Below are 55,995 nucleotides of genomic sequence, written 5' to 3'. Positions count from 1 at the left end.
CGGGGTCGGTCTCCAGGAGGGTGCGGTGCAGCCCGCCCAGAATGATGCGGTCGGGGTTGAGGATGTTGACGAGCCCCGCGATGCCGAGGCCGAGGCGGTCGATGAGCAGGTCGGCGGCGGCGCGTACGGCCGGTTCCGCGTACTCGGTGCGCAGCAGCCCGGCGGCCTGGTGGAGCAGTGAGCCCTCGGGGCCTGGTGCGCGGCCCGCGGCGCCGAGGAAGGCGAGCGGGTCGGCCTCGACATCCAGGCAGCCGCGGCTTCCGCAGTGGCAGGGCGCGCCCTCGGGGTGCACCGTCAGGTGGCCGACCTCCAGGGCGAGGCCCGAACTGCCGCTGTGCAGGCGGCCGTCGATGACCAGCGCGCCGCCGACCCCGCGGTGCCCGGAGGCGACGCAGAGCAGGTCGCGGGCGCCGCGGCCGGCGCCGTGCCGGTGCTCGGCCAGTGCCATGAGGTTGACGTCGTTGCCGGTGAAGCCGATCTCCTCGGTCACACCGGGGATGCCCGCGTCGGCCAGTGCGCGCAGGAAGAGCGCCCGTACCGGGGCGCCGGCCGGCCAGGCGAGGTGGAGCGGGTTGAGTGCCTCGCCGTCCGGTTCGGCGACGGCCGATGGCACCGCGAGGCCGGCGCCGAGGCAGCGTCTGCCGCTCTCGGCCAGCAGTCCTGATCCGGCGGCGACGGCTTCGGCGAGCACATGGGCCGGGTCGGCGGGGATGGTGCCGCAGCCGGAGGCCGTCGCCACGATGCGCCCGCCGAGGCCGACCAGGGCGACGCGGAAGCCGTCGGCGTGGATCTGCGCGGCGAGCACGACGGGGCCGCGTTCGTCGATGAACAGGCGGTGGGACGGCCGTCCTTGGGAGCCGGCGGACGCGGTCGGCCGGGAGTCGACGATGATCAGCCCTAGGGCTTCCAGTTCGGCCGCGACCGCGCCTGCCGTCGCGCGGGTCACGCCGAGTTCCGATGTGAGGACCGCGCGGGTGGGGGCGCGTCCGGTGTGTACGAGCTCCAGTGCGGGTCCGAGAGCACCACGGCCCCGCTCCAGCCTGGTTGTCCGAGTCTGGGTCACGCCCCTATTCTGGCTTTGTGCCGACGCTAAACAAAATACGCTCGGCCCTTTCGTGGGCCAGTCCCCAGGAATCCACCGATCCCCGCCTCGCCACCCTCCGCCTCGCGATCACCGCGTTCTTCGCGATGGACGGCTTCCTCTTCGCCGGATGGGTCGTCCGCATCCCCGCGATCAAGGAACAGACCGGCGCGAGCGCGGGCTCGCTCGGGCTCGCGCTGCTCGGAGTCTCCGCGGGCGCCGTCGCGTTCATGATGCTCACCGGCCGCCTCTGCCGCCGGTTCGGCAGCCACGCGGTCACGGTCTGGTCGGGCGGTGCGATGGCGCTGAGCATCATCCTGCCACCCCTGACAGGTTCGGCGACCGCGCTGGGCCTGGTGCTGCTGGTGTTCGGCGCCGCCTACGGCTCGTTGAACGTCGCCATGAACAGCGCGGCCGTCGACCTGATCGGGGCGCTGCGGCGCCCGGTGATGCCGAGCTTCCACGCCGCCTTCAGCCTGGGCGGGATGGTCGGCGCCGGCCTCGGCGGGCTGATCGCCGGAGGGCTCTCCCCCACCGTCCACCTGCTGCTCCTCGCCGTCATCGGCCTGCTGGTGACGGCCGTCGCCGGACGCATGCTGCTGACCCACCCGGCCCCCGCCGCCCCGGAGCAACTGCCGGCGGACGGGGGCCCGGAGAGGCCGCGGGGCCCGTCGGGCGCGGGCCGCACGCGGCGGCCGGTGCTCGTCTTCGGGCTGATCGCGCTGTGCACCGCGTACGGGGAGGGCGCGATGGCCGACTGGGGCGCGCTGCACCTGTCGCAGGATCTGGCCGCCGGCCCCGGGCTCTCGGCCGCCGGGTACGCGGTCTTCGCGCTGGCCATGACGGCCGGGCGGCTGTCGGGCACGGCGGTGGTGCAGCGGATCGGCCCGGCCCGCGCGCTGGTCACAGGCGGCACGACCGCGACCGCGGGGCTGCTGCTCGGCGCGCTCGCCCCCGCCGCATGGGCGGCCTGCCTCGGCTTCGCGGTGGCCGGTCTCGGGCTCGCCAACATCTTCCCCATCGCCATCGCACGGGCCGGTGAGGCCGGCGGGCCAGGCGGCGTCGCCGCCGCCTCCACGGTCGGCTACGGCGGGATGCTGCTCGGCCCGCCCGCCATCGGATTCCTCGCCGAGGCGTTCGGACTCCCGGCCGCGCTGACGACGCTCGCGCTGCTCTCCGCCGTCGCCGTGCTCATCGCGTACGCGACGCGCGGGGCGCACCACACCGGGCGGACGTGAGACCGCTCGTACGGGTGAAGCCGCCGCCCTTGAGGGGTGGTTGGCGACCGGCGCGGCCGGTGCGGTGGTGGTGCGCGTGCCGCTGCCGGGATCCGGTATGCGCGCTCCGGCCGGCCGGTGGGGGCCGCGGGGGTCCGCTGTCAGTGGTGGCTGGCACACTCGTCGGTATGGAGATCACTGAGTTCGTCGAAGCACTGCGGCTGGACGGAGCGCTGCTCGCGGAGGCCGCGGAGGAGGCCGGGCCCGACGCCCGGATTCCGGCATGCCCGGAGTGGCAGATGCGCGATCTGGTCACCCATGTCGGGCGCGTGCACCGCTGGGCGACGCAGTACGTGACCGAGGGCACCGACCAGGCGTCGAGACCGCCCGAGGCCCCGGAACTCACCGACAAGGAACTGGTGCCGTGGCTGCGCGAGGGCCATCACCACCTCGTCGTGGCACTGCACACCGCCCCGCAGGACCTGTCGGCCTGGACGTTCCTGCCGGCGGATTCCCCGCTGGCCTTCTGGGCCCGCCGCCAGGCACACGAGACGTCCGTGCACCGCGTGGACGCCCAGCAGGCGCTCGGTGTCGGACTCACGCCGCTGCCGCGGGCGTTCGCGGCGGACGGCGTCGACGAACTGCTGGCCGGGATTCACTCCCAGGCCCGCAGCCGGGTGCGCAGCGACGTGCCGCGGACCCTGCGGCTGCGGGCGACGGACACGGCCGGTGCGGAGTGGTCGGTCCGGCTGTCCGAAGAGCCGCCGCACACCGTGCGTTCCGCGGACGCGGAAGGCGCCGAGGCCGGGCAGGACGCGGCGAAGCCGGCGGACTGCACGGTCGAGGGCCCGGCCGAGGCGCTCTACCTCGCCCTGTGGAACCGCACGCCCTGGGACGGCCTGTCGGTGAGCGGGGACGAGTCCCTGGTGCGTCTGTGGCAGGAGCGCGGCGGCATCTGACGGCCGGGCAGCGGGCGCACGTCACGCGGCGGATCCGGGGGGGGAAGCCCGATGGCTGCCATGACGGGGGGACGGCGGAGTGGCAGCCGTACGGACGAGGCGAGGCCGTTGCCCGTGACGGGGCAGGGGCGGGGAGTGGCCTGCGCGGCCAGGTCGTCAGCCGAGCCAGCCGGGGCACACCAGCCCCGACTCGTAGGCCAGCACGACCAGTTGGGCGCGGTCGCGGGCGCCGAGTTTGCTCGCGGCCTTGATGGTGGTCAGCGCGGTCCGTGCCTGCTCGGGGTCGTCGTCCAGCAGCGCGAGCCCGACCCCCGCCTGGACGTTGATGACGGAGATGCTGTGCGCGAGGACGTCGTGCAGCTCCCTGGCGATCCGCAGCCGCTCCTCGCCGCCCCGGCGGCGGACCGCCGCGACGCGCTCGGCCCGTACCTTGGCGAGCTGCTCCCGGCGTACCCGCACCAGCTCGGAGACCGCGACCACCGCCACCGCCCAGGCGGTGACGATGAGTTCCTGCCCCCAGGGGGCGGCGTGGTCGTGCGCGGGCGGCAGCCAGGCGGTAGAGCCAGTGGGCGAGGACGAGGTGGCTCAGCCACAGGCCGCCGAGCGCGGCCCAGGCGAGGCGCCGGTGCCCGCCGACGATCCCGGCGAACACCCCGAGCGCGGTGACCGCGAACACCGGCCCGTACGGGTATCCGGCGGCGAGGTAGCCGGCCGTCATCGCCGCGGTCCCGCAGGTGACGGTGCGCGGGAAGCGGTGGCGGAAGAGCAGCAGGACGCCGCCGATGCACAGCAGGGCGTACCCGACGTGGTCGAGCGGCACCCGCTGCGGCTGGTTCCGCCCGGCGAACCCCGAGCCGATCAGCACGACCGCGGTCACCAGGAGTGTGGAGAGCCAGGGCAGGCGGGTGCCGGCCGGGCCCCGTCGCTCCTCGCCCGGAGGCCGGAACCACCGCTCCGCCCCCGGGCGGTGCCGCGCCCGCGGCGGCCGTGCGTCGTCCATGCCCGTAACGCTGGACGGCGGTGGGGCGCGGGGCGTCAGCCCGGCGCGGTGAACGGGCGTACTCCCGCGGGAGTAGCGGGCGGGCGGTGCGGGGTCAGCGGGCGGCCAGGCCGACGTCGGCGGCGAGGCGGCGGACGGTGTGCGCAAAGAAGGCGTCCCGGTCCTCGATCACGCGGTGGAACTGGCCGAAGAGTTCGAAGCTGATCAGCCCGAAGAGCTGCGCCCAGACGGCGACGAGGGCCGCCGTGACCGGCGCGGGCAGCTCGATCTCCAGCTCCGCCGCGAGAGCCCGCGCCTCGTCCGCCACCGCGTCGGGCAGCGGCCCGGCAGGCTCCTGGAGCACACCGGCGGCATGGGCGTCACGGACCACGGCGATCAGCGCGAAGACGACCCGGCCCGCCGGGGCCGCGGTGTCGCGCGGCGCGTGGTAGCCGGGGACCGGCGAGCCGTAGATCAGCGCGTACTCGTGCGGATGGGCGAGGGCCCAGGAGCGGACGGCTGCGCAGACGGCGGTCCAGCGGCCGACGAGGGCCTCCGCTCCGGGATCCACAGCCTCCGGGTCCGCAGCCTCGGCAGCCGCGCCGATCGCGTTGTAGGCGTCGAGGATCAGCGCGGTGAGCAGGTCGTCGCGGCTGGGGAAGTAGCGGTAGAGCGCGGATGAGGCCATGCCCAGCTCGCGGGCGACGGCGCGCAGCGACAGCTTCGCCGCGCCATCGGCCGCGAGTTGCCTGCGGGCCTCGTCCTTGATGGCCGCGGTGATGTCGCTGCGGGCCCGCGCCCTGGCCCCTCGGATCGCCGTCATGGGACGGCAGTCTGCCACCGATCGGAGCACCGCACAAAAAAGAGAGCACTGCTCTTGCCATGCCATGACCTCATGGTGCACGCTGCTCACAAGAGAGAGCACCGCTCTCGTTGCGGGGGTTCCACCGCTCCCCACCCCGCCGCGCAGCAGCACGGCGGGAGCCGCCCACGACCACGCCCCGGAGGGCCGGATGTCCCACTACCTCAAGCCAGGCCGCCTGTCCGCCCGTCTCAACAGCGTCATCGGCTGGCTGGCCCGCCGGGGCATCAGCCTGGCCGGCTCGGCCGACCTGGCGGTACGCGGACGCAGGAGCGGCACCTGGCGGCGGATCCCGGTCAACCCGATGACCTTCGGCGACGGCCGCTACCTCGTCTCGGCGCGCGGCAACTCCGACTGGGTGCGCAACATGCGCGCCGCGGGCGGCGGGCGGCTCCAGGTCGGCCGCCGCACCCGCACGTTCACCGCCGTGGAGCTGCCGCCCGCCGAGACCCCCGCACTGCTGCGGGCCTATCTCCAGCGCTGGGGCTGGGAGGTGAAGTCGTTCTTCGGCGGGATCACCGCCGAATCCAGCGACGAGGAACTCCTCGCCGCGGCCCCCCGCCACCCCGTCTTCCGCATCACGGAGTCGTGATCACGGCGCAGTGATCACGGCGCCGCGGTGCGGGCCGGGTGAGGCACCCGGCCCGCCCGCGCGGCCTCATGGCCGGTCCATCGCCTCCAGGGCGCGCCGCGCCAACGGGTGGGTGCGGACCAGTTCGCCCAGCGTGGTCGTCCCGCGGGTGATCTTCGCGAAGGCGTTCCAGGCGGGCCGGAACCCGGTGAGCACGGCGTGCAGCAGGCCGGGCCTGCGGGAGAAGACGGCGTGCATCCGGCGGCCCACGCTCATCTCGACGCCGAGGCCAGCCTTGATGGCGAAGGCGTAGTTCAGGGCCTGCCGGCGGGCGTCCACGGCGTCGTGCGCCTCGGAGACGCGGACCGCCCACTCCCCCGCGAGCCGTCCGGACCGCAGCGCGAAGGAGATGCCCTCGCGCGTCCACGGCTCCAGCAGCCCCGCGGCGTCGCCCGCCACCAGCACCCGGCCGCGGGAGAGCGGCGAGTCGTCGGAGCGGCAGCGCGTCAGGTGTCCCGACGAGACGCTCGGCTCGAAACCTGCGAGACCGAGCCTGCCGATGAAGTCCTCCAGATACCGCTTGGTGGCCGCGCCCTCGCCGCGGGCGGAGATCACGCCGACCGTGAGGGTGTCGCCCTTGGGGAAGACCCAGCCGTAACTGCCGGGCAGCGGGCCCCAGTCGATGAGGACCCGGCCCGCCCAGTCGTCCGCGACCGTCGGCGGCACCGGAATTTCCGATTCCAGACCCAGGTCGACCTGGTCGAGCTTGACGCCGACATGCGCGCCTATCCGGCCCGAGCTGCCGTCGGCGCCGACGACCGCCCGCGCCAGGATGACCTCGCCGTCGGCGAGCACCACGGCGACGGTCCGCCGGTCGGGCACCGCGGTGCCGTGCTGCTCCACCCGCGAGACCGCGACACCCGTACGGATCTGCGCACCGGCGTCCTTCGCCGCCTTGACCAGCTCCTCGTCGAACTCGGGGCGGTTTATCAGGCCGAAGAGCATGTTCTTGGACCTGCGGGTGCGGGTCATCCTGCCGTTGAGCGAGAACGTCACGGCGTGCACGCGGTCCCGCAGCGGCAGCTCGAAGCCGGGCGGCAGGGAATCCCGCGAGGGGCCGATGATGCCGCCGCCACAGGTCTTGTAGCGGGGCAGTTCCGCTTTCTCCAGGAGCAGCACCCGGCGTCCCGTGCATGCCGCCGCGTGGGCCGCCGAGGCGCCCGCGGGCCCTGCGCCCACCACCACGACGTCCCACACCTGCTCGTTGTCCTCGGCTGCCTGCTCGCTGCTCACCTGTACTTCTGCTCCTGTTCGATTCCGCTGCGCCTACCGCCCGCATCCTACGGGCCGCTGCCGCGCGGACCGCCTGTGGGAACATCGGGAGCATTCACGCCTGCACGTCCGGCCCGTCCCGCGGCACCCCGCCGGACGTTCCGTCTGTCCAACGCCGCGCCCACAAGGAGCGTTCCATGTCTGACAGCCCGCTCGCCCACACCGTCGCCTCACTTCAGCCGCGCGCCCTGGCCGAACTGGCCGAGCTGGTGGCCTTCAAGTCGGTCGCGGACCCGGACCAGTTCCCCCGGAGCGAGTGCGAGGCGGCGGCGAGGTGGGTCGCCGACGCGCTGCGCGCCGACGGCTTCCAGGACGTCGCGCTGCTGGACACCCCGGACGGCACACAGTCCGTGTACGGCTTCCTGCCCGGCCCCGCCGGGGCGCCGACGGTGCTCCTGTACGCGCACTACGACGTGCAGCCGCCGCTCGACGAAGCCGCCTGGGTCTCGCCGCCGTTCGAGCTGACCGAGCGGGACGGCCGCTGGTACGGGCGCGGCGCCGCTGACTGCAAGGGCGGGGTGCTGATGCACCTGACGGCGCTGCGCGCGCTCAAGGAGCACGGCGGCGTCCCGGTCAACGTCAAGGTGATCGTGGAGGGTTCGGAGGAGCAGGGCACCGGCGGCCTGGAGCGGTACGCCGAGGCACACCCCGAGTTGCTGGCCGCCGACGCCATCGTCATCGGTGACACCGGCAACTTCCGCGTCGGACTGCCGACGGTGACCGCGACGCTGCGCGGCATGACGCTGGTGCGGGTCACGGTCGACACCCTGGGCGGCAACCTGCACTCCGGTCAGTTCGGCGGCGCGGCCCCCGACGCGCTGGCCGCGCTGATCCGGATCCTGGACTCGCTGCGCGCCGAAGACGGCTCCACGACCGTGAACGGGCTGGCCGCGGACGCCACCTGGGACGGCCTGCAGTACCCGGAGGAGGATTTCCGCAAGGACGCCAAGGTGCTGGACGGTGTCGGCCTGATCGGCTCGGGCTCGGTCGCCGACCGGATCTGGGCCCGCCCCGCGGTGACCGTGCTCGGCATCGACTGCCCGCCCGTCATAGGAGCCACCCCGTCCGTCCAGGCGGGCGCCCGCGCGCTGGTGAGCCTTCGGGTGCCGCCGGGCACCGACGCGGGCGAGGCGACGAAGCTCCTCCTGGCGCACCTGGAGAACACCGCCCCCTGGGGCGCGCGGGTGACCACCGAACAGATCGGCCAGGGCCAGGCGTTCCGCGCCGACACCGACAGCCCGGCGTACGCGTCGATGGCGTCGGCGCTGCGCGAGGCGTACGACGGCGAGGAGATGCAGACGTCCGGTATGGGTGGCTCCATCCCGCTGTGCAACACCCTGGCCGGGCTCTACCCGGAGGCGGAGATCCTGCTGATCGGGCTGAGCGAGCCGGACGCGCAGATCCACGCGGTCAACGAGAGCGTCTCCCCCGAGGAGTTGGAGCGGCTGTCCCTCGCCGAGGCGCTGTTCCTCCAGGAGTACGCGGCGAGCCGGGGCTGACGGACGTACCGGCCGGGGCCGCCTCCGGGACAACGGGGGCGGCCTCCCGGCCCGTCGGGGCGGCGCCTGGCGAGCGGTTCAGCCGCCGGTCGGCACCCCGGCTTCCAGCAGGAGGGGGCACCCCTGTTCGCGGGCGCGCAGGGCCCAGCGCAGGCGGTGGAAGCGCACCGGCGGCAGCATGCGCTCCGCCTCGGCCTCGGTGACGAAGCGCCAGTCGCGCAGTTCGGAGCCGGGCAGCAGCAGGGCGCTGGTCTGGTCTTCGGTGAGCCTGCCGCCGTCGAACAGCAGCCGCAGGCCGCCGAATCCGGGCGGGTCGGGCGCTTCCCAGTCGAGGACGAGCAGGCGCGGCGTGCGGGGAAGCTGGAGGCCCAGCTCTTCGGCGACCTCACGGATGCCGGCGCGGGTGGGCGGCTCACCGTGTTCGACGATGCCGCCGGGGAATTCCCAGCCCGGCTTGTAGGTGGGATCGACGAGGAGCACCCGGTCCTCGTCGTCGAAGAGCAGCACACCTGCCGCGAGGGTTTCGGCGGTCGGTTCGGGCGTCTGCACGATGCCGCAGTCACCGGTGCCCGAGCGGACCGCCTCGGCTATCTGCTCGGCGGTCTGCCGGGGCGTCAGCAGCCCGGTGTCCACGACGTGCGCGTCGTCCTTGAGCCAGCTCAACGCCTCGGCGTACGGGCCGAGGTGGTCCAGGCTCCAGCGGCGTACCGGCGCGGCGCTCCCGTCGTCGCCCGCGCTCTCCTCGCGGCGGGCGACCCGTTCGCGCAGGATCGTTTCCCCCGCATCGAGCAGAAAGTGCTGCACCGGAATGCGGCGGGCCGCCAGGGAGCCGAAGATCTCGTCGCGGTACTCCTGGCGCAGCAGCGTCATCGGCGTCACCAAAGGCCCCGGCACCTCGGTCAGCAGCGCCGCCGCGGTGTCCACGACCATCCGGCGCCAGGCCGGCAGGTCCTGGAAGTCGTCGACCTCCGCGAGGCGCTTGGCCGGCAGCATCATCCGCAGGCCGTATCCGAGGAGTTCCGGGTCGTAGAGCGTGCTTCCGGGAAGCAGGTCGAGCAATTCTTGAGCCGTAGTGGTCTTGCCCGCACCGAACGTGCCGTTCAGCCAGACGATCACGGTTTCCCCTCTTCCCTAGACCCAGGTGAGTTGCCCGCACCACCCTGCCACGCAATCGCTGCGCATCACGGGTCGCACGCGCAACCGGGGACCGCGCGCAATTCCGGCGGTGGTGCGTACGCGGGGGACTGCGCGGCCCCCGTGCGCGCGCCGGTCGTGGAATGCGCCACGGCGGGGATGTCATCCGCCACATCCCGCCCCGCGAAGCCCTCGGCAAACAAGCGCTCCCCAACGCTTCCCATACCGAAACCCCCGCCTGCATACCGGCATCACGCATGACAGGCTCCGCATATGACGGCGGCCCATCGCCCGCCCGAACGGCCTTCCGCTCGGTCTGCACGCCTTCCCCGCAGCAGGGAATCCATGCTGAATTACCGTTACCGCCAAGGGAATTGCGGAATGGAGCGGATGGGAATCCACCGAAGTGCGGTGAGAACACCCGGATATCCGCCTCCCGCACCCGTCGCGCGGGCCGTTCGGCGCGGTATCCGGCAGGGGCCTACGAGCCGAAGGGGCGAGAGGGGCGAAGAAGCTCCGTCCTCGGCGCTTCACCGTTGCGTCCGCCCCACACTCCACCCACCGAATCCAACAGAACCGAACGGCGTCGCAGCCGATCCGCCCGGCAACCGCCCCTCCCACCCCCGCGGTATGGCCCGTCGGTACACATTCCAGCCACCCCGCCCCAGCTCTTCCAACATACTCCAACACGCTCTACCGTAATCACGCACTCGACAGTGATCGGTACATGGCAACACCCGGGGCGACCGCACCTCCCCCGCATCTCCCCCGTCTTTCCCCGCACTTCCCTGCACCTCGCCCGAGGACGGAGAACGTGATCATGCACCTGCACCCGCGCACCACCCCACGGCGGCGCCGACGGACCCTCGTCGGAGCGGTCTTCGCCGCGCTGCTGTGCACCTCCGGAGCCACCGCCCTGCCGGCCGCCGCCCACGATGCCGCGCCCGCCGCACGCCCCGGCGGGGCACCCGAGCTGCCCGGCGGTCTCGCCGCCACTCCCCCCATGGGGTTCAACAACTGGAACTCCACCCACTGCCGCCCGGAATTCAACGAGGAGATGGTCAAGGGCATCGCCGACCTCTTCCTCGACAAGGGCCTCAAGGACGCCGGCTACCAGTACGTCAATCTCGACGACTGCTGGGCGCTGCCCGAACGGGACGCGGACGGCAAACTCGTCCCCGATCCGCAGCGCTTCCCGCACGGCATCAAGGCGGTCGCCGACTACGTCCACTCCAAGGGCCTGAAGTTCGGCATCTACACCAGCGCCGGCACCAAGACCTGTAGCGATATCGGCTTCCCCGGAGCGCTGGGCCACGAGGCTTCCGACGCGCAGCAGTTCGCCGACTGGGGCGTGGACTATCTCAAGTACGACAACTGCAACAACCAGTGGGTGGACGCCCGGCAGCGCTACGTCGCGATGCGCGACGCGCTCAAGGCCACCGGCCGCCCCATCGTCTACAGCATCTGCGAATGGGGCGAGAACAAGCCCTGGGAATGGGCGGCTGACGTAGGCCACCTGTGGCGCACCACAGGTGACATCAGCGACAACTGGCCGAGCATGCTGGACATCCTCAAGCAGAACCTGCCGCTGGCGCCGCACGCGGGCCCAGGGCACTGGAACGACCCGGACATGCTGGAGGTGGGCAACGGCGGCATGACCGACACCGAATACCGCAGCCACTTCTCCCTCTGGTCGATGATGTCCGCGCCGCTGCTGATCGGCTCCGACCTGCGCACGGCGACCCCGGCGACGTACGAGATCCTGGACAACAAGGACGTCATCGCCCTCGACCAGGACCCGCTGGGCAAGCAGGCGACGGTGCTGGACTCCACGGACGGCCGCTGGACGCTGGTCAAGGAACTGGCCAACGGTGACCGCGCGGTCGCCCTGTTCAACGAAACGGACACCGCTCAGCGGATCACCACCAGCGCGACGGCGATCGGCCTGCCGCAGGCCGACGGCTACCGGCTGCGCGACCTGTGGCAGCACGACGACCTGCACACCACGGGCGACGTCTCGGCGGACGTCCCGGCGCACGGCACCGTCGTCTACCGGATCTCCGCCGAGGGGAAGGCCGCCGGCGGCACCGGGCGCGCCGGCTCCTGAACCGGCCGCGGCGCGCCGGGCCTCACCCTCATCCGTCGCGCCGCGGACTCAGCAGACCCGCAGCCCCGGAATGGGCTGGTCGTTCCCGCCGCCGGTGAGGTACACGACGCTGACGTACACACCGGCGTTGCCGCTGTCGTCGTCGGTCTTGGCCCACCAGACGTTGGTCCACTTCCCGTAGGTCTCGCGGCGGCCCAGTTTCGCCTGGCAGTAGAAGTAGTTCGGACCGCTGTTGAGCGTGCCGACCTGCTGGAAGGACTGGGTGTACGAGCTGGCGGCGCGCCACACCTGGCAGTTGGTCTTGCCGGCGTCGCCCGGCGCGCACGAGGTGCTCTCGGTGGGGGTGCCCCCGCCACCGGAACCGCCACTGCCGCCCGACCCGCCGGACCCGCCGTCGTGCGAGCCGCCGCCACCCGTACCACCGCCGCCGTGGTGGCCCGAACTCCCGCCCGCGCCACCGGGCTTGGGGTCGTGCGACGCGGGACCTTCCGATGCCTCCCGCGTCGGCGAAGGCGACGTACTCGGGCTCTCCTCGCCCTCGCCCTTCCCCTCGTCCTTCCCCTTGCCTTCGCCCTCCGTCCCGTCCGCGCCCCCGTCGGCCGGGGCGTTCGGCTCGGCGGCACGGGTCGGGCTGCCGGAGGCCGTCGCCGCCGGGCCGCCCTGCGCGACCGGCTCACCGGCATCCTTGCCGACCAGCGCGTACGTCACCCCGCCGCTGGCGGCCAGCACGGCCAGCACAGCGGCCACCGCGAGGCCGACCCGGCGGCGCCTGCCGGCCGGCTCCCGCACCTGCGGGTCCTGGGACGGGCCGCCGGCGCCGGGCGGCGGCCCGCCACGCACCACGGTCGTGGGCTGATACCCGATACCCGCGCCGGTGCCGGCGTCCGTACCGGTACCCGTTCCGCCTCCGGCACCTGACGGCGCGGCGTGCGGGGCGCCGGACGGGCCAGGGCCCGACAGCCAACTCGCCGGCGCCCCGGCCGCATTGACGCCTCCGGAGACCTCCGGGCCGAGAGGGCGCGGCGGCGGAGGCGGGCCCAGCGGCCGGACGCCCGTCGCGGTCGGCAGGTGCGGTGCGCCGGGCAGCGGCCTGGCCATCGGGTCGCGTCCGTCGGCCACCGCCTGCAACAGCTCCCGCGCGTGCGCCGCGCTCGGCCGGTCGGCGGGGTTCTTCGCCATCAGTACGTGCAGCACCGGCGCGAGCGGCCCGGCGCGCTGCGGTTCGGGCAGCGGCTCGGTGACGATCGCGGTCAGCGTCGACCACACCGACGTACGGCGGAACGGCGCGCCGCCGCCCTCGACCGCCGCGTACAGCGTCATGCCAAGCGACCAGATGTCCGACGCGGGGGTCGGCTCCATGCCCTGCGCGCGCTCGGGCGGCAAGTAGTCGAGGGAGCCGACCAGTTCGCCGCTGCGCGTGATGCTCGTGGCGGCGCCGTCGTCCGGAGCCTCGATGCTGGCGATGCCGAAGTCGGTGAGGACGACCCGGCCGCTGCGGTCCAGCAGCACGTTGCCCGGCTTCACATCGCGGTGCAGCACGCCGACTTGGTGGGCCGCGTCCAGCGCGTCCATGACCCGGGCGCCGATCCCGGCGATCTCCCGCGGGTCGATGGCCCCGCGCCGCTCGATCGCGTCGTCCAGGGACGGGCCGTCCACCAGCTCCATCACGATGACGGGGCGGCCCGCCTCGTCGATCACGTCGTGGACGGTGACCACACCGGAGTGCCGGATGCGGGCCGCCGCGCGCGCCTCGCGCTGCATGCGGGTCCGCAGGTCGGCCAGCTCCGGCGCCGACGCGTCGGTGTAGGCACGCAGGACCTTGACGGCGACCTCGCGTCCGAGCACCTCGTCGACGGCGCGGCAGACCACGCCCATGCCGCCGCGGCCCAGCCGCCCGGTGACGCGGTAACGCCCGCCCAGGACACGGCCGTTCAGGTCGTCGTCGCCATCCCTGGCCCGGCTGCTCCGGACCGCCGCGCCGTCCGCTCCGCCGGGCCGCCCCGGCCCCTCCGCCGCACCGTCATCCGGCCGACCGGAGCCGGTCACCGCGTCCGCACCCCTGTCGTCGTCCGCCCCGCGCTGCTCACGCTCCCCCGATGCCACGTCACCGATCCCCTCGCCAGCGTCGTCCCTGCCCGCCTGTTCACGAGCGGCACCAGACTACGGTGCGCACAGGCCGCACGTGGTGACTCAGAGCAGCGGAACGACCGCATCGAGACGTGACTGTTGCGCGGCTGCCGCGGCGCCGACCAGACCGGCATCCGTCCCCGTCTGTGCGGGCACGACCGTGAGGTCCGCCACGAAGGAGAGCGTGGCGTAGGAGCGGAGGGCCCGGCGCAGCGGGGTGAAGAGAACGTCTCCTGCGCCTGCCACGCCGCCGCCTATGACCGCGATATCGATCTCGACGAGCGTCGCCGTGGCCGCGATCCCGGCCGCCAGCGCCTGCGCGGCCCGCTCGAACGAGCCGAGTGCCACCGGGTCTCCGGCCTGCGCGGCGACCGCCACGGCCGCGGCGCTGGCATCCCCGTCGGCACCCGGGCGCCAGCCGTTGGCCAGCGCGCGGCGGGCGATGTTCGGGCCGCTGGCGATGCGTTCCACGCAGCCGCGCGCACCGCACGGGCAGGATTCGCCGTCGAGGTCGACACTGATGTGCCCGATGTGTCCCGCGTTTCCCGTGGGGCCCGTATGCAGGCGCCCGTTGAGGACGAGACCGCCGCCGACACCGGTGGACACCACCATGCACAGCGCGTTGGCCCGCCCGCGCGCCGCGCCCTGCCAGTGCTCGGCCGCCGTCATCGCCACACCGTCGCCGACCAGCACGACGGGACGGTCGCCGACCAGCGCCCGCACCCCGGCGACGAGCGGAAAGTCCCGCCAGCCGGGGATGTTGACCGGGCTGACCGTCCCCGCCGACGCGTCCACCGGGCCCGCGCTGCCGATGCCGACCGCGGCCACCCGCTGCCAGGCGGGGTCCGCCACCAGTTCCCCGATCACCTCGGCCACCGCACGCATCACCACGGCGCCGTCCTGGTCCGCGGGAGTGGGCCTGGACGTCCGCACGAGCAGCCGGCCGTGTCCGTCCACCAGAGCGCCGGCGATCTTCGTACCGCCGATGTCGAGCGCTGCGCTGAGGTCCGTGTGCATCGGTGTCGAAATCTCCTGGTGAGGACGGGGAGCCATGGGACAGGCCCGGTCTGGGAACGCCAGTCTTCCCGCAGTTGACAACGTTGTCTAGAGGCTATGCTCGACGCCACCCGCCGCAGCCGACAGAAACAGGACCTCGCACCGTGACCGACACCGCCCGGGGCAACTCCCGCCGCTACGGCACCCGGCCCACGATGAAGGATGTCGCGGCACGCGCCGGGGTCGGCCTGAAGACCGTCTCGCGGGTGGTCAACGGCGAACCCGGTGTCACCCCCGACACCGAACGCCGCGTCCAGGAGGCCATCACGGCGCTCGGCTTCCGCCGCAACGACTCCGCCAGGACCCTGCGCAAGGGCCGCACCGCCAGCATCGGCCTCGTACTCGAAGACCTCGCCGACCCCTTCTACGGGCCGCTGAGCCGCGCGGTCGAAGAGGTCGCACGCAGCCACGGCGCACTGCTCATCAACGGATCGAGCGCCGAGGACCCGGCCCGCGAACAGGAGTTGGCGCTCGCGCTGTGCGCCCGGCGGGTGGACGGCCTGGTCGTCATCCCGGCTGGTGACGACCACCGCTACCTGGAGCCGGAGATCGCCGCCGGCGTCGCCACCGTCTTCGTCGACCGCCCGCCCGGCCGCATCGACGCCGACGTCGTGCTCTCCGACAACTTCGGCGGCGCCCAGGACGCGGTGGCCCACCTCATCGCCAACGGCCACCGCAGGATCGGCTTCATCGGCGACCGGCCGCGGATCCACACCGCGCGGGAGCGGCTGCGCGGCTACCGCACCGCGATGGCCGCCGCCGGGCTCCCGGTGGACGACTCCTGGGTCTCTCTCGGCGTCACCGTACCCGGCCGGGTACGCGCGGCGGCGACCGCGATGCTGGAGGCGGCGGAGCCGGTCACCGCGCTCTTCGCGGGCAACAACCGCGTCACCGTCACCGTGGTCCCGGTACTCGGCGAACACCCGCGCCCCGTGGCACTGGTGGGTTTCGACGACTTCGAACTGGCCGACCTCGTACGCCCCGCCATCACCGTCGTCGCCCAGGACCCGGCCCGCATCGGCCGCACCGCCGCCGGCCTGCTGTTCCGCCGCCTGGAGGGCGCCGACGAGGCCCCGCGGCGGGTGGAGATACCCACCCGCCTGATCGCCCGCGGGTCGGGGGAGATCCGGGGGTGAGGTGGGGGCGTGCGGGAGGACCGTCAGCGGTGGCCCAGCACGTTGACCACCCGTCCGCCGGGGTCGCGGACGAAGAACCGCCGCACGCCCCACTCCTCGTCCTGCAAGGGGTGAATGATCTCCGCACCGCTCTCCCGCAGGACCGCATATGCCGCATCCACGTCGTCCACCTCGACGCTCATATCAGGGGTGACGGGCGCGGTCTTGTCCCCGGTCATGACGCTGATCTGCGCTGATGGGCTGGACGGGGAGGCGAGCGTCATGATCCAGCCGTGGTTCATGACCTCCTCGAAGCCCAACAGGCCATAGAACTCCCGGCTCTCCTGCGCGGCCTCCGACTGGATGTTGGGCACGACACGGCGAACGGCCATCGACGACTCCAAACGAGAACAGGCGTGTCTCTATGTCCCTAGGAGTACTACGGCACGTCCACCGTCGCACGCACGGGTGGGGAAGGCGCGGGGGGGAAAGCCTGCCCTGGCCCCTCCAACGCTTCCCCCCTCCAACCACCCCCGCCCCAAGCCCCCTTCATCCCTTCAGTCCTTCACTCACCCCGCACCGTCGCCGCCCGGCCGGCCAGTGCGTCGAGGTCGGTGCGGGTCATGCCGGTGAGCCGGGCGACTTCGGCGGTGTCGACGGCGCCGCAGTCCAGGCCGCGCAGCAGGTAGCCGCTGAGTGCCTTGGCGGTGGCGGGTTCGTCGGCGATGGCGCCGCCGGCCTTGGCGACGTATGCCGCGAGCCGGGCCGCGGCCTGTTCCAGGCCCTCGCGGTAGAAGGCGTAGACGGCGGCGTAGCGGGTGGGCAGGTGCGCCGGGTGCATGTCCCAGCCCTGGTAGTAGGCGCGGGCCAGTGACCGCCGGACGAGGCCGTGGTGTAGCCGCCAGGCGTCGTGGACCTGGGTGGTGGCGCCGACGGGCAGGACGTTGGTGGATCCGTCGGAGAGACGGACGCCGGTGCCTGCGGCGGCGACCTGCATGACGGCCTTGGCGTGGTCGGCCACCGGGTGGTCGAGGGACTGGTGCGCGGCGCTGACGCCGCAGGAGGCGCTGTAGTCGAAGGTGCCGTAGTGGAGGGAGGTGGCGCGGCCTTCGGCGGCTTCGATCATGCGGGCGACAGTGGCCCGGCCGTCGGCGCCGAGGATGGACTGGGTGGTCTCGATCTGGATCTCGAAGCCGATCCGGCCGCTGTCCAGGCCGCGGGCCTTCTCGAACGCCTCCAGGAGTCGGACCATGGCGGTGACCTGCTCGGCGTAGGTCACCTTCGGGAGGGTGAGGACGAGTCCTTCGGGGAGGCCGCCGGCGTCCATGAGGCCGGTGAGGAAGATGTCGAGGGTGCGGATGCCGCGGTCGCGGACGGCGGCTTCCATGCACTTCATGCGGATGCCCGTGTACGGGGCGGCGGTGCCGTCGCGGTGGGCGGCGGCGACGAGGGCGGCGGCGCGGGCGGCGGTCTCGTCCTCTTCGGCGTCCGGGCGGGGGCCGTAGCCGTCCTCGAAGTCGATGCGCAGGTCTTCGACGGGTTCGCGCCGCAGTTTGGCGCGTACGCGGTCGTGGACCGGTTCCGCGAGGTGTTCGGGGATGCCGAGGACGCCGGCGAGTGCGTCGGCGTCGGGGGCGTGTTCGTCGAGGGCGGCGATGGCCTGGTCGCCCCAGGAGCGGACGGTGTCGGCGGTGAAGGCGTCGCCGGGTACGTAGACCGTGTGGACGGGCTGGCGGGTGCCGGGGTCGCCCGGGTAGCGCCGTGCCAGGTCCGCGTCGACCTCGGCGAGGGAGGCTCCGATTCCCTCACGTACGGTGTGCGCAAGGCTCGTTGCCACGGTCTCCTGCTGCCCCATTCGACACCCTCCCGGTGCTTCCGCCCGACCCTCGGGCGTTTCCGCTTCACGGAATCAACAATCCGTATAGCGAAGCTAACTGGGCCGGGTACCCAGGTCAACACCCCGGTGGCGGACACCCGCAGGTCACGGCCCCGGAAAGTCCGTGGCGCGGCGCGGCCCGCACCGCCAGACTCCCCGTATGACTTGGACCGCACCACACATAGAGCGCCGCCCCCAGCCGCAGGCGGCAGGCGAACGGGAGATGCTGCAGGGCTGGCTCGACTGGCACCGCGACACCCTGCTGGCCAACTGCGCCGGACTCACCGCCGAACAGCTCGCCCGGCGCAGCGCGGAACCTTCCACGCTCACCCTGCTCGGCCTGGTGCGTCACCTGACGGACGTCGAGCGCGCGTGGTTCCGGCAGCGCTTCGCCCGCGAGCGGCTCCACTCGCACTACATCACCGAGGAGAATCTGGACTCCGATTTCGACGACGTCGACCCGGCGGAAGCCGAGTCCGTCTTCGCGGTCTTCCGCGAGGAGATCGCCGCCTGCGACGCGGCGGTGGCGGACCGCGGCCTGGACGAGGCGTTCTCGACGACGCGCGGCCATGACCTCAACCTGCGCTGGATCTACGCCCACATGATCGAGGAGTACGCCCGGCACAACGGCCATGCGGATCTGCTGCGCGAGCGGATCGACGGCGCGGCCGGCTCCTAGCCAGGCCCTGTCGGGCAGGTCGCCCGCCGGAGCGCCGCACCCCCTCACCGCCACCCCCGCCCGGGAGCGGTGATTCCGCAAAAAGGCAAGCCCCGGATGAATTGGCGTCCGGGGCTTGTTCCTGCGTATATTCGATCCTTCATGCCTTTGCGAATAAAGCATGAAAAGAAGTCTTATGCGAGAAGCATATCGCGGCAGGAGTGGAATTGTCAACCGAGGAAATACGGCAGGAACAGCAATTCATCACCGGCCTCTACGCCAGGCTCGATCAGCTCAGGGAGCAGGCCGAGGAGTCGGTGCGTGGCGCGCTCGTGCAGGTCGGGAGCGGTTTTCAGGCCAGGATTGAACGGGATGTGCTGGTGGCGGAGCAGTCCGGGCTGCTCAGTGCGATCCACGCGGGGGAAAACGGCCTCTGTTTCGGACGCCTCGACTTCCGGGACGGCAGGACCCACCACATCGGGCGCATCGGAATTCGGCAGGACGACCCGTCCCGTACGCCTCTGGTGCTCGACTGGCGGGCGGACATGGCGCGTCCCTTCTATCTGGCCACCGGTCATTCCCCGATGGGTCTGCGGCGCAGGCGGCACATCACCACCGAGGGGCGCACCGTCACCGCGCTCCACGACGAGCTGATGGACCTCGGTGACCCGACCCGCACCGGCCACGAGAGCGCGGACGCCGACGAGGTCCTGCTGGCCACACTGGACGCGGCCCGCACGGGGCGGATGCACGACATCGTCCGGACCATCCAGGCCGAGCAGGACCGCATCATCCGGGCGCCCCACCAGGGCGTCATGGTCGTCGAGGGCGGCCCCGGCACCGGGAAGACCGTCGTCGCACTGCACCGGGCGGCGTATCTGCTGTACGAGCACCGGGAGTTGCTGGCCCGGCGCGCGGTGCTGATCGTCGGCCCGAATCCGGCCTTCCTGGGCTACATCGGTGACGTGCTGCCGTCCCTGGGCGAGACCGGGGTGCTGCTGGCCACCGTCGGCGAACTCTTCCCCGGTGTGCGCGCCACCGGCACCGACAGTCCGGCCGCCGCCGAGGTCAAGGGGCGCGCCACGATGGCGGACGTGCTGGCGAAGGCGCTGCGGGACCGGCAGACCGTGCCCGAGCGGGCGACGGAGATCGACCACGACGGATACGGGACGCTCCGCCTGGACCGGGCGATGGCCGAGGACGCGCGCGGGCGGGCCCGCGAGAGCCAGCTGCCCCACAACCTGGCCAGGCCCGTCTTCACGTTCCACATCATCGACGCGCTGACCGCGCAACTGGCCGAGCGGATCGGCGCCGACCCGTTCGGCGGGCCCAATCTGCTGGGGCCCGACGACATCGCCCAGTTGGGCAAGGAGATCGCGACGAGCCGGGAGGTCCACGCGGCCGTCGACGAGCTGTGGCCGCAGCTCACCCCGCAGGAGTTCGTCGCGGACTTCCTCGCGGAGCCGGTGCATCTCGACGACGGGTCGGCCGGGCTGATCCGGCGGCAGGGCGGGGCGTGGACCCCGGCCGACGTGCCGCTTCTCGACGAGGCCGCCGAGCTGCTGGGCGAGGACGACAGTGCCGCCCGCGCCGCGGCCGAGGCCGAGCGTCAGGAGCGGATCGCCTACGCGCAGGGCGTGTTGGAGCTGTCCGCCGGCTCGGAGACGTACGAGTTCGAGGACGAGGAGTCCGAGGTCCTCGCGGCGCACGACGTCATCGACGCCGAGCGGATGGCCGAGCGGCACGAGGAGGCCGACCGCCGCAGCGCAGCCGAGCGGGCGGCGGCCGACCGGACCTGGGCGTTCGGCCACATCGTCGTCGACGAGGCGCAGGAGCTGTCGGCGATGGCCTGGCGGCTGCTGATGCGGCGCGTTCCGACGCGTTCCATGACGCTCGTCGGGGATCCGGCGCAGACCGCGGAAACAGCGGGCCTCGGCTCCTGGGAGCGCATCTTGGAGCCGTACGTGGGCGACCGCTGGGAGCACGTGCGGCTGGGGGTCAACTACCGTACGCCCGCGGAGATCATGGGGGTGGCGGCCGGGTTCCTGCGGGCGCACGACCCGTCGTTCGTGCCGCCGGGCTCGGTGCGGTCGACGGGGGTGCGGCCCTGGGCGCTGCGGGTCGCCGCGGACGGTCTCGCCGCCGCCGTGGCGCGCAAGGCCGCGGCGGCGCGGGACGGGGGCCGGGTCGCGGTCGTCGCTCCGGCGGGGCTGCACGCCTCGCTCCTCGCGGAGCTGCCGGACGCGGCTCACGGGCCCGCGCCCGACCTCACCCGGGACGTGGTGCTGCTGGACGCGCGGCAGGCGAAGGGGCTGGAGTTCGACACGGTGCTGGTCGTGGAACCTGCCGAGTACGGGGTGAGCGATCTGTACGTGGCGCTGACCCGCGCCACCCAGCGCCTCGGGGTGCTGCACACAGGCGATCTGCCCGGGGCACTCGGAGGGCTGGCGGAAGCGGAGTAGGCGTCGTGATCGCCCGCCCTTCGGCGTCGGTCCGTCCGGCCGCCCGTGCACATCCGCACCTCAACACCGAGGCCCCGCACGCCGGTTGCGTGCGGGGCCTCGGCCGTGCGGACCGGTGGCTCCGGGGAGCCGGAGCGGTTCAGCCCTTGCGGGTCTTGACCTCGTCGGTGAGCGCGGGGACGACGTCGAAGAGGTCGCCGACGACGCCGTAGTCGACCAGATCGAAGATCGGGGCCTCGGCGTCCTTGTTGATGGCGACGATGGTCTTCGAGGTCTGCATACCGGCGCGGTGCTGGATCGCGCCGGAGATGCCCGCCGCGATGTAGAGCTGCGGCGAGACCGACTTGCCGGTCTGGCCGACCTGGTTGGTGTGCGGGTACCAGCCGGCGTCCACCGCGGCGCGCGAGGCGCCGACGGCCGCGCCGAGCGAGTCGGCGAGGGCCTCGATGACCGGGAAGTTCTCGGCGCCGTTGACGCCGCGGCCACCGGAGACCACGATCGCGGCCTCGGTCAGGTCCGGGCGGCCCGTCGACTCGCGCGGGGTGCGCGAGACGATCTTGGTGCCCTTGGAGGATTCGGCGACGGTGACCGCGAGCTGCTCGACCGTACCGGCGGCCGGAGCGGCCTCCGGGGCGGCGGAGTTGGGCTTGACGGTGATGACCGGGGTGCCGGTGGTGATGCGCGACTTGGTGGTGAAGGACGCGGCGAAGACGGACTGCGTCGCCACCGGGCCCTCGTCGCCGGCCTCCAGGTCGACGGCGTCGGTGATGATGCCGGAGCCGATGCGGACCGCGAGGCGGGCCGCGATCTCCTTGCCCTCGGCCGAGGAGGGCAGCAGCACGGCGGCGGGCGACACGGCCTCGTGTGCGGCCTGGAGCGCGTCGACCTTGGGGGCGACGAGGTACTCGGTGAACTCGGGGGCGTCGGCGGCCAGGACCTTCACGGCGCCGTGCTCGGCGAGCACCGGCGCGGCGGCGTCGGCACCGGCGCCGAGGTGGACGGCCACCGGCTCGCCGATCCGGCGGGCGAGGGCGAGCAGTTCGAGGGTGGGCTTGCGGACGGCGCCGTCCACGTGGTCGACGTAGACAAGGACTTCAGCCATGAGATGACTCTCCTGCGGGAAGAAAAGAAGGCGGTTGAGGGGCGGCCGGCCGGGCGCACGGTGTGAACTCCCGGCCCACGGGCCTTAGATGAACTTCTGGCCCGCGAGGAACTCGGCGAGCTGCTTGCCGCCCTCGCCCTCGTCCTTGACGACCGTGCCTGCGGTGCGGGCCGGACGCTCGGTCGCGTCGTCGACCTTGGTCCAGGCGCCTTCCAGGCCGACCTCGTCCGCCTCGATGTCGAGGTCGTCCAGGTCCAGCGACTCCACCGGCTTCTTCTTGGCGGCCATGATGCCCTTGAAGGAGGGGTAACGCGCCTCGCCCGACTGGTCGGTGACGGACACGACGGCCGGCAGCGCGGCCTCCAGCTGCTCGCTGGCGGTGTCGCCGTCGCGGCGGCCGGTGACCTTGCCGTCGGCGACGGCGACCTCGGAGAGCTGGGTGACCTGGGGCACGTTCAGCCGCTCGGCGAGCAGCGCGGGCAGCACGCCCATCGTGCCGTCGGTGGAGGCCATGCCGCAGACGACCAGGTCGTAGCCGGTCTTCTCGATGGCCTTGGCGAGCACGAGCGAGGTGCCGAGGGCGTCGGTGCCGTGCAGGTCGTCGTCCTCGACGTGCACGCCCTTGTCGGCGCCCATCGACAGTGCCTTGCGCAGCGCGTCGTTGGCGTCCTCGGGGCCGACGGTCAGGACCGTGACCTCGGCTTCGTCGTTCGCTTCCTTGATCTGCAGGGCCTGCTCGACGGCGTACTCGTCGAGTTCCGAGAGAAGGCCGTCCACGTCGTCGCGGTCGACGGTCAGGTCCTCGGCGAAGTGCCGGTCGCCGGTGGCGTCGGGCACGTACTTCACACAGACAACGATCCTCAAGCTCACGCCGGCTCTCCTACCTGCTTCGTCTCTTCAGAACTGCCTTGTGCTGGCAGCATAGGCGCCTGTTGGGGCGGCTCCGGGTCGGTTCGGGATCCCCGCGCCAACACCGATATTACTCACCAGTACAACCAGTCTCGTCCCCGGAATCAAGGCCGTCGAACTGTGACCTACCCAACGGCCCCGACCCGGCGATGACGAAGCGTTACGGGAACCCGTCAGTCGCGCAGCGCGTTGAAGCGTCCCTGGTGGTACAGGAGCGGCCTGCCGCGCCCCGCCGGGTCGCCGACGAGCGGCTGGGCGAGCACGATGCGGTGGTCGCCGGCCGGCACCCTGGCGATGACCTTGCACACCAGCCAGGCCAGGACGCCGTCCAGGAGGGGCACGCCCTCGGGTCCTTCGCGCCAGGAGGTGGCGGGGCCGAAGCGGTCGGCGCCGCTGCGGGCGAAGGTGGCGGCCAGCTCCTGCTGGTGCTCGCCGAGTATGTGCACGCCGATGTGCTCGGCGTCGGCGAGCGTCGGCCAGCTGGAAGCGGCGGTGCCGACGCCGAAGGAGAGCAGCGGCGGGTCGGCGGCCACCGAGGTGAGGGAGGTGGCGGTGAAGCCGACGGGGCGTGCGCCCTGTGCGGTGATCACCGCGACCCCCGCGGCGTGCTGCCGGAAGACGGCGCGCAGGAGGTCGGGGGTGGCGGTGCGGGGCGTACCGAGGTCGGGCGATGCCGTCATGGAATTGTCCTTCTGCAGGGGGGTACGAGCCGTGGCAGCGCGGCCGGCGGGCGTTTCGCCGCCGGCTGCGGAGGTGTCGTCGCCGCTCACACGCGCGGACAGCGCGCGCTGGCGGTCCGCAGAAGGTCTACGTGCACGCGTCCGTACAAAAGGGTTCCTGGGCGCATAACGTCAGAGTGACGATGCACCGGGCGTAGCGTCAAGTGGCGCCCGGTATCTGGGAGATCAATCACGGACCGCCTCACCGAGTGCGGCGATGACGTCGGCCTTGCGCGGCAGACCCGCCGCGCGGCGCACGATCCGGCCCGCCGCGTCCAGCACCAGGACGGTCGGCGTGCGCTCGATGCCCAGGGTGCGTACGAGGCCGAGGTGGGCCTCGGCGTCGATCTCGACGTGGGTGACCCCCTCGACCATCGCGGCGACCTCGGTGAGGGTGCGGCGGGTGGCGCGGCAGGGCTGGCAGAAGGCGCTGGAGAACTGTACGAGGGTGGCCCGCTCCCCTGGTTCCGTGCCGATGTCCGCGGCGCCGAGCCGCTGTCCGTCCTCGCGTGCGCGCACCGATCAGCCTTCCGTCGCGGCGGTGGGGGCGCGCCTCGGGCCGACGCCCACCGTGTCCAGTCGTCGTGGGATGCAGCGCGCGGCGGCGCGTAAAGATTCCCGGAGCCGTCGCGTTCCGGGGGGCCGTGTACCTTCTGAACGGGGAAGGCGCGCGCTGAGCAGACCCTCACGTGACGAGAATCTCCCGGCCTTGGCGGGCCTCGCGGTAGCCGCCGGGGCCCTGATCGGGCACGATCACCCGAAAGCCGCACACTTACGGCTGCGTAGGTTTCCGCCGGGAGAACCCTCCCCGGGTACAGAAATGGGGTCCTCCGACATGGCAGAGCTCGTCTATCCGCCGGTGATCGGTGCCGCTCGCACCATCTTCAAGTCGCTCGACCTGAAGTTCGACATCGCCGGTGCGGACAATATTCCGCGGCGCGGCGGTGCGGTGCTGGTGAGCAATCACATCGGCTATCTGGACTTCGTCTTCGCCGGTCTCGCGGCGCGGCCGGCCAAGCGCCTGGTGCGGTTCATGGCCAAGGAGTCGGTGTTCCGGCACAAGGTGTCGGGGCCGTTGATGCGCGCCATGAAGCACATCCCGGTGGACCGTTCGCAGGGCGTGCACGCGTACCGGCACGCCCTGACGGCGCTGCGCTCGGGCGAGGTGATCGGTGTCTTCCCGGAGGCGACGATCTCCGAGTCCTTCACGCTCAAGAACTTCAAGTCGGGGGCGGCGCGGCTGGCACAGGAGGCCGGGGTGCCGCTGCTGCCGATGGCGCTGTGGGGCACCCAGCGACTGTGGACGAAGGGCCACAAGCGCGATCTCGGCCGTCACCACTTCCCCATCACGATCCGGGTCGGCGAGCCGCTGGAGGCCGATCCGGCCGAGCAGGCGGAGAAGATCACCGACCGGCTGCGGGCGCGGGTGCAGGACCTGCTGGAGGCCGCCCAGCGCGCGTATCCGGTGCGGCCCAAGGGCCCCGATGACACCTGGTGGATCCCGGCCCACCTGGGCGGCACCGCCCCTGCCGCGCCCGGGGGCGCGGCGTAGCAGACGGCGGGTCAGCCGTGCCTGACCTCGCCGATCTCGACGCGGGCGCCGGGGCAGGTCTTCTCCAGGTTCTCGGCGAGTTCGGTGCCCGCGGCCCGCAGCTCGTCGTGTGACATCGGCGCCATTCCTTCCAGGAGGAACAGGGCGCTGACCGATTCCTCGGTCAGCCGGGTGCGGACGCCCTGCCGCCAGTTCCAGCGGCGGCAGGTGACACCCTCGTCGTCGCACCAGACGACCTCGCCGGGCTCGGGGTGCTCGACGGTCTCCACGCCGCCGGCCGCGGTGGCGAACGGCTCGTCGCCGGTGGCCCGCAGCAGCCGCATGCCGCCCTGGATACGGTCCAGATCTTCGCCGCCCACCGGGACGAGGTGGGCGACGCTGATGGCGTTGTAGAGGTCGACGAGGCGGTTGATGCGCGGCAGTTGGCCGTCGGCGAGCGCCCGGCGGGCCAGTGCCTCGGCGGAGTTGCGGGTGCGTGAAGGCTTGGTACCGAAGGCGGAGTAGGCGGCGCGCCAGGCCGCGATGTGCGGGTCGTCCTGAACGGCGCCGCCGGCCAGCCGCGCGGTGAGCCGCCCGGCCGCCTCGTCCAGCAGACCGGAAGTCGCCGCGTCGCTGGGCCCGTTGGTCAGCCCGTGCGCCTCGATCACGAGGTGCGCGAAGCCCGGCGCGAGGGCACGTACGTCGTCGGAGACGTGCAGGGTACGAGTCATGGGGTGGGGTGCCTCAGAATTCGGTGGGAAGCGTCTGCCAGAGGTGCGGCCGGTCGACGGCCTGCTTGAGGCATTGGAGCACGGCCGGGCGCGGTTCAGCAAATAGTACTGGCGAGTCCACTTCATTGCACTCCGATCGAACCGGCCAGGCCAGCTGCTCACGATCAGGGCGGAACGCGTCGGCGCCATCTATTCGCCGCCTGAATGCTGACGCGTCCGGCCGGAAGTCAATGAACTTCCGGCCGGACGCATAGATATTCAGTTAAGGGTGCTCGTATCAGCGGGCGATCTCTTCGCGGAGCGCGGTGAGGAAGCCGTCGACGTCATCCTCCGTGGTGTCGAACGCGCACATCCAGCGCACATCGCCGGCCGCCTCGTCCCAGAAGTAGAAGCGGTAGCGCTTCTGGAGCCGCTCGCTGACGTCGTGCGGCAGCCGCGCGAAGACCGCGTTGGACTGGACGGGGTAGAGGATCTCCACGCCGTCGATCCCGCGGACACCGGCCGCCAGGCGCTGCGCCATGGTGTTGGCGTGCCGGGCGTTGCGCAGCCACAGGTCCTTGGCGAGCAGCGCCTCCAACTGCACGGAGACGAAACGCATCTTGGAGGCCAGCTGCATGGACAGCTTGCGCAGATGCTTCATCGCGCGCACCGCGTCGGGGTTGAGGACGACGACGGCCTCGCCGAAGACGGCGCCGTTCTTCGTGCCGCCGAGGGAGAGGATGTCCACCCCCACGGCGTTGGTGAACGCCCGCATCGGGACGTCCAGGGACGCCGCGGCGTTGGCTATCCGTGAGCCGTCGAGATGCACCACCATCCCGCGCTCGTGGGCGTGTTCGCAGATCGCCCGGATCTCGTCAGGTGTGTAGAGGGTGCCCAGCTCGGTGCTCTGGGTGATCGAGACGACCTGCGGCATGGCGCGGTGCTCGTCGTCCCAGCCGTACGCCTCACGGTCGATGAGCTCGGGGGTGAGCTTGCCGTCGTCGGTCGGCACGGTGAGCAGCTTGAGGCCGCCGACCCGCTCGGGGGCGCCGCATTCGTCGACGTTGATGTGTGCCGACTGGGCGGCGATCACCGCGCCCCAGCGGTCGGTGACCGACTGGAGCGCGACGACGTTGGCGCCGGTGCCGTTGAAGACCGGGAACGCCTCGGCGCGCTGCCCGAAGTGGCTGCGGATGATCCGCTGGAGGTGCGCGGTGTAGTCGTCCTCGCCGTAGGCGATCTGGTGGCCGCCGTTGGCGAGGGCGAGCGCCGCCAGGACCTCCGGGTGGGCGCCCGCGTAGTTGTCGCTGGCGAAGCCGCGTACCTGGGGGTCGTGGTGCTGCCGGGCATCGGTCTTGTCGTTGCTCACGGCTCGGGGGTCAGCCACAGACGCTTTCCATTCACTTCCCGTGCGGGCCTGCTCCAGACCCCGGCGATGGCTTCGGCCAGCTCCGTGACGTCCGTGAAGCCCGCGAACTTGGCGTTCGGTCGCTCGGCGCGCATCTGGTCGTTGACGAGCGCCTTGACGACCAGGATCGCAGCCGCGGCGCGCGGCCCCTCCTCGCCCCCCGACTTGCGGAACGCGTCGGCGAGCGCCAGTGTCCACGCCTCGGCCGCCGCCTTGGAGGCCGCGTACGCGGCGTTGCCCGCCGTGGGCTTGCTGGCACCGGCCGCGCTGGTCAGCAGATAGCGGCCGTTACCGCTCCGTTCGAGGCCCTCGTGGAAGGCGAGAGAGGTGTGCTGGACCGTTCGGATGAGGAGGTTGTGCAGCAGGTCCCAGTCCCGGAGATCGGCCCCCGCGAAGCTCTTCGCGCCGCGCCAGCCGCCCACCAGGTGCACCAGGCCGTCGATGCGCCCGAATTCCTTCTCGGTGCGCTCCGCCCAGGTGCGGGTCTGTTCAAGATCGAGGAGGTCGACGGTGTCGCCGATCACCGTGGCGCCGCCGTGCGCGTAGCGGGCCGCGTCGACCGCTTCGGCCAGCCGCGCGGCGTCCGCGTCGGAGCCGACGACGGTGGCGCCGGCCTCGGCCAGCCGCAGCAGGGTGGCCCGTCCTGCGGGGCCCGCGGCGCCTGCCACCGCGATGACGGCGCCTTCCAGCGGCCCCTGGCCGCCCGTCGAAGTAGTCATCTCCGTCGCCTCCTCATTCTCCTGGACGGCCTTCCGTCCGCTGTCCCGGCCGGCCCTCACGCCGCCGCCGGCACTTCGCGCGCGGCCGTGATGCCCTTGGTGGAGGCGATCACTGTGCGGAGCTTCTTGGCAAGTGCCTCGTAGAACATGCTGAGCGGGAACTCGTCGGGAAGTACGTCGTCCACGAGCTTGCGCGGCGGCTTGTCCAGGTCCAGGGCGTCGGGGCCCTTCGCCCAGACCGAGCCCGGGTGCGGCGCCAGGTAGGCCGAGACGAGGTCGTAGGCGGCGAGCCAGTGGACCAGCTTGGGCCGGTCGATGCCGTCGCGGTAGAGCTTCTCGATCTCGCCGCACAGCTCGTTGGTGACCTTGGGCGCCCGCTCCCAGTCGATGTGGAGCGTGTTGTCCGTCCAGCGTACGACGTCATGCTTGTGGAGGTACGCGAAGAGCAGCTGGCCGCCGAGGCCGTCATAGTTGCGGGCCCGCTCGCCGGTGACGGGGAAGCGGAACATCCGGTCGAAGAGCACCGCGTACTGGACGTCGCGTGCCTGGCGGTAGCCCTCGGTCTCCAGTTTCACGGCCTCGCGGAAGGCGGTGAGGTCGCAGCGCAGCTCCTCCAGGCCGTACATCCAGAACGGCTGCCGCTGCTTGATCATGAACGGGTCGAACGGCAGGTCGCCGTGGCTGTGGGTGCGGTCGTGGACCATGTCCCAGAGCACGAACGCCTGCTGGCAGCGTTCCTGGTCGCCGAGCATGTCGCCGAATGCCTGCGGGATCTCGATGCCGAGCGTCTCGATCGCGGCCCCGGCGACCCGGCGGAAACGGGCGGCCTCGCGGTCGCAGAAGATGCCGCCCCAGGTGAACCGCTCGGGGGCCTCGCGCACGGCGATGGTCTCCGGGAAGAGGACCGCGGAGTTGGTGTCGTAGCCCGCGGTGAAGTCCTCGAAGGTGATGCCGCAGAACAGGGGGTTGTCGTAGCGGGTGCGCTCCAGTTCGGCGAGCCAGTCCGGCCAGACCATGCGCAGCACGACCGCTTCGAAGTTGCGGTCCGGGTTGCCGTTCTGCGTGTACATGGGGAAGAGCACGAGGTGCTGGAGGCCGTCGGCGCGCTGCCTGGCGGGCTGGAAGGCGAGCAGCGAGTCGAGGAAGTCCGGGACGCCGTAGCCGTTGTCGGCCCAGCGGAACAGGTCGGAGACGAGTGCCTCGTGGTAGGCGGCGTTGTGCGGCAGCAGCGGGGCCAGTTCCCCGATGGCCGCGATCGCGTGGTCGACCTCCTGGCGGACCGCGGCGGCGGACGGCGCGCCCTCGGCGGTCAGGTCGATGGAGCCGTCCTTGGCCTGCCAGGGGCGGAGCGTCTCGACCGCGTCCTTGAGCATCGGCCACGCCGGGTGGTCGACCACCCGTTCCGCGCTCGTGCTCCCGGCACTCCTCTGAGCACCCACGGGCGAAAGGATTTCCGTCATGACTGCCCTCCGGCGGTAGATCGTGTGGTGGAACCACCGTAACCAGCCATGTTCTTTCGCTCAAGAGGGTGATCTGAAAATTATTCCGTCGACTCCCCCTGATCACGAACATTTTTCCTGCCGGTATGGGTTTCGACGATACGTTCTGACAGTTCGGGTCGGTTCGCACGCGTTTTCTCCGGCGCTTCGGGCGGGATGGGCAAGGCGTGGAGCATGCCGGGAAAAGGTGCTGTCGGCACCGGCACCCGGGGGTGGGGCGCGACCCGACCCCGGTGACCTGCCGGGGCAGCGGTTCCGGCGCCACGGCAGGCGGCCGGCGGCCGGGCGCGCACCCGGCACACGCGCGGGTGTTCATGGCCGGATCCGGTGCCGTGTGCGCCGTGCCGTGGGCGGCAGCCGGGCGGGCCCGTCAGCCCGCGGGGGACTCGCCCACGCACGGGTGAGCCGGTTCGCGGGCCTTCCGGGCGGACAGGTACCAGCGTGCGCGCCCCCACGCGCCGCCTCCTCCGGGGAAGGAGCCCCCGTGAACACCCGTGCCGCCCCTGTCCGCTCCGCCGTCCCGGGTCTGATCCGGGACGCGGCGGGTACTCGTACCGGACGTACCGCGCGTGCCCCCTGCGGGCGGTCCGCCGGGGGCGTGGCCCGTTAGGCTGTGCGCCATTTCGTACGGCTTTGTGCCGACGGCCGCGGCGTCCTTCCTGCGTCGCGACGGCGGCTGCCGCAGGCGTACCGCAGCACCCGCAGCACCACCCAGTCACAGCAGTACCGAGCCGACAGAAGCGAGGCAGCCTTGTCCTTTCTCACCATCGGGCACCGCGGAATGATGGGCGTGGAGCCGGAGAACACCCTGCGTTCGTTCCTGCGCGCCGAGCGCGAGGGCCTCGACGTCATCGAACTGGACCTGCATCTGAGCAAGGACGGCGCGCTCGTGGTGATGCACGACGCGGACGTGAGCCGGACGACCGACGGCACCGGGCCGATCCGCGAGCGGACCCTGGCCGAGCTGCGTGAGCTGGATGCCGGGCGGGGCGAGCGGATCCCGGTCTTCGACGAGGTCGTGGAGGCGGTCGGGGCGCCGCTCCAGGCGGAGATCAAGGACGTGGCGGCAGCGCAGGCGCTCGCCGATGTGCTGCGGGACCGCGATCTGACCGGCCGGGTCGAGGTGATCTCCTTCCACGACGAGGCGCTGGCGGCGATCCGCACGCTCCTTCCCGGGGTGCGGACCGCGCTGGTCGCCGACCGGTACGGCATCGACGTGGTGGACCGCGCACGGGCCGTGGGCGCCACGATGCTCTCGCTGAACATCCGCCGCCTCACCATCGAACTGGTCGAACGCGCCCGTGCCGCACAGCTCAAGGTCCTGGCGTGGACCGTCAACACCCACGATCAGCTGCGCATCGCGCGCGGGCTCGGCCTCGACGGCGTGGTGACCGACCGTCCCGAGATCCGGCGGGCGGTGCGGTTCACGGCGTGAGGCGAGTGTCAGGCGCTTGCCGGGACGGTGGCGAAACGCGCAGTTCACAGGCGTGCAACGACCTTCCAGCATACGGACGTTCGCCCCGGTGATCTCGACAGATGGCCCCGCGCACTGCCACTCTCCCGCCATGCGCCTCGCCAACCGTCCCGTATCTTTCGCCTCTTGTGCCGTCGCCGTGCTGCTCGCCACCGCCGGCTGCGCCCCGCAGGACGCGGCGCCCGGCGGCCCGAGCGCCGCCGGGCCAGGCAAGCAGAGCTGCGCGCGCGGCAAGCTCGCCACCGTCACGGCCGGCAAGCTCACCGTCGGCACCGACAAGCCCGCGTACGCCCCGTGGTTCGTCGGTGACGAGCCGGGCAGCGGCAAGGGCTTCGAGTCGGCGGTGGCGTACGCGGTCGCCGGGAAACTCGGATACGCCAAGGACGCGGTGGCCTGGCAGACCGTGCCGTTCAACAACGCCTTCGCGCCCGGCGAGAAGAAGTTCGACTTCGACATCAACCAGATCTCGATAAGCGCCGCGCGCAAGCAGGCCGTCGCTTTCTCCTCCGGCTACTACCACGTGCGGCAGGCGATCGTCGCGCGCAAGGGCTCCAAGGCCGCGGGCGCCAAGAGCATCGCCGACCTCAAGGGGGCGCGGCTCGGCGCGCAGGTCGGCACCACCAGCCTCGACGTCATCAACGACACCATCAAGCCCGGCCGGCGGCCCGCCGTCTACCAGAAGAACGACTTCGCCAAGTCCGCCCTGAAGAACGGGCAGGTCGACGCGATCGTGATCGACCTGCCGACGGCCTTCTACATCACCTCGGCCGAGGTGAAGGACGCCGAGGTCGTCGGCCAGTTCCCGGCCACCGGCGGGGACAAGGAGGAGTTCGGACTCGTCCTCGACAAGGAGAGCCGCCTCACCGGCTGCGTCACGGCCGCGGTGGACGCGCTGCGCAAGGACGGTACCCTCGCCGCCCTGGAGAAGAAGTGGCTGGCCGACGCCGCCCACGCCCCGGTGCTCAAGTGACGTACGGCAAGGGGGTGTTGAAGGGCGAGCGGCCGGCCGCTGCCGGTGGCGCCGACGACGGGTACGTGCCCTCGCAGCGGCGTCTCGACCGCGAGCGTTTCCGGCGGGTCCGTGCCCGCCGCGCCGCCACCGTCGCCACGCTCAGCACCCTCGTCACGGCGGCCGTCCTCTTCCTCGTCATCACCCGCTCCCCCGGCTGGCCGCGCACCCGTGAGACGTTCTTCAGCGCCGACTACGCGCGTCAGGCGCTGCCCAAGGTGCTGGAGGGGCTGCTGCTGAACCTGCGGCTGCTGGTGGTGTGCGGGGCCGCGGTGCTGGTGATCGGGCTGTTGCTGGCGGTGGCCCGCACCCTGCGTGGTCCGGTGTTCTTCCCGCTGCGCGCGCTGGCGACCGCGTACACCGACTTCTTCCGCGGACTGCCGCTGATCATCTGCCTGTTGATGGTGGTCTTCGGCGTCCCGGCGCTGCGGCTCCAGGGGGTCACCACCGACCCGGTGGTGCTCGGCGGCTCGGCGCTGGTGCTGACCTACTCGGCGTATGTGGCCGAGGTGTTCCGGGCCGGCATCGAGTCGGTCCATCCATCGCAGCGGGCCGCGGCGCGTTCCCTGGGGCTCTCCGGCGGCCAGGCGCTGCGCTTCGTCGTGCTGCCGCAGGCGGTGCGGCGGGTGGTGCCGCCGCTGCTGAACGACCTGGTGTCGCTGCAGAAGGACACCGGTCTGGTGTCGATCGCGGGCGCGGTGGACGCCGTGTACGCGGCGCAGATCATCGCGGGCAAGGACTTCAACTACACGCCGTACGTGGTCGCCGGGCTGGTCTTCGTCGCCCTGACGATCCCGATGACGCGGCTGACGGACTGGGTGACGGCCCGGATGGACCGGCGTCGCGCCCAGGGAGGTGTCACATGAGCGGGACCGTGGAGACGGCAGGTGCCACCGCGGAGGACGGGGCGGCCGGGACGGCTCCGGTGCTGCGGCTCGATGCGGTCCGCAAGACGTACGGGCGGGATTCGGTGGTGCTGCGGGACGTGGACCTGGAGGTCGCCCCGCACACCGTCACCGCGCTGATCGGGGCCTCGGGGTCCGGCAAGTCGACGCTGCTGCGCTGCGCGAATCTGCTGGAGGAGATCGACGACGGCGCGATCTTCCTGGACGGCGAGGAGATCACCGACCCCCGGGCGGACGTGGACGCCGTGCGCCGCAGGATCGGCGTGGTCTTCCAGGCGTACAACCTCTTCCCGCACATGACGGTGCTGGACAACATCACGCTGGCGCCGCGCCGGGTGCACCGGATCCCGCGCGCCGAGGCCGAGGCGCGGGCGCACGAGTTGCTCGAACGGCTGGGGCTCGGCGGGCGGGCCGGTGCCTATCCTGACCGGCTCAGCGGCGGCCAGCAGCAGCGGGTCGCCATCGTCAGGGCGCTGGCCTGCCGCCCCCGTCTGCTGCTGCTCGACGAGATCACCGCGGCGCTCGACCCGGAACTCGTCGGCGAGGTCCTGGCCGTCGTCCGTGACCTCAAGGACCAGGGCATGACGATGGTGCTGGCGACCCACGAGATGGGTTTTGCCCGCGAGGTCGCCGATCAGGTCTGCTTCCTGGACGGCGGGGTGATACTGGAACGCGGCGCTCCGGAACAGCTCTTCGGCGCACCGCGCGAGGAACGCACCCGGCAGTTCCTGCAACGGATCATCCAGGCGGGGCGGCTGTAGCGGGCGCCGGGGCGGTGGTACCCGGCACCGGACGCGCCCCGGCCCGCGGCGTCAGTCGAGCGGCTTGACCAGCAGCTCGAACGCCAGGTCAGCGCGCTGGGGGATGCCGAACCGCTCGTCGCCGTACGGGAACGGGCTCAGCTCGCCGGTGCGCCGGTAGCCGCGGCGCTCGTACCAGGCGATCAGTTCATCGCGCTGCCGGATGACGGTCATCCGCATCTCGCGCACGCCCCAGTCGGCCTGCGCGGTGCGCTCCGCCTCGGCGATGATCACCTTGCCCAGGCCGCCGCCCTGGAGCGAGGGGCGTACCGCGAACATCCCGAAGTAGGCGTGGTCATCGCGGTGTTCGAGCTGGCAGCAGGCGATCAGGGCACCGTCGCGCTCGGCGATCAGCAGCCGGCTGCCTTCCTGCCGCACCACGCGGGCCACGCCGTCGGGGTCGGTGCGCTGCCCCTCCAGCAGGTCCGCCTCGGTGGTCCAGCCGGCCCGGCTCGCGTCGCCCCGGTATGCCGACTCGATCAACTCGACGAGCCCGGGGATGTCGGCGTCGGTGGCGGAACGGAAGGCGAGCGGGCTGACGGGCATGGTGTACGGGGTCCTCTCGGGGCGTGCGGACGGCGCGGATCGGTGGCGCGAAGCGTCCGAAGGGCCGGCTGAAAGGGAGGCTAACAAGAGGCGCGGCCCCGCCGTCAGGGCCTTTCGTCCACCGTCCGCCCGGCCCGCCCGTACCGGCCGCCGGGGCGCGGGGCGTAGGGTCCGCCGCATGGTGCACGTACTGAGCAGCAGGGTGCTGGTGAGGCCGTCCGATCCCGAGCGGTCGCGGGCCTTCTACGGGGAAGCGCTGGGCCTGGAGGTCTACCGGGAGTTCGGCACGGGGCCGGAGCGCGGCACCGTCTACTTCCTGGGCGGCGGTTTCCTGGAGGTCTCCGGGCGCTCCGCGGAGCCCGCGAGCGGCACCCTCCAGTTGTGGATCCAGGTGGCGGACGCGGCGGCCGTGCACGAGGAACTGGTGGGACGCGGCGTGGAGATCCTGCGGCCCCCGGTGAAGGAGCCGTGGGGGCTGATCGAGATGTGGATCGCCGACCCCGACGGCCACCGGATCGCGGTCACCGAGGTCCCCGCCGGCCATCCGCTGCGCTACCGCCCCTGACGGCCCCGGCCCCGAACCACCGGGGTCGCCGCGCTCCCCCTGGGGCGGCCCGTCATGCGCTCCCCCGCTACACCCGTGCGCTCCCGTGTGCCGGGCCGGGTCCGGGCATCCTGCGGGCGTACGTACGGGATCGATGCCCGCTGCGTCCGTGGCCGCGCCGGTCCGGGCGGCGGGCACGAAGGGGGCACCGTGCACGGATCGTCGGTGACCGGCTGGCTGCTGGTGGCGCTGTGCGCCGCCACGGGCGGGTACTGCCTGGCGCGGGTGCGTACGGGCACCGCCGCGCAGCGGACCCAGGCGCGTGGCGGGGCGCTGATGGGGCTCGGCATGGCGGTGATGGCGCTGCCCGCTTCGGTGGTGGCGCAGCCTGTCCGGCTGTCGTGGGGGTACGCCGTGGTCTTCGGCACGGCGGCGCTGTGGGAGCTGTGGCACCGGCATCCGCACCATGCGATCGGCTCCGCCACGATGGTCTACATGGCGCTGTCGATGGCGTCGACGATGCCGATGGCGGGGATGCCGGCCGGTGGCGCGGCGCACGCCGGGCATGCGGCGGCGGGCGGCCTGCCGCTGCTGACCGGCCTGCTGCTCGGCTATTACGCGGTGTTCGTGATCGTCGCGGGTCTGCGGCTGATACCGGCGGGCTCCTTGGTGGCGGGCGCGGGGTCCGTGGCGGCGGGGGCGGTGGCGGCCGGATCGCCGCCGGTTTCCGTGGGGGCGGCGGGGCGGTCCGACGTGGTCGGCGCGTGCGGGATCGCCATGGGGATCGGCATGTTCGCGATGCTGATGACGCTCTGACGGCCGCTGTCCGCCCGCCGGTCCGGTGCGCGGTCGCCCGGTCCTGCCCCGTCGGCGCCCGGTCCTCGCCGGCGGTCGGGCCACACGCACCTCGGGGGTGGCGTACGTCACTTCCGGCGCACGGCCGTACCACCCGGTAGCCGGGCGCTCATAGGCTGGCCGCATGATGGTCCCCCTCGCGCTGATGATCCTCGGCGTGCTGGCCGCGTCGATGGCGCCGCGGCTGATGGCCCGTTCCGACTGGCCCGACCGCGAACCGGTGCTCGCCCTGTGGGTGTGGCAGTGCGTGGTCGCCGGTGTCCTGCTGTGCTGCGCGCTCGCGATGTCGCTGAGCGCAGCCGCCGCGTGGGAGGCCGTGCGCGGCCCGGTGTTCGGCTTCGCGCCGCGTGTGGTCGTGGAGGCGTACGCGCTCAACGCGTACGGACCGTGGGCCGGATCGCTGGCGCTGCTGCTGGCGGGCGGCGCGGCGTGGACGGGTCTGGTGCTGACCCGCGAGGTACGCGCGGTGCGGGCCCGCCGCAGGCAGCGCAGGGCCGATCTGCTGCGGCGCTCCCCGCTGCTGCCGGGCGAGGAGCGGTCCGGCGACCGTCTGATCGTCCTGGAGGGTGACCGCCCGGAAGCCTGGTGGCTGCCACACTCCTCGCCCCAACTGGTCATCACCACCTCCGCGTTGCGGCGCCTGAAAGGGCGTCAGCTCGATGCGCTGATCGCCCACGAGCAGGGGCACGCCCGCGCCCGGCACGATCTGCTGCTGCACTCGGCTTCGGCGCTGGCCGTCGGCTTCCCGCAGATCCCGGTCTTCGCCGCGTTCCGCGACCAGGTCCACCGGCTGGTCGAACTCGCCGCCGACGATGTGGCGTCGCGCCGCTTCGGCCGGCTGACCATCGCCCTGGCGCTGGTCGAACTCAACGAGGACCGCGGTGTGTTCGGGCCCTGCCCGACCCAACACGCGCAGGTACCGCAGCGGGTGGACCGGCTGCTGGCCCCGGCGGCCCGCTTCACCCCCGGCCGTCGCATCCGGATGACGGCCTGTGCGGCCCTGGTGCCCGCCGTGCCGCTGCTGATCACGTTCGTGCCGGGGCTCAGCGCGCTGACCCACTGACCAGGGAAATTCGCGGACACACCCCGGAGACGGATCCCGGAGAAGCGTTCGGCACGCCCGTGCCGTGGCGGACGGTGACCGCTGTCGGCGAGGATCGGCGCATGGTATCGACGCCGCACCCCGCCGCCGTGGTCCGACCCGTGGCGGCGGCGGTCGCCGTGGCATGCGCCGCGTCCGCCGCCCTCGTCCTGCTGCTCGTCGTGGTCCACTGGCAGCCGCTGGTCGCCTGCGACACGGCCCTCGCGAACGGGCTGCACCGCGCGGCAGTCGACGCGCCCGGCTGGACGCGGGTCAGCAGGCTGCTCACCGACTGGCTGTGGGATCCCTGGACCGTGCGGGCCGGCCTCGCGGTGGTGGTCTGCTGGCTGGTGCGCCGCGGCGAGTGGCTGCCCGGCGTCTGGGTGGCCGCAACCTCGCTGGCGGGCACGGCAGTTCAGCAGGGTCTGAAGGCGGTGGTGGACCGGGCCCGTCCCGTCTGGCCCGACCCGGTGGCATCGGCGCACTACTCGGCCTTCCCCTCCGGGCACGCCCTGTCGCTGACGGTCGCGGGCGGCCTGGCCCTGTGGCTGCTGCACCGGCACGGCGCCGCCAGGGTGTACCGGACAGCGGCGGCGGTGACGGTGGGGGTGTCGATGCTCGGCGTCGGGTTCACCCGCGTCCACCTGGGGGTGCACTGGGCGTCCGACGTCGTCGGTGGGTGGCTGCTGGGCGGGGCGGTGGCCGCGGGCTCGGTGGCGGCCCACGCCGCGTACGAGCACCGGCGGGGCGCGGCGGGCCGCGGGGAAGCGGCGGGAACCTGACCGGCGGGCCCGGCGGGGCGGGCAGGATGGCGGGCATGACGATCGAGGCCGTGCTCTTCGACTTTTCCGGAACGCTGCTGCACATCGAGTCCGTGGACTCCTGGCTGCGCGCGGCCCTGCGCGCCACCGGCACCGCCATGGCGGAAGCGGACATCCGCCGTGCCACCGCGGAACTGGAGCGGGCGGGCGCCCTGCCGGGCCATGTCCCTCCCGTCGAGGTCCCGGACGAGCTGGCGGAACTGTGGCTGACCCGCGACAGTGACGCCGCCCGGCACCGTGCGCTGTACACCGCGCTGGCGCGCCGCGTCCCGCTGCCGGACCCCGAGTTGTACCCGGCGCTCTACGAGCGTCACAGGACGCCGGACGCGTGGCTTCCCTATCCGGATGCCGTCGGCGTCCTGGCGGAGCTGCACCGGCGCGGCATCCGTATCGGCGTGGTCAGCAACATCGGCTGGGACCTGCGGCCGGTGCTGCGCGCCCACGGCCTGGACCGCTTCCTGGGGTCGTGCGTGCTCTCGTTCGAGCACGGCATCCAGAAGCCGGACCCGCGTCTCTTCGGCGTCGCCTGCCGGGAGCTGGGGGTCGCGCCCGCCGACACCCTGATGGTCGGCGACGACCGGCGGGCCGACGGCGGCGCGACGGCGCTGGGCTGCGGCTACCTGCCGGTCGACCCGCTGCCCGTCGAGCGGCGTCCGGACAGCCTGCGCCCGGCCCTGGATCTGGTGGGGTGAGCCGCCGGGTCAGCCGCCCCGCCATCCGCCGCCCGCTGCCGGGCCCGCCGCCCACTCCCGCAGCGCGCCGAAGTCGCCGGGCCGCAGGCCGACGGCCGGGTCGACGCGGTGCAGCAGGGCGCGGCCCGCGTGGTGCAGGGCGACCCAGTCGCGGTCGTGCGCGCTGATCTCGTCGTCCACCCAGGCGAACGGGCGGCCCGCCGCGACCTCCACGAGGCGGCGGGTCTTCCAGTGCACCTCTTCCCCGTCGTCCCGGCCCAGCGGCGGCCACTCCACGTACGGGAGGTCAGGCAGTCCCAGCACCGGGGCGATCCAGGTGTTGGCGTCGGCCTTCCAGGTCGTGGCCCACACCAGGCGGAACCCGAGGGCGAGCAGCAGCGGGCCGTGCCGCGGGTCGAGCCGGACCAGTAGCGCCGGGACCGGTGGCTCCCAGCCCGTGGGGCGCATGGCCAGGGTGCGGTATCCGGCCCGCTCGATCCGTTCCGGATCCGCCCGCCACGGATTGAGCGGGCCGTCGACGTCGAGGAAGAGGATCGGACGCGGGACAGTCACGGGTTCGATGATGCTCCCCCCTGCCGTGCGGACGCGACCGTTCCCCCGCCGTCCGGCCCCCCGGCCGGTGCCGCCTACTCGGGGGCGCGGAGGGGCTCCCCGCGGCGGTACGCGGCGGCGGCCTCCCGGTAGCGGCGGTGCTCGGCCGCGTGGTCGGGCAGGTCGCCGGGGTGCGCGCCGCCGATGGCGAAGAACCGGTCGAGGGCGTCGTTGGCGCCGGTGGCGTGGGAGCCGGAGCGGGGCAGCATGGTCGCCTCGTAGCGGGTGACGGCCTCGTCGGCGGTGGCCGCCGCGGCGAGCGCACCGGCCAGTTCGGCGCCGTCGAGCATGGCGAGGTTGGCGCCGAAGCCGCCGAACGGGGACATCAGGTGGGCCGCGTCGCCGAGCAGGGTGACGCCGGGGGTGTGCGGCCAGGTGAGCGGGGCGGGCAGGGTGTGGATCGGGCGGTTCAGGTATCCGCCGTCGCTGTCGGTGAGGAAGGGCAGCAGCTGCGGGGCCCAGCCGTCGAACTCCCGCAGCAGGAATTCCCTGACGGCGACCGCGTCGCCGAGGTCGATGCCGGCCCTGGTGTGCCAGTCGAGGCCGGTGCGCAGGGCGACGAAGCCGCGGATGCGGCCGTTGCTGTTGCGCTGGGCGATGACGGCCCTGCCGTCGCCGTCGTTGGCGAACAGGTGCCCGTCACCGACGAGTTCGGCGATGCGGGGGTGGCGGCGCTCGGCGTCGTCGAAGCTGACGTCGAGGAACGAGACGCCGCTGTAGCGGGGCACCGCGTCGCTCACCAGCGGGCGGACCCGTGACCAGGCGCCGTCGGCGCCGATCACCAGGTCCGCTTCGGCGGTGGCGCCGCCCGCGAACTCCAGGCGGTGCGCGCCGCCGCCGAGCGGGACGGCGCGGACCAGCTTGTGTCCCCAGCGCACGGTGCCGGGTGCGACGTGCGCGGCGAGCAGGGCGCGGAGCTGTCCGCGGTCGATCTCGGGGGCGGCTTCGTCGCCGTCGTCGGGTGCGAAGGAGCCGAGCACGGTGCCGTGGTGGTCGAGCCTGGTCTTGGCCTGGCCTTCGGGCCGTGCCAGCGCGGTGAAGGCGTCGAGCAGCCCGGCGTCCTCCAGGGCGATCTGCCCGGAGTCGGTGTGCAGGTCGAGGGTGCCGCCGGAGTCTCGGGCGTCGAGGGAGGCGTCGGCGTCGTAGACCGTGACGTCGATGCCGTGCCGTTGCAGGACGCGGGCGCACAACAGGCCCGCGGGGCCCGCGCCGACGATGGCTGTGCGGGGGGTGGGTGTGGTCTTCACGGTGGACTTCCCTTGCTCTGGGTGGCGGTCGTGGTGGCGCGGGCCCGGATCGGTGTGGCCCGTGGGAGGGCGTCGTGATCGGCCCGTTCCTGAGGTTTCGGCGGGAGTGGTGCATGCCGGAGAGCCGCGCTTACTGAACGGGCGGTCGGTAAGGTGAAGCTAGCTGAACGGTCGGTCGGTAAGCAAGTAGGATGGGACCGGAAACGGGCGGCCACGAGAGGACCAGCAGCAATGACGACCCCCACCGGGAAGGACCGGCGCTCCGGCGCCCGTACCCGCGAGGACATCCTTCGCGTCGCCCTGAAGCTGTTCACCGAGAAGGGCTTCGAGGCCACCTCGATCCGGGACATCTCGGAAGCCCTGGGGCTCACCAAGTCGGCGCTCTACTACCACTTCCGGAACAAGGAGGAGATCGTGGTGAGCCTGATGGCCGGGCGCCGCGCCGACCTCGACGCGCTCGTCGCATGGATCACCGCGCAGCCCAGGACCCCGGATCTGCCGCAGCGCGCGGCCCTGCGGTGGATGACGGACACCACCACCGAGCACCTCCAGGCCATGCGCCTCGCACAGGCCAACCAGCCCCTCATGCGGCGGCTCGCGGGCGAAGGCAAGGACGTCCGCTCGGCCTTCGACACCGTCGTCGGTCTCCTCGCCGGCGAGGACGCGAGCGCGGTGGACCGCCTCCTCATCCGCATGACCTTCGACACCACCGCCGCCGCACTCCTCGCCGCGAAGGGCACGGACGCGGGGCCCGACGACGTCATCGCGGCCGCCCGGCGCGCCAGCCACGCCCTCGCACGGGCCGCGACGGGCGACGGGCGGCAGGAGCCGGACAGCGGCGCGCAGGGGCGGGATCCGGCGGCATGACCCGTCTCGCCCGGGACTCCGGCACGCGGCGAACAGCCGGGCGTTGCAGATGAGTTGACGGTAACTTAGGCTACCCTAACTAGCGCGGGACCGGGTGGGACGGGCGCCATAGGGAGCCGCCGTACCCCCGCCGGACTCTGCCCGCGACACTGCCGAGCAGAAGGGTGTTCCCATGGCATCGGACGGGTCGACGTCGTACGAGGTCCCCGCGGAGACCGGGGCACGGAGGACGGTGACGCAGCTCGCCCTCGGGTCGATGGCCGCTCAGGTGCTCGGCGCCGCCACCAGGCTGGGGATCGTCGAGAAGATCGGCGACGCGGAGCGCACCGCCGACGAGCTGTCGGCCGCCTGTGCGGCGCAGCCGCAGGCCATGGGGCGGCTGTTGCGCGCACTGGCCGCGCTGGGCGTGCTCGCCGAACGGGCGCCCGGGAGGTTCGCCGTCGCACCGGCCGGGGAGGCGCTGGACAGCCGCCGCCCCGAGTCACTGCACGCCTTCGTCCGGCTGTTCACCGACCCGGTCGTGCTGCGCGCCTGGGACCTGCTGGACGAGAGCGTACGGACCGGCGAGACGTCGTTCGACGGGATCTTCGGCACCGACTTCTTCGGGCATCTCGCCGAACAGCCGGAGCTGTCCGAGCAGTTCAACTCCGCCATGAGCCAGGTCACCCGCGACACGGCGGAAGCCCTGCCCGCGGCCTACGACTTCGGGCGGTTCAGCACCGTGGCCGACATCGGGGGCGGCGACGGCACCCTGCTGGCGCCGGTACTGCGGGCGCATCCGGCGCTGCACGGCATCATCTTCGACCGCGCGGAGGGGCTGGCACAGGCCGGGGCGACACTGGAGCGGGCCGGTCTTGAGGGGCGGTGTTCGCTGGTGGCAGGGGACTTCTTCACCGGCGCCCCGGAGGGCGCGGACCTCTACGTGCTCAAGAGCGTGATCCACGACTGGAACGACGAGCGCTGCACGGACATCCTCCGCCACTGCCGGCGCGTCATCCCGGACGACGGGCGGTTGCTCATCATCGAGCCCGTGCTGCCGGACGTGGTGGATCCGGCGGTCGCCGGCATCTATCTCAGCGACCTCAACATGCTGGTCAACATCGGGGGCCGGGAGCGCACCCGTGACGAGTTCGCGCAGCTGTGCCGCGGTGCGGGCTTCGCCGTCCGGAGCGTGACGCAACTGCCCGCGCCCAGCCGGTTCTCCCTCATCGAGGCCGAGCCCGCCTGACCGCCGGCGGCCGTCCCTCGCGCAACTCGGTGCCTCCGTAAGGAAGTCGGGGGCACCGAGCTGCGCCTGGCTCTTGCCATCCGTCGGCCCGGCACCTCCCCCACCAGCACGTGTTAGGTTAGCCTTACCTAATTGACACTCACTCACTGAGGGGATCCGGCGTGCGGGAAACCGAACTCTCCGGGCGGACGGCGCTGGTCACCGGCGCGGGCCGGGGCATAGGACAGGCCGTGGCGCGACTGCTGGCCGACCAAGGGGCGCGAGTGGTCGCCGTGGACCGGGACCTGGCCGGCATCGCCGCCCTGGAAACCGCCTACGGACCCGAGCGAATCACCGCCCGCGCCGTCGACATCACCGACCGCACCGCCGTGAACGCCCTGGTCGACGAGGCCGAACAGACCGTCGGCGCCCTCGACATCCTGGTCAACGTGGCCGGCGTGCTGCGCCCCGGAGCCGTCGTCGAACTCGACGACCAGGACTGGGACGACACGTTCGCGGTCAACACCACCGGTGTCTTCGTGCTCGCCCGCGCCGCGGCCCGGAAGATGGCCGGGCGCCGCTCCGGCTGCATCATCACCGTGGGCTCCAACGCGGCGGGCGTACCGCGCGCCGGGATGGCCGCCTACGCCGCGTCCAAGGCCGCCGCCACGCTCTTCACCAAGTGCCTCGGCCTCGAACTCGCCCGCAGCAACGTGCGCTGCAACGTCGTCTCCCCCGGCTCCACCGACACCCCCATGCAGCGGCAGCTGTGGAACGGGCCCGACGCCCGCGACCGCGTCATCGAAGGCGACCTCGACGCCTACCGCGTCGGCATACCACTCGGCCGGATCGCCGAGCCCACCGACATCGCCGAGGCCGTCGGCTTCCTCGTCTCCGACCGGGCCCGCCACATCACCATGCACGACCTGTACGTGGACGGCGGCGCGACGCTGCGCGCCTGACCTTCCGTCCCGCCCCCCTGCCGCTTCACCGAAAGGCCGCCCGTCATGGCGCTCCCCGCCATCGCTCCTTACCCCATGCCCGCCCCCGACGACCTGCCCGCGAACCGGGTCGACTGGACCGTGGATCCCCGCAGAGCCGTCCTGCTCGTCCACGACCTCCAGAACTACTTCCTGCGCGCCTTCACCGAAGGGGCCGCGCCGGTCACCGAACTCCTCGACAACGTCGGCCGGCTGGCGGCGAGCTGCCGGGCCGCCGGGATCCCCGTCGTCTACTCCGCGCAGCCGGGCGGCCAGAGCCCCGCCGAGCGCGGGCTCCAGCAGGACTTCTGGGGCCCCGGCCTGCCGGACGACCCGGACGCCGCGGCCATCGCCGCGCCGGTCGCCCCGCAGGACGGCGACACGGTCCTCACCAAGTGGAAGTACAGCGCGTTCGTCCGCAGCGACCTCGCCGAGCGGATGCAGGCCCAGGGCCGCGACCAGCTCGTCGTGGTCGGCGTCTACGCCCACATCGGCGTGCTGATGACCGCCTGCGACGCGTGGATGCGGGACATCCAGGCGTTCGTCGCCGCCGACGCGGTCGCCGACTTCTCCGCGGCCGACCACCACGAGGCGCTGCGCCGGGCGGCCGGCACCTGCGCGGTCGTCACCACCACCGACACGCTCGTCCGGCACACCGAGGGGTTCTGAACGCCATGGCGCTGACACTCCAGCAGATACGCGAGGACGTCGCCGACACGCTCGGCGAGGACCCGGCCGACGTCCCCGACGACGAGAACCTCGTGGACCTGGGCCTCGATTCGATCCGCATCATGACCCTCATCGGCCGCTGGCGCCGCGAACACGGCGTCGAGACGGCCTTCGTCGACCTCGCCGAACACCCGTCGATCGAGACCTGGGCGGCCGTCCTGGGGGTCACCTCGTGACCACGGCCCCGGCCGCCCCACCCGAGGTACGGAGCCTGCCGCTGACCGCCGCGCAGGCCGGTATGTGGTACGCGCAGCACCTCGACCCCGACAGCCCCGCGCAGAACACCGCGGAGTGTCTGGAGATCCGCGGACCGCTCGACCCGGTGCTCTTCGCCGAGGCGCTGCACCGCACCGTCGGCGAGACGGACGCGCTGCGCGTGCGCATCGAGGAAACCCCGGACGGGCCACGGCAGTTCGCCATCGACATCGAGCCGCCGGGGCACGGCTTCCCGCTGTACGCGGCCGATCTGCGCGACCAGGGTGATCCGTCGGCGGTCGCCGGGTCCTGGATGCGGGACGATCTCGCGCGCCCCTTCGACCTCGCCGCCGGGCCGCTGTTCCGGCACGCCCTCTTCCAGGTCGGCGACGACCACTGGCTCTGGTACCAGCGCGTCCACCACATCGTGCTCGACGGCTTCGGCTACGCCCTGGTGGCCCGTCGTGCCGCCGAGGTCTACCGCGCGCTCGCCGCCGGTGACACGCCAGGGCCCAGCCCGTTCGGCAGGCTCGGTGACCTCGTCGCCGATGACGCCGCCTACCGCGCGTCCGACGCGCGCGAGGCCGACCGCGCCCACTGGCGTGACACCTTCGCCGACCGCCCCGACGTGCCGGGCCTCGCCGGACGCACCGCGCTGCCGCAGCGGACCTTCCTGCGGCAGACCGCCAGGATCGACACCGGGCTCACCGGCAGGATCGAGAAGCTGGCCGACGAGATCCGCGCCACCTGGCCCGAAGTCCTCATGGCCGCCCAGGCGTTGTACGTCTCGCGCGCGACCGGCAGCGCCGGCGTCGTGCTCGGCGTGCCGATGATGGGCCGGATGGGCTCAGCGGCGCTGCGCATCCCCGGCATGGTCATGAACGTCGTGCCGCTGCGGCTGCACGTCACCCCCGCGACGACCTTCGCCGAGCTGACCCGGCAGGTCGTCCTCGGCGTCCGCGCGGCCCGCCGTCACCAGCGCTACCGCTACGAGGACATCCGCCGTGACCTGGGCCTGCTCGGCGAGGGCAGGGCGCTGGTCGGCCCGCTGGTCAACGTCATGCCCTTCGACTACGGGCCCGACTTCGCCGGCGCGCCGTCCGAGGCGCACAACCTCTCCGCGGGACCGGTCGAAGACCTGACCGTCAACGTCTACGACCGGGGTGACGGCGCCGGTCTCCGCATCGACCACGACGGCAACCCGGCGCTGTACGGGCAGGCGGAACTCGCCGCCCACCAGGAGCGGTTCCTGGAGCTGCTGGGCCGGGTCACGGACGGCGACCCGCACCGTCCCCTCGCGGCCCACGCGCTGCCGACCGCAGCCGAACACACCACGGTCGTCGAGGAGTTCAACCGCACCGCACGCCCGCTGCCGCCGACCACGCTCATCGGCCCCATCGAGGCGCAGGCGGCCCGCACCCCGGACGCGCCCGCGCTGGTGGACGGCGGCCTGACCCTCAGCTACCGGCAGCTCGACGGGCGCGCGGGCCGGCTCGCCCGGCATCTGGTCGGCCAGGGTGTCGGCCCCGGATCGGTCGTCGCGCTCGCCCTGCCCCGCTCGGCCGATCTGGTCGTCGCGCTGCTGGCCGTCCTCAAGGCGGGCGGTGCCTATCTGCCGCTGGACCCGGACTACCCGGCACAGCGGCTGCGGTACATGACCGAGGACGCGGCGCCGGTCTGCGCGGTGACCGACGTGCCCGGACGGCTGCCGGACACCGGCCTGCCGCAGGTCGTCATCGAAGGGCTCGACCTGTCGGGCCACCCGGACCTCACCCCGCCGCGCGCGCTGACGCCGCAGCACCCGGCGTACGTCATCTACACCTCGGGGTCGACCGGCAAGCCCAAGGGTGTCGTGGTCCCGCACTCCGCGATCGACAACCGGCTGCGCTGGATGCAGGACACCTACCAACTGGGCGCCGGTGACCGGGTGCTCCAGAAGACGCCCTCCGGGTTCGACGTGTCTGTCTGGGAGTTCTTCTGGCCGCTGCGGGAGGGCGCCACCCTGGTGCTCGCCGCGCCCGGCGGCCACAAGGACCCGGCGTACCTGGCCCGCCTCATCCGCGAACAGGCCGTCACCACCTGCCACTTCGTGCCGTCGATGCTCCAGGTGTTCCTCACCGAGCCGGACGCCGCCGGGTGCACCGGGCTGCGGCGGGTCTTCTGCAGCGGCGAGGCGCTGGCCCGCGAGACGGCGCAGGAGTTCGCCCGGGTGCTGCCCGGCGTGCCGCTGCACAACCTCTACGGGCCGACCGAGGCGGCCGTCGACGTGACGTACCACGCCTGCCGGCCGGGCGACCGGGGTCCGGTGCCGATCGGGCGGCCGGTGTGGAACACCCGGCTGTACGTCCTGGACGCGGCACTCGCGCCGTGCCCGCCCGGCATCGCCGGTGAGCTGTACCTCGCGGGCGACCAGCTCGCCACCGGCTACCTCGGCCGCCCCGCACTCACCGCGACCCGCTTCGTGGCCGACCCGTACGGCCCGCCCGGCACCCGGATGTACCGCACGGGCGACCTGGCCCGGTGGACGGCGGACGGCGAGGTCACCTACCTGGGGCGCACCGACCACCAGGTCAAGCTGCGGGGGCTGCGCATCGAACTCGGCGAGATCGAGGCCGCGTTGGCCGCCGACCCTGCGGTGTCCGCCGCCTGCGCGCTGGTCCGCGAGGACCGTCCTGGCGATCAGCGGCTGGTCGGCTACGTGACGGCGGCTGACGGCCAGGACCCCGACCCCGATGCGCTGCGCCGCCGGCTGGCCGCCGCGCTGCCCGACCACATGGTGCCAGGCGCCTTCGTGGTCGTCGACGGTTTCCCGCTCAGCCCGAACGGCAAGCTGGACCGTGCCGCGCTGCCCGCGCCGGAGAGTGCGGCGGGCGGCGGGCGGGCGCCGCGCAGCCATCAGGAAGAGACCCTGGCGCGGCTGTTCGCCGACGTGCTCGGCCTGCCGTCGGTCGGTGTGGACGACGCGTTCTTCGACCTGGGCGGCACCTCGCTGCTCGCGGCGCGGCTGGTCACCCGGGTGCGGGCGGCGCTGGGCACGGAGCTGACCATCGGCACCGTGTTCCGGGCGCCGACACCCGCCGCGCTCGCCACCGCGCTGGGGGCAGGCGACGGCGGCGTGGACGACGCCCTGGGGGTGCTGCTGCCGCTGCGCGCCCACGGGGACCGCACCCCGCTGTTCGTGCTGCATCCGGCGGGCGGCATCAGCTGGTGCTACTCCGGTCTGCTCGCCCGGCTCGGGCCGCGCCAGCCGGTCCACGGCCTTCAGGCCCGCGGTCTCGCCCGTGACGAGGAACTGCCCGCGACGATGGAGGAGATGGCCGCCGACTACGTCGCGCAGATCCGCCGGGTGCAGCCGGAAGGACCCTACCGGCTGCTCGGCTGGTCGGTCGGCGGGGTGCTCGCGCACACCGTCGCGGTACTCCTCCAGGAGGCGGGCGCCCGCGTCGAGTTGCTGGCCCTGCTGGACGCCTATCCGTCGGACCAGTGGCGCGATCAGGCCGTGCCCGACGAGACGGACGCGCTGACCGCGCTGCTGCGGATGGCGGGGTTCGAGCGGGGCGGCGAGCTGACCCGCGCGGACGTGCTCGCCACCCTGCAACGCGAGGGCAGTGCCCTGGCGGGTCTTTCCGAGCGCACCCTGTCGGCGGTCGTGGACATCGTGATCAACAATGCCCGGCTGATGCGGGCGCACGACCACCGCGTCTTCGACGGCGATGTGCTGTTCTTCACCGCGGCGGCGCCGCGCGCCGAGGACTGGCTGTCCCCCGACGCCTGGCAGCCGTACGTCGACGGTGCCCTTCAGCTGCACGACATCGACTGCCTGCATCCGCAGATGACCCAGGCACCCCATCTGGACACGATCGCGGCGCGGCTCGCGGCCAGGCTTGAGGAGTTGGACGGATGACCCGCAGCTCGCCCTTCGACCCGACGGAATCCGACGCCGCCACCCATCTGGTACTGGCCAACGCCCTGGGCGAACGGTCCTTGTGGCCGTGCCCGGTCGCGGTACCGGCCGGCTGGGTTGCCGAGTACGGACCCGCCTCGTACGCCGCGTGCCTGCGGTTCGTGGAGGCCGGCCGCAGTTGAGGAACCGGGCGCTGTCCGGCCGGTCTCGGGGGGCCGGCCGGGCAGCGCTCCTTCTTCCGCCTGTCTTCCGCTCCCGCTACTCGCTCTTCCTCTGCAGGGCGAAGCTGAGGTTCACCTCGTCGCCGTCCACTCCGGAGACCTCGACCGTCATCGGCTTGCGCGCACCGTCGAAGACGGCGGTGCACCGCACGCTGTCCCCCTTCTCGGCGTGCAGGCCGTGCGGGCAGCTCACCGAGTCCGGCGCGTCCCCGGAGAAGGGGCGGCCGAAGTCCTCCGCGGCGTGCTCCTCCACCTCGTCGCGCGGCACCATGTGCCCGGCTCCGCTCGCGGTGGCGACCGAACCGTCGCCCCCCATGTTCCACCAGACGCTCACCGCGCCGGCCGCCACTACGGCGGCCACGGCCAGGGCGATGACAATGCGCTTCATATGGTGCTCCTCGCATCCCGTTCCGGCCGGTACCTCCCGGCTGCTGTCCGTCAACCCTGCGTCCCCCTCGCCCGGTTGATCGGACGAGAGGGACAGGGGAACACGGAGGGAGACGCAGGAACGGACGGGAGGGTTCCGGGACGCCCGCCGTCAGGTGGCGGGGGCGGGCCGCCGTGCAGCCCGTCGGCGTACGCCTCCTACAACCGTCCCGACCTGCGCTCCCGCAGCAGCAGCCAGGCCAGGTACACGCCGCCGGCCACGCCGGTCACCACACCCACCGGCAGGATCGCCGAACCGGAGATCCGCTGCGTGGCCCAGTCGGCTCCGGCGATCAGCACCGCCCCCATCCAGGCCGCGGGCAGCAGGTTGGGTCCTGCCGAGCGGGTCAGGCGCCGGGCCAGCTGCGGTGCGGCCAGGGCGATGAACGGGACGGGCCCGGCCGCGGCCACCGCCATCGCGGTCAGCCCGGTTCCGGCGGCCAGCAGCACGAGCCGGCTGCGTTCCGGCGCGATGCCGAGTGCGGCGGCCGTGTCGTCGCCCATCTCCAGCAGGGCGAGGCGCCGCGCGTACAGCACGACGACCGGGACCAGGGCGACGAGTCCCAGGGCGGCGACGGACACGTCGCTCCAGCCGCGGCCGTTGAGCGAACCGATCATCCAGGTGGCGGCCTGCGCCGCCTTGCCGATCTCCGCACGGACGTAGAGGAAGCTGGTGGCCGCGCCCAGCACGGCCGACGCGCCGATGCCGACCAGGACGAGCCGGTAGCCGTGCACCCCGCGCTTCCAGGCCAGCAGGTAGACCGCCGCGGCCGTCGCGAGGCCGCCGCAGACCGCTCCCAGCGCGGTCTGCGGCGCGCCGGCGTCCAGGATGATGATGGCGACCAGCGCACCGGCCGACGCGCCGTTGCCGAAGCCGATGATGTCCGGGCTGCCCAGCGGGTTGCGGGACAGCGACTGGAACACCGCGCCTGCCGTCCCCATGGCGAAGCCGACCAGCAGTCCGTCGAGCGCCCGCGGCAGCCGCAGGTCGAGCACGATGAAGTCGGCGCCCGGCGGCCCGTTGCCGGCCAGGGTCCGCAGCACGTCCCAGGGACCGAGCGCGTAGCGTCCGGTGCCGATGGACAGGACGGTGACCACGGCCGCCAGGAGCGCCAGGGTCGTGCAGACCAGCAGGGTGCGCCGGTCGAAGCGGAGCGAGCGGCCCGATCCGGTGCGCACGTGGTCGCGGGCGACCGTGACGTTTTTGAGCAGGGTCACAGCTGGGCCACCTTCCGCTGCCTGACCAGATGGATGAAGAGGAGTCCGCCGAAGAAGGCGGTGACGATGCCCACTTCGATCTCCGAAGGCGGTACCACGACCCGGCCGACCACGTCGGACGCGAGCATCAGGACCGGTGCGTACACCGCGCAGGCGGGGAACATCCAGCGGGGGTCGGGTCCGGTGAAGGCCCGTACGGCGTGCGGGATCATCAGGCCGATGAAGCCGATCGGCCCGCACACGGCGGTCGCGGCGCCGCACAGCAGGGTGATGGCGGCGATGGCCAGCACCCGGGTACGGGCCACGTTGGCGCCCAGCGCCTTGGCGGAGTCGTCGCCGAGTGACAGCGCGCCGAGCGGCCGGGCGACGAGCATCGCGAGCAGCGCCCCGGCCAGCAGCACCGGCAGCGCCTTGACCAGCAGTCCGGCGTCCCGTCCCGCGAGGGTGCCGACGGCCCAGTGCCGCATGGTGTCCAGCGCGCTCATGTCGACCATCTGAAGGCCGTTGACGTAGCCGAACAGCGCGGCGTTGACGGCGGTACCTGCCAGCGCGAGCCGGACCGGGGTGGCGGCGCGGCTGCCGCCGAGCATGTTGACCAGGACGGCGGCGAGCGCCGCGCCGGCCAGCGCGCACCACAGGTAGATGTCGAAGGACCGCACCCCGAACAGGCTGATCGCGGTGACCACGGCGGCCGAAGCGCCCGCGTTCACGCCCAGCAGCCCGGGGTCGGCCAGCGGGTTACGGGTCAGCGTCTGCATGACCGCGCCGGCGACGCCGAGTGCGGCGCCCACCGCGATGCCGATCAGGGTGCGGGGCAGCCGCAGCCTGCGGATGATCGCGTCGTTCTCGGTGCCCGACGGGTCGAACAGGCCCGTCCAGACGTCGTGCAGCGGGATCTGCTTGCTGCCGATGGCCAGGCTCGCGGCGGCCACCGCGATCAGCAGCAGCACTCCGACGAGCAGCCCGCCGGCGCGCAGCGAGGTGCGCCGGCGGGTGGGGTTCGCGTCCCGGTCGGTGGTGCCGGGCAGGTCGGTCGTCGTGGTCATGCGGTGCGTTCCGCCCCGGGCAGGGCGCCGCGCAGGCGCAGGCAGTCGTCGTACGACGGCAGGATGCCCTGCCGCTCGGCTTCCCGGAGGGACGGTGCGGCGGCGTCCTTGGGCGACAGCAGCGGTGTGGTGTCCTGCGGCCAGTCGATGGCGAGGTCCGCGTCGAAGGGGTCGACGGCGTGTTCGCGCAGCGGCTGGTAGCCGGTGGAGCACAGGTAGACGACGGTGGCGTCGTCGGTCAGGGCGCAGAAGCCGTGGCCGAGCCCTTCGGCCAGGTGCAGGGCGGTGCCTTCGGCGGCGTCCAGACGTACCGCCTCCCAGGTGCCGTAGGTGGGCGAGCCGCGGCGCAGGTCGACGACGACGTCGAGGATCGCGCCGCGCACGCAGCTGATGTATTTGGCCTGTCCCGGCGGCACGTCGGTGAAGTGGATGCCGCGCACGGTGCCCTTGCGGGAGACGGAGCAGTTGGCCTGGGCGGGTCTGGGCGGGTGGCCGACGGCGTCGCCGAACTCGTCGGCGCGCAGCCACTCGTGGAAGCTGCCCCGCTCGTCGTGGTGGACGGCGGGTGTGCGCACCCAGGCGCCTTCGATGCTCAACGGGCGCATCGGGCCCCCCTTTCGGACGCGGGCCGGTGGGCGCCCGCGGAATCGGTTGCGGAATCGGACGGGGTAGGTGCGGGGGACGGGTCGGCGAGGGCTTCGGCCAGTGCGGTCCGCCAGGGGCGGGGCGGGGTGAGTCCGGCCTGCTCCCAGCGGGCGTGGCCCAGGACGCTGAACGCGGGCCTGGGTGCGGGCCGTTGGAGTTCGGTGCTGGGCATCGGCCTGACCAGTTCCTCGTCGGCTCCGGTCAGCCGGAAGACTTCCCTGGCCAGGCCGAACCAGGTGGTGCGGCCCGCGGCCGTGGCGTGGAAGACGCCCGCGGCGCGGTCGGCGGGCAGGCGGCCCAGGGCGAGCAGCCGGCCGGCGACGTCGCGGGCCCAGGTGGGCTGTCCGTGCTGGTCGTCGACGACCCGCATGCCCTCGCCCGCCGCCGCCTTGCGAGCCGCGGTGGTCACGAAGTTGCGGCCGTGCCCGGCGTACAGCCAGGCGGTGCGCACCACCGTGCCCAGGTGCGGGAGTTCGGCGCGCACGGCCTGTTCGCCGGCGAGTTTGCCGCGGCCGTAGGCGGTGCGGGGTGCGGGCTGCGCGTCCTCGGGGTAGGGCGTGCCGGCGTCGCCCGCGAAGACGTAGTCGGTGGACAGGTGCAGCAGGCGGGCGCGGGCGCCGCCGCAGGCGCGGGCGAGGGTGCGGACCGCGTCGCCGTTGACGGCCCGCGCGGCGGCTTCGGCGCTCTCGGCACCGTCGACGTCGGTCCAGGCGGCGCAGTTGACGACGACGGCGGGCCGGGCGCAGCGCAGGGCGCGACGTACCGCGTCGGGGCTTGTGAGGTCGAGGTCGGCGCGGGTGAGCGGCAGGACGGGCTGCCCGGTGCGGCGCAGCAGGGCGGTGACTTCCCTGCCGAGCATGCCGTCGGCGCCGGTGATCAGCCAGCCGGTCACCGCTGCCACCAGTCCCGGTGGGTGCGGTACCAGTCGACGGTTTCGGCGAGGCCCGCGTCGAAGGTGTGCTGCGGCCGGTAGCCAAGCTCGGTGCGGATCTTGGTCCAGTCGACGGAGTACCGCTGGTCGTGGCCCTTGCGGTCGGTGACGTGCTCGACGCGGTCCCAGGACGCGCCGCAGGCGTCGAGCAGCCGGCCGGTCAGTTCGGTGTTGGTCAGTTCGGTGCCGCCGCCGATGTTGTAGATCTCGCCCGGCCGTCCGCCGTCGAGCACCAGGCGCAGGGCGCGGCAGTGGTCGTCGACGTGCAGCCAGTCGCGGACGTTGCTGCCGTCGCCGTAGAGCGGGACGGTCCGGCCTTGCAGGAGCCGGGTGGTGAACAGCGGGATGACCTTTTCCGGGTGCTGGAACGGGCCGTAGTTGTTGGAGCAGCGGGTGACGCGGACGTCCAGGCCGTGGGTGCGGTGGTAGGCGAGGGCCAGGAGGTCGGAGCCCGCCTTGGAGGCGGCGTAGGGCGAGTTGGGCGCCGGTGGTTCGGTTTCCGTCCAGGAGCCGTGGGCGACGGAGCCGTAGACCTCGTCGGTGGAGACGTGCACGAAGCGCTGGATGCCGGCGGCGACGGCGGATTCCAGGAGGGTCTGGGTGCCCAGGACGTTGGTGGAGGTGCATTCCGTGCCGGAGTCGATGGACCGGTCGACGTGGGATTCGGCGGCGAAGTGCACCACCGCGTCGTGGTGGTGCAGCAGCGCGTCGACCAGTGCGCGGTCCCTGATGTCGCCGTGCACGAAGTCGAGGCAGGGGTGGCCGAGTACGGGGGCGAGGTTGGCGATGTTGCCCGCGTAGGTGAGGGCGTCGAGCACGGTGACCGCGGAGGTGCGGGCGGGGCCGAGCAGGGTGCGGACGAAGTGGGAGCCGATGAAGCCGGCCCCGCCGGTGACGAGAAGGCGCATGTGGGGGCTTTCGCTTGGGGAGGTCAGGAGGTGAGCCGGACGTGGCTGTGGTCGCCGAGTACGAGGCGGTGGGCGCGCGGTGCCCGGTCGGCGCCGGTGACGCGGACGCCGCGGCCGATCAGTGAGCCCTCGATGCGCCCTGCGTGGGCGATGTGCGAGCCGCTCAGGACGATGGAGAACTCGACTTCGCTGCTGGTGATCACGCAGTCGTCGGCCACCGATGTGGAGGGGCCGACGTAGGCGTCGGTGACGACGCTGCCGCGGCCGATGACGGCGGGGCCGACGATGCGGGAGCGGATCACCCGGGCGCCGGCCTCGACCCGTACCCTGCCGATGAGTTCGCTGTCCGCGTCGACCGTGCCGTCCCTGGCGGGGTCGACGTCCTCCAGGACGGAGCGGTTGACCTCCAGCATGTCCGTGACGTTGCCGGTGTCCTTCCAATAGCCGCTGATGACGGTGGGGCTGACGGTGTGCCCTTGGTCGACGAGCCACTGGATGGCGTCGGTGATCTCCAGTTCGCCGCGGGCCGAGGGGCCGATGGCCCGTACCGCGTCGTGCACGGCGGGGGTGAAGAGGTACACGCCGACCAGTGCCAGGTCGCTGCGCGGCGCGGCGGGCTTCTCCTCCAGGCGCGTCACGCGGCCTTCGGTGTCGAGTTCGGCGACGCCGAAGGCGGTGGGGTCGGCGACCTTGGTGAGCAGGATCCCGGCGTCGGGGCGGTCGGCGCGGAAGCCTTCGACGAGTTCGGTGATGCCGCCGACGATGAAGTTGTCGCCGAGGTACATCACGAAGTCGTCGTCGCCGAGCCAGTCGCGGGCGATGAGCACGGCGTGCGCGAGGCCCAGCGGGCGCTCCTGGGGCAGGTAGCTGATCTCGGCGCCGAAGCGGGTGCCGTCGCCGACCGCCGCCTCGATCTCGGGTGCGGTGTCGCCCGTGACGATGCCGATCTCGGTGATGCCTGCCGCGACCAGCGATTCGATGCCGTAGAAGAGCACCGGCTTGTTGGCGACGGGGACGAGCTGTTTGGCGGAGGTGTGGGTGATCGGCCGCAGTCTGCTGCCGGTGCCGCCTGCCAGGACGAGTGCCTTCACGGTTGGTTCACTCCCGTTGTGTGCGGGGCGTCGGTGGCGGCGCCCGCGGTGTAGTGCTGCCACAGTCCGGCGTAGCCGCCGCCGGCGGCGAGCAGTTGCTCGTGGGTGCCCTCTTCGGTGATGCGTCCGCCGTCGAGGACGACGATGCGGTCGGCGCGGGCGGCGGTGGCCAGCCGGTGGGCGACGACGACGGTGGTGCGGCGGCCCGCGGCCCGTTCCATGCCGCGGGCGACGGCCTCTTCGGTGGCCGGGTCGAGCGAGGCGGTGGCCTCGTCGAGGAGCAGCAGCCCGGGGTCGACGAGTTCGGCGCGGGCGAGGGCGATCAGCTGGCGCTGTCCGGCGGACAGCGACTGGCCGCGCTCGCCGACGGGCTGGCGGAAGCCGTGGGGCTGGGCGGCGACGGTGTCCAGGGCGCCGACCGTGCGGGCCGCGGTCTCCACCTCGGCGTCGGTGGCGTCCGGACGTCCGTAGCGGATGTTGTCGGCGAGGTCGCCGGTGAACAGGTGGGCTTCCTGCGGGACGTAGCCGAGCAGCCTGCGGTAGCCGGCGGCGGGCCAGCGGCGGATGTCGGTGCCGTCGACGGTGATGTGTCCGGTGCCGGGGTCGTGGAACCGTGCCAGCAGTTTGATCACCGTCGACTTGCCCGCGCCGGTCGCGCCGACCAGGGCGACGGTCTCGCCGGGCGCCACGCGCAGCCCGGTGGGGTGGAGCGAGGGCCGGTCGGCGCCCGGGTAGGTGTGGGTGACGTCGTGCAGGACGACCTCGCCGGTCAGCCGGCCGGGCAGCGGCGCGGGTTCGTCGGGTTCGGCGACGGTGGACGGGATGCGGAGCAGTTCGACGGTGCGGCGCAGGCCGACGGATGCCTGCTGGTAGCTGTCGAACGCCATGGACAGCTGCTGGACGGGGGCGAAGAACATCCCGAGGTAGAGCATGAAGGCGACCAGTACGCCGGGGCTCAGGTCACCGGATGCGACCTGGCCCGCGCCCACCAGCAGGACCAGGGCACGGGAGAGTTCGGCGCAGAGGTTGACGGCGGGGAAGTAGACGGAGGCGTAGCGCTGGGCGCGCAGCCGGCTGGCGCGGTAGGCGTCGGAGAGCTTGTCGAAGTCCTGTGCCGAGCCTGCCGTGTTGGACTGGGCCTGGGCGGTGCGCAGGCCGCTGACGTTCTCCTGGAGGCTGGAGTTGACCTCGCCGATGCGGCGGCGTGCCTCGTCGTACGCGGCCGAAGACAGCCGCCAGAAGACGGCGGTGGCGATGAGCAGGACCGGCAGCAGGGCGAGCGCGGCGAGGGCCAGCGGCGGGTGGACGGCGATCATCGCGCAGACCGCGCCGGTGACGGTGGCGAGCGAGGCGACGGAGGTGAGCAGTCCGGTCTGGAGGAAGGAGGCGAGCGCGTCGATGTCGTTGACGATGCGGGTCATGATCGCGCC

51 protein-coding genes and 2 pseudogenes (2 of these 53 running past the window's edge) are annotated in these 55,995 nt (G+C 72.9%); 25 read left to right on the top strand and 28 right to left on the bottom strand.

All coding sequences use genetic code 11. The annotated features are described in order from the left end of the window. On the bottom strand, window positions 1-1,063 hold the 5' portion of the coding sequence (locus ACGFNI_RS30220; RefSeq protein WP_393688002.1) for an ROK family protein. Its footprint begins 158 nt before the window's first position; 1,063 of the gene's 1,221 nt are visible here — the first part of the coding sequence; its start codon is at window positions 1,061-1,063; its stop codon lies off the left edge, out of view. A 17-nt stretch (window positions 1,064-1,080) separates the two neighbouring features. Here ACGFNI_RS30220 and ACGFNI_RS30215 point away from each other — a divergent pair, with 17 nt between their 5' ends. Together ACGFNI_RS30215 and ACGFNI_RS30210 are read left to right on the top strand one after the other, a co-directional pair. Continuing rightward, window positions 1,081-2,319, top strand: a complete 1,239-nt coding sequence (locus ACGFNI_RS30215; protein WP_393688000.1) for an MFS transporter — start codon at window positions 1,081-1,083, stop codon at window positions 2,317-2,319. Window positions 2,320-2,486: 167 nt separating this feature from the next. Beyond that, window positions 2,487-3,257 carry a maleylpyruvate isomerase family mycothiol-dependent enzyme gene (locus tag ACGFNI_RS30210; protein ID WP_393687999.1) on the top strand — a complete coding sequence of 257 codons (771 nt, stop codon included), beginning with the start codon at window positions 2,487-2,489 and terminating at the stop codon, window positions 3,255-3,257. 234 nt (window positions 3,258-3,491) lie between these two features. Here ACGFNI_RS30210 and ACGFNI_RS30205 read toward each other — a convergent pair. Together ACGFNI_RS30205 and ACGFNI_RS30200 are read right to left on the bottom strand one after the other, a co-directional pair. Then, window positions 3,492-4,257, bottom strand: a pseudogene (locus ACGFNI_RS30205) (histidine kinase dimerization/phosphoacceptor domain-containing protein); the annotation flags it as partial. Between the two features lie 94 nt (window positions 4,258-4,351). Continuing rightward, a complete protein-coding gene (locus ACGFNI_RS30200) occupies window positions 4,352-5,059 on the bottom strand; it encodes a TetR/AcrR family transcriptional regulator (RefSeq protein ID WP_393687997.1) in 708 nt (235 codons plus the stop codon). 190 nt (window positions 5,060-5,249) lie between these two features. Here ACGFNI_RS30200 and ACGFNI_RS30195 point away from each other — a divergent pair, with 190 nt between their 5' ends. Then, window positions 5,250-5,690: a nitroreductase family deazaflavin-dependent oxidoreductase gene (locus ACGFNI_RS30195; RefSeq protein WP_393687995.1), complete on the top strand. Its 441-nt coding sequence runs from the start codon at window positions 5,250-5,252 to the stop codon at window positions 5,688-5,690. A 66-nt stretch (window positions 5,691-5,756) separates the two neighbouring features. Here ACGFNI_RS30195 and ACGFNI_RS30190 read toward each other — a convergent pair whose 3' ends face one another. Then, a complete protein-coding gene (locus tag ACGFNI_RS30190) occupies window positions 5,757-6,962 on the bottom strand; it encodes a geranylgeranyl reductase family protein (protein ID WP_393687994.1) in 1,206 nt (401 codons plus the stop codon). A 176-nt stretch (window positions 6,963-7,138) separates the two neighbouring features. Here ACGFNI_RS30190 and ACGFNI_RS30185 point away from each other — a divergent pair, with 176 nt between their 5' ends. Next, window positions 7,139-8,500, top strand: coding sequence for a dipeptidase (locus ACGFNI_RS30185; RefSeq protein WP_393687992.1), 1,362 nt, complete (start codon window positions 7,139-7,141; stop codon window positions 8,498-8,500). Window positions 8,501-8,578: 78 nt separating this feature from the next. On the opposite strand, the gene ACGFNI_RS30180 is transcribed toward ACGFNI_RS30185, so the two are convergent. After that, window positions 8,579-9,616 (bottom strand): NUDIX domain-containing protein, encoded by a 1,038-nt coding sequence (locus ACGFNI_RS30180; protein ID WP_393687990.1) that lies wholly within the window; start codon window positions 9,614-9,616, stop codon window positions 8,579-8,581. Window positions 9,617-10,454: 838 nt separating this feature from the next. Here ACGFNI_RS30180 and ACGFNI_RS30175 point away from each other — a divergent pair. After that, window positions 10,455-11,702, top strand: a pseudogene (locus tag ACGFNI_RS30175) (glycoside hydrolase family 27 protein); the annotation flags it as partial. An 87-nt stretch (window positions 11,703-11,789) separates the two neighbouring features. Here the strand turns inward: ACGFNI_RS30175 and ACGFNI_RS30170 are convergent. Continuing rightward, window positions 11,790-13,844 carry a serine/threonine-protein kinase gene (locus ACGFNI_RS30170; protein ID WP_393687989.1) on the bottom strand — a complete coding sequence of 685 codons (2,055 nt, stop codon included), beginning with the start codon at window positions 13,842-13,844 and terminating at the stop codon, window positions 11,790-11,792. Window positions 13,845-13,931: 87 nt separating this feature from the next. Further along, entirely contained in the window at window positions 13,932-14,885 is a 954-nt protein-coding gene (locus ACGFNI_RS30165; RefSeq protein ID WP_393687988.1) for an ROK family protein, read from the bottom strand. A gap of 143 nt (window positions 14,886-15,028) precedes the next feature. On the opposite strand from ACGFNI_RS30165, the gene ACGFNI_RS30160 reads away from it, so the two are divergent. Further along, the gene (locus ACGFNI_RS30160; protein WP_393687986.1) at window positions 15,029-16,060 is read left to right on the top strand and encodes a LacI family DNA-binding transcriptional regulator; all 1,032 of its coding nucleotides are present in this window, start codon (window positions 15,029-15,031) and stop codon (window positions 16,058-16,060) included. A gap of 23 nt (window positions 16,061-16,083) precedes the next feature. On the opposite strand, the gene ACGFNI_RS30155 is transcribed toward ACGFNI_RS30160, so the two are convergent. After that, the gene (locus ACGFNI_RS30155) at window positions 16,084-16,431 is read right to left on the bottom strand and encodes a VOC family protein (protein ID WP_393687985.1); all 348 of its coding nucleotides are present in this window, start codon (window positions 16,429-16,431) and stop codon (window positions 16,084-16,086) included. A 173-nt stretch (window positions 16,432-16,604) separates the two neighbouring features. Then, entirely contained in the window at window positions 16,605-17,894 is a 1,290-nt protein-coding gene (locus tag ACGFNI_RS30150; protein WP_393687983.1) for a DUF6986 family protein, read from the bottom strand. Between the two features lie 181 nt (window positions 17,895-18,075). Here ACGFNI_RS30150 and ACGFNI_RS30145 point away from each other — a divergent pair, with 181 nt between their 5' ends. Next, window positions 18,076-18,594 carry a DinB family protein gene (locus tag ACGFNI_RS30145; protein ID WP_393687982.1) on the top strand — a complete coding sequence of 173 codons (519 nt, stop codon included), beginning with the start codon at window positions 18,076-18,078 and terminating at the stop codon, window positions 18,592-18,594. Between the two features lie 221 nt (window positions 18,595-18,815). Beyond that, window positions 18,816-21,035: a HelD family protein gene (locus ACGFNI_RS30140; RefSeq protein ID WP_393688035.1), complete on the top strand. Its 2,220-nt coding sequence runs from the start codon at window positions 18,816-18,818 to the stop codon at window positions 21,033-21,035. A gap of 139 nt (window positions 21,036-21,174) precedes the next feature. Here ACGFNI_RS30140 and ACGFNI_RS30135 read toward each other — a convergent pair whose 3' ends face one another. The 4 genes from ACGFNI_RS30135 to ACGFNI_RS30120 form a co-directional block, all read right to left on the bottom strand. Further along, window positions 21,175-22,137: an electron transfer flavoprotein subunit alpha/FixB family protein gene (locus ACGFNI_RS30135; protein ID WP_393687980.1), complete on the bottom strand. Its 963-nt coding sequence runs from the start codon at window positions 22,135-22,137 to the stop codon at window positions 21,175-21,177. A gap of 84 nt (window positions 22,138-22,221) precedes the next feature. Continuing rightward, window positions 22,222-23,007, bottom strand: a complete 786-nt coding sequence (locus ACGFNI_RS30130; protein ID WP_393687978.1) for an electron transfer flavoprotein subunit beta/FixA family protein — start codon at window positions 23,005-23,007, stop codon at window positions 22,222-22,224. A gap of 212 nt (window positions 23,008-23,219) precedes the next feature. Continuing rightward, the gene (locus ACGFNI_RS30125; RefSeq protein WP_393687976.1) at window positions 23,220-23,726 is read right to left on the bottom strand and encodes a flavin reductase family protein; all 507 of its coding nucleotides are present in this window, start codon (window positions 23,724-23,726) and stop codon (window positions 23,220-23,222) included. Between the two features lie 225 nt (window positions 23,727-23,951). Beyond that, window positions 23,952-24,284 carry a thioredoxin family protein gene (locus tag ACGFNI_RS30120; protein WP_393687974.1) on the bottom strand — a complete coding sequence of 111 codons (333 nt, stop codon included), beginning with the start codon at window positions 24,282-24,284 and terminating at the stop codon, window positions 23,952-23,954. 316 nt (window positions 24,285-24,600) lie between these two features. Between ACGFNI_RS30120 and ACGFNI_RS30115 the strand changes: the two genes are divergently transcribed. Further along, a complete protein-coding gene (locus ACGFNI_RS30115; RefSeq protein ID WP_393687972.1) occupies window positions 24,601-25,317 on the top strand; it encodes a lysophospholipid acyltransferase family protein in 717 nt (238 codons plus the stop codon). An 11-nt stretch (window positions 25,318-25,328) separates the two neighbouring features. On the opposite strand, the gene ACGFNI_RS30110 is transcribed toward ACGFNI_RS30115, so the two are convergent. From ACGFNI_RS30110 to ACGFNI_RS30095, 4 genes are all read right to left on the bottom strand, one after another. Further along, the gene (locus tag ACGFNI_RS30110) at window positions 25,329-26,027 is read right to left on the bottom strand and encodes a B3/4 domain-containing protein (RefSeq protein ID WP_393687970.1); all 699 of its coding nucleotides are present in this window, start codon (window positions 26,025-26,027) and stop codon (window positions 25,329-25,331) included. 277 nt (window positions 26,028-26,304) lie between these two features. Next, window positions 26,305-27,375 (bottom strand): threonine aldolase family protein, encoded by a 1,071-nt coding sequence (locus tag ACGFNI_RS30105; RefSeq protein WP_393687968.1) that lies wholly within the window; start codon window positions 27,373-27,375, stop codon window positions 26,305-26,307. Next, on the bottom strand, window positions 27,372-28,133 hold the full coding sequence (locus tag ACGFNI_RS30100; protein WP_393687966.1) for an SDR family NAD(P)-dependent oxidoreductase: 762 nt from the start codon (window positions 28,131-28,133) through the stop codon (window positions 27,372-27,374). Before ACGFNI_RS30100 ends, ACGFNI_RS30105 begins: the two co-directional genes overlap by 4 nt. Window positions 28,134-28,189: 56 nt before the next feature. Beyond that, entirely contained in the window at window positions 28,190-29,593 is a 1,404-nt protein-coding gene (locus ACGFNI_RS30095; protein WP_393687964.1) for a DUF6421 family protein, read from the bottom strand. Window positions 29,594-30,383: 790 nt separating this feature from the next. Between ACGFNI_RS30095 and ACGFNI_RS30090 the strand changes: the two genes are divergently transcribed. The 4 genes from ACGFNI_RS30090 to ACGFNI_RS30075 all read left to right on the top strand — a co-directional run bounded on the left by ACGFNI_RS30090 (window position 30,384) and on the right by ACGFNI_RS30075 (window position 33,781). After that, on the top strand, window positions 30,384-31,067 hold the full coding sequence (locus ACGFNI_RS30090) for a glycerophosphodiester phosphodiesterase (RefSeq protein WP_393687962.1): 684 nt from the start codon (window positions 30,384-30,386) through the stop codon (window positions 31,065-31,067). Between the two features lie 130 nt (window positions 31,068-31,197). Beyond that, window positions 31,198-32,076 carry an ABC transporter substrate-binding protein gene (locus tag ACGFNI_RS30085; protein ID WP_393687960.1) on the top strand — a complete coding sequence of 293 codons (879 nt, stop codon included), beginning with the start codon at window positions 31,198-31,200 and terminating at the stop codon, window positions 32,074-32,076. Beyond that, window positions 32,073-32,981, top strand: coding sequence for an amino acid ABC transporter permease (locus ACGFNI_RS30080; RefSeq protein WP_393687958.1), 909 nt, complete (start codon window positions 32,073-32,075; stop codon window positions 32,979-32,981). The genes ACGFNI_RS30085 and ACGFNI_RS30080 overlap by 4 nt, the downstream gene beginning before the upstream one ends. After that, window positions 32,978-33,781, top strand: a complete 804-nt coding sequence (locus ACGFNI_RS30075; protein WP_393687956.1) for an amino acid ABC transporter ATP-binding protein — start codon at window positions 32,978-32,980, stop codon at window positions 33,779-33,781. The genes ACGFNI_RS30080 and ACGFNI_RS30075 overlap by 4 nt, the downstream gene beginning before the upstream one ends. A gap of 51 nt (window positions 33,782-33,832) precedes the next feature. On the opposite strand, the gene ACGFNI_RS30070 is transcribed toward ACGFNI_RS30075, so the two are convergent. Further along, entirely contained in the window at window positions 33,833-34,366 is a 534-nt protein-coding gene (locus ACGFNI_RS30070; RefSeq protein ID WP_393687954.1) for a GNAT family N-acetyltransferase, read from the bottom strand. A 178-nt stretch (window positions 34,367-34,544) separates the two neighbouring features. Here ACGFNI_RS30070 and ACGFNI_RS30065 point away from each other — a divergent pair, with 178 nt between their 5' ends. The 5 genes from ACGFNI_RS30065 to ACGFNI_RS30045 all read left to right on the top strand — a co-directional run bounded on the left by ACGFNI_RS30065 (window position 34,545) and on the right by ACGFNI_RS30045 (window position 38,359). Continuing rightward, window positions 34,545-34,931 carry a VOC family protein gene (locus ACGFNI_RS30065; protein ID WP_393687952.1) on the top strand — a complete coding sequence of 129 codons (387 nt, stop codon included), beginning with the start codon at window positions 34,545-34,547 and terminating at the stop codon, window positions 34,929-34,931. A gap of 189 nt (window positions 34,932-35,120) precedes the next feature. After that, window positions 35,121-35,726, top strand: coding sequence for a DUF5134 domain-containing protein (locus ACGFNI_RS30060; protein ID WP_393687951.1), 606 nt, complete (start codon window positions 35,121-35,123; stop codon window positions 35,724-35,726). Window positions 35,727-35,889: 163 nt separating this feature from the next. Continuing rightward, window positions 35,890-36,828, top strand: coding sequence for a M56 family metallopeptidase (locus ACGFNI_RS30055; protein WP_393687949.1), 939 nt, complete (start codon window positions 35,890-35,892; stop codon window positions 36,826-36,828). Between the two features lie 101 nt (window positions 36,829-36,929). After that, on the top strand, window positions 36,930-37,628 hold the full coding sequence (locus ACGFNI_RS30050) for a phosphatase PAP2 family protein (RefSeq protein WP_393687947.1): 699 nt from the start codon (window positions 36,930-36,932) through the stop codon (window positions 37,626-37,628). 35 nt (window positions 37,629-37,663) lie between these two features. Further along, the gene (locus ACGFNI_RS30045; RefSeq protein ID WP_393687945.1) at window positions 37,664-38,359 is read left to right on the top strand and encodes an HAD family hydrolase; all 696 of its coding nucleotides are present in this window, start codon (window positions 37,664-37,666) and stop codon (window positions 38,357-38,359) included. Window positions 38,360-38,368: 9 nt separating this feature from the next. Here the strand turns inward: ACGFNI_RS30045 and ACGFNI_RS30040 are convergent, their stop codons facing one another. Both ACGFNI_RS30040 and ACGFNI_RS30035 read right to left on the bottom strand, forming a co-directional pair. Further along, window positions 38,369-38,911, bottom strand: coding sequence for an HAD domain-containing protein (locus ACGFNI_RS30040; RefSeq protein ID WP_393687944.1), 543 nt, complete (start codon window positions 38,909-38,911; stop codon window positions 38,369-38,371). Window positions 38,912-38,985: 74 nt separating this feature from the next. Next, window positions 38,986-40,197 (bottom strand): FAD-dependent oxidoreductase, encoded by a 1,212-nt coding sequence (locus ACGFNI_RS30035; protein ID WP_393687942.1) that lies wholly within the window; start codon window positions 40,195-40,197, stop codon window positions 38,986-38,988. Window positions 40,198-40,428: 231 nt separating this feature from the next. Here ACGFNI_RS30035 and ACGFNI_RS30030 point away from each other — a divergent pair, with 231 nt between their 5' ends. From ACGFNI_RS30030 to ACGFNI_RS30000, 7 genes are all read left to right on the top strand, one after another. Then, window positions 40,429-41,064, top strand: a complete 636-nt coding sequence (locus ACGFNI_RS30030) for a TetR/AcrR family transcriptional regulator (RefSeq protein WP_393687940.1) — start codon at window positions 40,429-40,431, stop codon at window positions 41,062-41,064. Window positions 41,065-41,236: 172 nt separating this feature from the next. Next, the gene (locus ACGFNI_RS30025) at window positions 41,237-42,292 is read left to right on the top strand and encodes a methyltransferase (protein ID WP_393687938.1); all 1,056 of its coding nucleotides are present in this window, start codon (window positions 41,237-41,239) and stop codon (window positions 42,290-42,292) included. 161 nt (window positions 42,293-42,453) lie between these two features. Beyond that, a complete protein-coding gene (locus ACGFNI_RS30020; RefSeq protein WP_393687936.1) occupies window positions 42,454-43,233 on the top strand; it encodes a 2,3-dihydro-2,3-dihydroxybenzoate dehydrogenase in 780 nt (259 codons plus the stop codon). 45 nt (window positions 43,234-43,278) lie between these two features. Next, window positions 43,279-43,920 carry an isochorismatase family protein gene (locus tag ACGFNI_RS30015; RefSeq protein WP_393687934.1) on the top strand — a complete coding sequence of 214 codons (642 nt, stop codon included), beginning with the start codon at window positions 43,279-43,281 and terminating at the stop codon, window positions 43,918-43,920. A gap of 5 nt (window positions 43,921-43,925) precedes the next feature. Beyond that, complete coding sequence (locus ACGFNI_RS30010; RefSeq protein ID WP_393687932.1) at window positions 43,926-44,156, top strand: phosphopantetheine-binding protein; 231 nt, start codon at window positions 43,926-43,928, stop codon at window positions 44,154-44,156. Beyond that, window positions 44,153-48,079 carry an amino acid adenylation domain-containing protein gene (locus ACGFNI_RS30005; protein WP_393687930.1) on the top strand — a complete coding sequence of 1,309 codons (3,927 nt, stop codon included), beginning with the start codon at window positions 44,153-44,155 and terminating at the stop codon, window positions 48,077-48,079. Before ACGFNI_RS30010 ends, ACGFNI_RS30005 begins: the two co-directional genes overlap by 4 nt. Further along, window positions 48,076-48,261, top strand: a complete 186-nt coding sequence (locus ACGFNI_RS30000; protein WP_393687928.1) for an MbtH family NRPS accessory protein — start codon at window positions 48,076-48,078, stop codon at window positions 48,259-48,261. Before ACGFNI_RS30005 ends, ACGFNI_RS30000 begins: the two co-directional genes overlap by 4 nt. Before the next feature lie 76 nt (window positions 48,262-48,337). Here ACGFNI_RS30000 and ACGFNI_RS29995 read toward each other — a convergent pair whose 3' ends face one another. The 8 genes from ACGFNI_RS29995 to ACGFNI_RS29960 all read right to left on the bottom strand — a co-directional run. Then, entirely contained in the window at window positions 48,338-48,688 is a 351-nt protein-coding gene (locus tag ACGFNI_RS29995) for a DUF4333 domain-containing protein (protein ID WP_393687926.1), read from the bottom strand. 197 nt (window positions 48,689-48,885) lie between these two features. Beyond that, the gene (locus ACGFNI_RS29990) at window positions 48,886-49,944 is read right to left on the bottom strand and encodes a FecCD family ABC transporter permease (RefSeq protein ID WP_393687924.1); all 1,059 of its coding nucleotides are present in this window, start codon (window positions 49,942-49,944) and stop codon (window positions 48,886-48,888) included. After that, on the bottom strand, window positions 49,941-50,990 hold the full coding sequence (locus tag ACGFNI_RS29985; RefSeq protein WP_393687922.1) for a FecCD family ABC transporter permease: 1,050 nt from the start codon (window positions 50,988-50,990) through the stop codon (window positions 49,941-49,943). The genes ACGFNI_RS29990 and ACGFNI_RS29985 overlap by 4 nt, the downstream gene beginning before the upstream one ends. Beyond that, entirely contained in the window at window positions 50,987-51,595 is a 609-nt protein-coding gene (locus tag ACGFNI_RS29980) for a dTDP-4-dehydrorhamnose 3,5-epimerase family protein (protein ID WP_393687920.1), read from the bottom strand. Before ACGFNI_RS29980 ends, ACGFNI_RS29985 begins: the two co-directional genes overlap by 4 nt. Next, entirely contained in the window at window positions 51,583-52,527 is a 945-nt protein-coding gene (rfbD, locus tag ACGFNI_RS29975) for a dTDP-4-dehydrorhamnose reductase (protein ID WP_393688033.1), read from the bottom strand. The genes ACGFNI_RS29980 and rfbD overlap by 13 nt, the downstream gene beginning before the upstream one ends. Next, complete coding sequence (rfbB, locus tag ACGFNI_RS29970; RefSeq protein ID WP_393687918.1) at window positions 52,524-53,474, bottom strand: dTDP-glucose 4,6-dehydratase; 951 nt, start codon at window positions 53,472-53,474, stop codon at window positions 52,524-52,526. The genes rfbD and rfbB overlap by 4 nt, the downstream gene beginning before the upstream one ends. 23 nt (window positions 53,475-53,497) lie before the next feature. Continuing rightward, complete coding sequence (locus ACGFNI_RS29965; protein WP_393687916.1) at window positions 53,498-54,565, bottom strand: glucose-1-phosphate thymidylyltransferase; 1,068 nt, start codon at window positions 54,563-54,565, stop codon at window positions 53,498-53,500. Then, a protein-coding gene (locus ACGFNI_RS29960) for an ABC transporter ATP-binding protein (RefSeq protein ID WP_393687914.1) crosses the window boundary here: on the bottom strand, window positions 54,562-55,995 show its 3' portion. The gene runs 2,229 nt beyond the window's last position; the window shows 1,434 of its 3,663 coding nt (coding positions 2,230-3,663); its start codon lies beyond the right edge, outside the window — the gene reads right to left on this strand; the stop codon is at window positions 54,562-54,564. Before ACGFNI_RS29960 ends, ACGFNI_RS29965 begins: the two co-directional genes overlap by 4 nt.

It is taken from the genome of Streptomyces sp. NPDC048644 (assembly GCF_043199105.1).
GTDB lineage: Bacteria > Actinomycetota > Actinomycetes > Streptomycetales > Streptomycetaceae > Streptomyces.
The sequence above is the reverse complement of the archived record's forward strand: the minus strand, read 5'-3'. Positions and strand labels throughout refer to the sequence as shown.

What these genes read in the sequence shown, in the direction of transcription:
- ACGFNI_RS30210 (WP_393687999.1), top strand. Translation starts at nt 2,487, where the DNA reads ATGGAGATCACTGAGTTCGTCGAAGCACTGCGGCTGGACGGAGCGCTG.
- ACGFNI_RS30200 (WP_393687997.1), bottom strand. Translation starts at nt 5,059, where the DNA reads ATGACGGCGATCCGAGGGGCCAGGGCGCGGGCCCGCAGCGACATCACC.
- ACGFNI_RS30195 (WP_393687995.1), top strand. Translation starts at nt 5,250, where the DNA reads ATGTCCCACTACCTCAAGCCAGGCCGCCTGTCCGCCCGTCTCAACAGC.
- ACGFNI_RS30185 (WP_393687992.1), top strand. Translation starts at nt 7,139, where the DNA reads ATGTCTGACAGCCCGCTCGCCCACACCGTCGCCTCACTTCAGCCGCGC.
- ACGFNI_RS30165 (WP_393687988.1), bottom strand. Translation starts at nt 14,885, where the DNA reads ATGCACACGGACCTCAGCGCAGCGCTCGACATCGGCGGTACGAAGATC.
- ACGFNI_RS30155 (WP_393687985.1), bottom strand. Translation starts at nt 16,431, where the DNA reads ATGGCCGTTCGCCGTGTCGTGCCCAACATCCAGTCGGAGGCCGCGCAG.
- ACGFNI_RS30150 (WP_393687983.1), bottom strand. Translation starts at nt 17,894, where the DNA reads ATGGGGCAGCAGGAGACCGTGGCAACGAGCCTTGCGCACACCGTACGT.
- ACGFNI_RS30145 (WP_393687982.1), top strand. Translation starts at nt 18,076, where the DNA reads ATGACTTGGACCGCACCACACATAGAGCGCCGCCCCCAGCCGCAGGCG.
- ACGFNI_RS30135 (WP_393687980.1), bottom strand. Translation starts at nt 22,137, where the DNA reads ATGGCTGAAGTCCTTGTCTACGTCGACCACGTGGACGGCGCCGTCCGC.
- ACGFNI_RS30125 (WP_393687976.1), bottom strand. Translation starts at nt 23,726, where the DNA reads ATGACGGCATCGCCCGACCTCGGTACGCCCCGCACCGCCACCCCCGAC.
- ACGFNI_RS30115 (WP_393687972.1), top strand. Translation starts at nt 24,601, where the DNA reads ATGGCAGAGCTCGTCTATCCGCCGGTGATCGGTGCCGCTCGCACCATC.
- ACGFNI_RS30110 (WP_393687970.1), bottom strand. Translation starts at nt 26,027, where the DNA reads ATGACTCGTACCCTGCACGTCTCCGACGACGTACGTGCCCTCGCGCCG.
- ACGFNI_RS30100 (WP_393687966.1), bottom strand. Translation starts at nt 28,133, where the DNA reads ATGACTACTTCGACGGGCGGCCAGGGGCCGCTGGAAGGCGCCGTCATC.
- ACGFNI_RS30095 (WP_393687964.1), bottom strand. Translation starts at nt 29,593, where the DNA reads ATGACGGAAATCCTTTCGCCCGTGGGTGCTCAGAGGAGTGCCGGGAGC.
- ACGFNI_RS30085 (WP_393687960.1), top strand. Translation starts at nt 31,198, where the DNA reads ATGCGCCTCGCCAACCGTCCCGTATCTTTCGCCTCTTGTGCCGTCGCC.
- ACGFNI_RS30075 (WP_393687956.1), top strand. Translation starts at nt 32,978, where the DNA reads ATGAGCGGGACCGTGGAGACGGCAGGTGCCACCGCGGAGGACGGGGCG.
- ACGFNI_RS30070 (WP_393687954.1), bottom strand. Translation starts at nt 34,366, where the DNA reads ATGCCCGTCAGCCCGCTCGCCTTCCGTTCCGCCACCGACGCCGACATC.
- ACGFNI_RS30065 (WP_393687952.1), top strand. Translation starts at nt 34,545, where the DNA reads ATGGTGCACGTACTGAGCAGCAGGGTGCTGGTGAGGCCGTCCGATCCC.
- ACGFNI_RS30055 (WP_393687949.1), top strand. Translation starts at nt 35,890, where the DNA reads ATGATGGTCCCCCTCGCGCTGATGATCCTCGGCGTGCTGGCCGCGTCG.
- ACGFNI_RS30050 (WP_393687947.1), top strand. Translation starts at nt 36,930, where the DNA reads ATGGTATCGACGCCGCACCCCGCCGCCGTGGTCCGACCCGTGGCGGCG.
- ACGFNI_RS30045 (WP_393687945.1), top strand. Translation starts at nt 37,664, where the DNA reads ATGACGATCGAGGCCGTGCTCTTCGACTTTTCCGGAACGCTGCTGCAC.
- ACGFNI_RS30030 (WP_393687940.1), top strand. Translation starts at nt 40,429, where the DNA reads ATGACGACCCCCACCGGGAAGGACCGGCGCTCCGGCGCCCGTACCCGC.
- ACGFNI_RS30025 (WP_393687938.1), top strand. Translation starts at nt 41,237, where the DNA reads ATGGCATCGGACGGGTCGACGTCGTACGAGGTCCCCGCGGAGACCGGG.
- ACGFNI_RS30015 (WP_393687934.1), top strand. Translation starts at nt 43,279, where the DNA reads ATGGCGCTCCCCGCCATCGCTCCTTACCCCATGCCCGCCCCCGACGAC.
- ACGFNI_RS30010 (WP_393687932.1), top strand. Translation starts at nt 43,926, where the DNA reads ATGGCGCTGACACTCCAGCAGATACGCGAGGACGTCGCCGACACGCTC.
- ACGFNI_RS30000 (WP_393687928.1), top strand. Translation starts at nt 48,076, where the DNA reads ATGACCCGCAGCTCGCCCTTCGACCCGACGGAATCCGACGCCGCCACC.
- ACGFNI_RS29995 (WP_393687926.1), bottom strand. Translation starts at nt 48,688, where the DNA reads ATGAAGCGCATTGTCATCGCCCTGGCCGTGGCCGCCGTAGTGGCGGCC.
- ACGFNI_RS29985 (WP_393687922.1), bottom strand. Translation starts at nt 50,990, where the DNA reads ATGACCACGACGACCGACCTGCCCGGCACCACCGACCGGGACGCGAAC.
- ACGFNI_RS29980 (WP_393687920.1), bottom strand. Translation starts at nt 51,595, where the DNA reads ATGCGCCCGTTGAGCATCGAAGGCGCCTGGGTGCGCACACCCGCCGTC.
- rfbB (WP_393687918.1), bottom strand. Translation starts at nt 53,474, where the DNA reads ATGCGCCTTCTCGTCACCGGCGGGGCCGGCTTCATCGGCTCCCACTTC.